Genomic DNA, 47,939 nt, shown 5'->3' on the forward strand with positions numbered 1-47,939 from the left:
TGCAATAATTTCGCAACATAGCTTTTCTTATATCATTAATCAATTTGATGTTTTTGTAAAATTGTTCTTCATTAAATTCCAGTATTTTTAAAGCTTTAACAATTTTTTTGTGCAGCTCGTGCTCCTGCAGCATTTCATTTACTTTTGAGTTAAAATCTTTTTTAAAATCGTCGATTCGTAAAAAAGGAATTACGGACTCAACCAGAGATTGGTCCCAGAATCTTGCTTTCCATAAACTATAGGCTAACCAGTAAACCGTTTCGGTATCTCCTTCATTTTGAAATAGTATTACAAAACTATTTGTAAAAGGTTCTTTTTGAGGATTACCAATGTGTTAATATATATTTTTTAGTATTGGTGAATTCCGCTACGCTCCATTTGCCACTATTCATCCCTTTGTTGAGAATAAAGATTTGGTTAGCTTTATAAGCTGCATTTTTTTGGTGTGTTTTAATGATGAAATTCGCCGTGGCGTATTGGTTTTAAAGATTCGACCTTAATTTTTTGAAAAGAAAAAAGAGAAAAAAAGAAAGCTATTTAATCAGCAGAAATGACGAACGAAAATGGAGGGAGGAACGACCGACTGAAAGTGAGGAATGGATGCTATGTTTGCTGGATTTTTTTCTTTTTCTTTTCAAAAAATTGCAATATCGTTTTGTTGAGGTTTTTCTGTGGGCGTTATTGTGATTGCTTCGTTTCTCTCGCAAGGCAATCAAACACCCCCAAGCACCGCAGAAAATGATGATTGTAGCGATAGCGGAAATCATTATTTATCGAGGAGCGCAGTGGCGGGGTTGCGGCAATCGAACAGCCACCTGAAGCCGAGAATTGCAGCTGGTGAGGAACGAGACGCAAAATGAAGGAAGAAGAGCGTGAAACGGTGGGGGAAAAATAGAAGACAGCCGCAGGCGTTCCTTGATTTAGGGCAACGTGACGTTTTTCACGGAACGGCGCCAACCCCGATGGCTGTGCGAAGAGCGCCACCGCTGAAAAAATAAAGGGCGACAGACATGATACTGCTGGAATGCAGTGGAACGTAGCCTGCGGAGTGTAACGGAATGAAGCGGTATTGTGGATGTAATAGCCCTGCCGAACGCAGGGTAGAGAACGTGTGAAGATGAGGAACGAACAGCGGAAAAAATAAGGTTGCCTATTTTTTGGCTGCCTTATTTTTTTGTGCTGTGAAGTGTCTGCGGAATGGAGGGAAACCTAACTAATGAATTGAAATAATAATTGCTTATTTCAAAAAAATGTTCTTATAAAACTGTAAGGTTGACCGACTGGAGCTGCCGAACGGAACAAAGAGAACGACCGCAGAGAGACCGCTTGATTGCACGCGATGAAGAACCTATAGTAGAATTAAAAACCTGGCATGTTTTCCAGTAATGTTGTCAATGATGCCTTCATCATTTAACAGCGATTAAATTTGCCTAATAGAGAAATGCAAAGTACTCTATTAGCTCATAATTCAACTATCTGGATTCATTATTACGGTTTAAAACATTCTTTTTTTACGATTGTGTATTACAGACAAAAGTGTATTGACTTCGGTGGTTAGTATGGTGTATATGTTTTTTATTTCTCCGGTTTCTTTATTTACCCAATTGGAATATAATCCTGCAAAGACAAGAAGTACTTCGTTGGGCAAACTTAATTCATATTTTTTATGCTTTACCTTTAGTATTCAGCCATTACTATTTGTAATACCCATTAACACCCAAACATCTTATATCAACTGAATTTTAAAGGGAGGTTTTTCGTTGACCGTTTCTATTTTGGTGTTAAAGGTGAATTTTTAAATTTCTTCATTTTTGGACCGTGATGGTATTAATCCTCAATTGTAATGGGTTATGATCTGCGGCAAATGCTATATTTTTACGGACCAATTCATCTGACAGTTTGATGATATGCATTAAGTATGTTTTAGTATTTTAATTGTTTAACTATTAAAAGTAAAGGGATTCAACTTTAATTAAAAAGTTAAACCCCTTTACTTTTAAATTTACACCCATTACTGAATAGTATCCTTTGAAACTATTGTTATTATTATCTCAATCCACCACCCAAATCGTATTCTGCATTCATTTATAATGTCATTTAATAATCAACTTTATAAACTACTTTATGTCATAATCCTCTTTTTGAATGATTTTAAAATTAATTTTTATTTAGAAAACTCTAAACCTTTCAATTTTTGCCAACCCCCACGAGTGAAATCAGGAATCTCAACTGGTGCAGAACTGTTATCCAAGGAAATTTCCGTTAGTGGTCCAAGACAAGACCATTCAGCCAAGTCATAAACGTCCATATCCAATGGAAGTCCATTTTGTAAACAATAAATCAAGCGGTAATCCATGATGAAATCCATTCCACCGTGACCGCCTACTTTTTTTGCTTGCTCTTCAATTTCTTTTACAATAGGATGCTTGTATTTTTCCATTAATGCTTTTTTCACGTCTTCAGGAACAAACTTGTGTGCACTCAAGTTTTCATGATTTGGTGCAATATCTGAACCTATCGCTTTTGAATCCAAAGCATATCCTTCAACAGGGTATTTATTAGCAAACCCTTTTGTTCCGCTAAGTTGGTACATACGGCTGTAAGGGCGTGGTGAAGTTACATCATGTTGAATTTGGATTGTTTTTCCTTTTTCGGTACGAATCATAGTCATTGTGTGATCCCCATTTCTAAAGTCCGTTACTTCTATTCCTGATTTTTCTTTAATATACGCAGGATTACCAACGGCTTTAGTATCCATAGAAACCAAATAGTTCATTTTATCTCCGCGGTGAATGTTCAATGCTTGACAAGCCGGTCCCATTCCATGCGTTGCATAAATATCGCCACGGTGTTTTCTATTATAATCCATACGCCAGTTGTTCCAATACTCACCCCAGAAAGGTTGTAAACCGTGGATATAGGATCCCTCGGCATGCAGGATTTCTCCAAACAATCCTTGTTGCGCCATATTTAATGTCGTCAATTCGAAGAAATCGTACACACAATTTTCAAGCTGCATACAATGCTTGCGTGTTTTTTCGGAAGTATTAATCAGATCCCAAATTTCTTCCATGGTCATTGCTCCAGGAACTTCAATAGCTACGTTTTTACCATCTTTCATGGCCTGAACGCCAATTTTCGCATGGTTTTTCCAATCTGTTGCTACATATACAAGATCTACATTAGGAAGAGCAGTTACTTTTCTCCAAGCATTTTCATCTCCAAAAAATTCTTTCGCTTTTGGAAGCCCCGCTTTAGTAAGAATTTCATTTGCTTTAGAAGTGTTTTCTTGTGTCATATCACATAAAGCCACAATTTCAACGCCAGGAATATGTGTCATACGTTCTACTGCACCTGGACCACGCATGCCTAAACCTATGAACGCAATACGCACATTAGGAATGGGAGCTGTTGCAAGACGCAAGACATCGGTTTGTCCTTTATCTCGTTTTGGAGCCGGAGTTTTAATCATTTGAGCCGATACATTGGCCCATCCTAGAAAAAGAAAGGAAATAAGTAGCAATTTAAAAATACTAGTTTTCATAATTTAATTTATTTATTAAAAAAAAGGAAGATAATCAAACTGTAGATTACCCATTCTGCACTATTTTACTATTTGTTGTGTTAGCTTAAACCGTGAGTAATCTATGGTAATTTACTAAAATCAATAACAGGTTTCTTCTGATGTAACGGTCTTGTAAAAACACTTTGAGCTTTGGTAAAATTATTAAAAAAGCCTCCGTTTTTCAAATAGAATGATTCGTTATTTAGCAAACCACCTGAATAATCCATACGGTACCCTTTAGTACCCGTGTTGTCTGTTGTGAATTTTGCGGAGTTAATCTCTGTCCAATTTCCGGTAGCATCACAATACCATTGATTATTGAACAAGACTTCGCGAGATTTATTTCCTTGTTCCGGAGAAAAATTTTCTAAAAACGAATGAAATCGTTTTAGATAAGTATTGGTTTCGGGACGGTTAAAACTGGCGATTAATTGCCATTTATTTAATTCGGGTGCAAAAAAGTAAGCGGTATAGGTCGTTGAATTATCATTTTGAGGAATTCCACGAAGTAAAAACTTATAGGTGTTCCCTGCGATCCAATTGTATTTCAAATAACTTTGTCCGCCGGAACCCTCATTTCCAAATTCACCCGTCGTTACGTTTTCTCCTTTTTTAAGAAGTTTAATTTTTTTGGAATCTGGAATGGTTGCTGGATCATCCGTTACAAATGGACTCCAAACGGAGAACAATACTCTACGCTCTTTATCCGAGTTAACCTGTATACCAAAATATCCTTCTGCAAACCCATTTGCCATATAATAAGACCCTATAATATCTTGTCCTTTTGGTACAGTAACTTCGTTGTAATACCATTCGGCATTTACTTTTTCAGGTACTTGATAATTTAGATGTACAGAAGGACCTCTTCTTCCCCAATGATAAAAACTAGCTTCGTCATTTTGAACAAATGCAATTTTATCTTTCGCAATCGAGCTGTTAATTGTTACTCTTGAAATAGAAGGGAAATGACTTTTATTCTTGCTGATCCCTTTTATTTTTAAAGCAACATAACCCGGTTCCGTAATTTCCCAACGTCCTATTGGGTAAGAATTTTTTTTGGTGTCGTTGAATTCAATACTTTTGGATTCGTCGTTAATGGTGAATTCTAAAGTTGCTTTTCCCAGAACTACCAATGAATCCTTATTTATTGAAAATTCGAACACTCCCGGCTCAGAAATTCGAAAGTAAGCAGTAAAATATTCTTCTGAATTGGTCCAATACTCGATTCCATTTTTTGTAATGGTTTCAACTTCCGCAAAGGGAGTTGAACTAAAAGCATTTCCACCAAGAGGCAGAGAAATTTCGGATATCATTTTAGAATCATCCCCAACAATAGTATCATTTTTTTCATTACCGCTACAAGAAGTAAGTGGAATCAATACTAAGATTACTAATAGGTTTGTAAAGAATTTTTTTTTCATCTATAATTTTTATACTTTTTATGTTCGGTATTTCCCTTTTCTGACCCCTTTTATTCTTAACCAAATGGACGTTTTTACAACCTCATTCTAACCTTTTATTATTGATTTTGGGTCAGCGTTCCAGGATAAGCATTTATTTCTGATTGAGGAATGTACTGTATCACACGCAAACTGGATGCAGGAATATCTTCCATGGCACGATGTGGTCCCGGATAATGACGTGTCATTGTTTGTCCGTTTCTATATACATCATACCCTCTATGTGCTTCGAAAGCTAATTCTAATTGACGTTCTTCATCAATAAATTGAATAGCATTGGCACTCGTTAATGAAGTATATCCAGCACCAGGAATTGATCTTTCTCTTACTATATTTAGGTTAATACGTGCATTTTGATAATCCCCTTTTTTTGCATACGCTTCTGCCATATTCAAATACATTTCAGATAGTCTTGAAATGATTGGCGAATGAAGATGCGAATCGTTATCCTGTAAAGAGCATTTAGTGATATAATACATTGGATATACACGGTTCAATAACATCATAAAATCTTTTTCACCAACATATGTTTTTCCTTTATAGTCAATCGAATAACTATTTTCAGCAGCATTAACTACAGTTAGATCGTATTTATCTGTCCCAATATTAATGTAAAATGTACCGTCAGCATTACGCTTAAGCGGTTGTTGCAAATAGTTATACCCTGTTTGTACTGAGCTGGTATTATACGAATCATGGACAAAACGGAAGGCTTCTGTTTTATTGTCTGATGCATCCAGTGCGTATTGTGGTTTAATAAATGCCCAACGAGCATCATTCTTTTGACCAGACTTGCGCAGTAAATCTAAATATTTAGCACTGGCATACATTTCGCCCCAACCTTGTCCTTGAATATTGGCGTACATGCCGCCAATTCCATAATAGTGATCGAATCCGGAGAACTCTGAAGCCACACGTTTAACAGCAAAAATGGTTTCCGTTTGTCCGGCAGCATCAGGAGCAAAGGTATTGTATTTCATAAAATCCGCTCTACTAAGTAAATTGTAATTTCCACTTGCAATTACTTTTGTAGCATATTCTATGGCAAGAGTAGCATATTCTTGATTTGGACTTTGGTACGTTCCGCTCATGTATAAGTATACTCTGGATAGCATTGCTTGCGCTGCCTCTCTGGTTGCATAAGTCGCACTACGTTTTACGGTCATTAGCGTTTCTGCTTTTTTCAAATCATTAATGGCTTGTTGGTAGCTGTCTTTAATTGTGGATCTGTCTGGGAGACGTAAATTATCAATATCGGCAGGCATTCCGTTTACAATGGGTACTCCCAAATTAGAGTCAGGGGATTGTGCATAAGGTCTACCGTAGGTACGAGACAAATAGAAGTAAATCATTCCTCTTAAGTAGTAGGCTTCTCCTAATTGTTGGTCAATTTGCGCATTTTCACCTTCTGAAATAATTTTGATTAAGTCACTTGATTGTGAAATAATTTTATAACTGTTGTTCCAAAAAACAGATAATCTTCCATTATCCGGTATGTGCTGGTACGAAATAAAGGAATAGAAAGCATCCGTAGAAGTTCCTCTTATCATGATATTATCTCCGGGATATTCCCCTACTCTGTGCATAACATCTGACCAACCTTTAAGTTGTGCGTAACACCCATTCAAAAGTACTTCGACAGCCGCTTCCTTATCTGCAAGGATTTTGTCCTCGGTGTAAGCATTAAAAGGTTCTCTCTCCAGTTCACAAGAGTATAAAAAACTAATTGTAATGAATAATATAAATATCTTTTTCATGATTTATTTTTTTTAAAGAGTAAGATTAAGACCTAATACAAATTTGCGTGTCTGAGGATATACTGAGGTGGCAACTCCTGTTATTTGACCATTACTAGGTGGTATCTCAGGATCAACTCCAGAGAAGTGAGAAATTGTAAATAAGTTTTCTGCAGCTACAAATAATCTAAGATTCGAAATATTAAAACGCTCCACATTTAGATTATATCCTAAAGAAAGGCTTCTCATTTTTAGATAGGTTCCAGTTTCTAAGAAACGAGACGAAGCTTTATTTGAGTTACTTTGATTGTTATAACTGGCTTGAGGATGCGTAGCAATATCACCTGGTTTTTCCCATCGGCTCCATCCGCTGTGAAGATTCATTTGGTTGCGATCTGTATAGGCTCCATCTGAATCAAATTCAGCTCTGGCATAATTATAAATTTCGCCTCCTACTGAATAGGTAAATATGGCAGCAAGATCAAAACTCTTATAATTTAAATTTGTTGAAAATCCACCAAAAAAGGAAGGCGTATACGCTCCCATAGCAATTGGTGTTTTTGAAGCGGCACTATAACTGAAGGTTTTAACGCGTTCTCCTGCTGCATTGGTTTCAAACCATTGTGGTCTTCCGCTCTCTGGATCTACACCAGCCCATTCTGTAAGGTACCACGTATCTACATCCTTTCCGGGAGTCAATAATTTATTAGCTGAACCGGAAATACCAGATCCATCTCTCACGATGATTTGTTGTCTTTCGCCATAAAGACTCGTTACTTTGTTTTTATTCACACCAATATTAGCATCTACAGCCCATCTCCAATCTTCATTATTAATAATTTCAACATTAAGTGCCGCTTCAAAACCTTTATTGCTTACTGCTCCTACGTTTTTCCAAATACTAGTCACTCCAATAACTCCTGGCAAAGGAACTTGGTACAATAAACCCGAAGTATCTTTATCATAATAATCCAAAGTCAGGTTGAATCGTCTTAAAAACGAAATATCTAAACCCACACCGGCCGTATATGTTTTTTCCCAACTTAAATCAGGATTCGCAATTTGAGAAATTATGGCTCCTGGATTTTCATTGTACCCTGTCGTTAATGAATACAGGGCATAGTGTGGATAAAGACTGTTTGGTCTGTTTCCTACTGATCCATAACTGGCTCTAAGTTTTAAATTTGTGATATAATCCGCTTTAAAAAAAGCTTCTTTATGAATATTCCATCCACCACTTACAGAGTAAAAATTCCCGTATTGTGAATTAACCCCAAAATTTGAAGCTCCGTCACGTCTAATCGAAACTTGTGCTAAGTACTTATTATCATAGGTATAATTTACATTCGATAATAATGATTGTACGGCCCATTGCGCTTTGCTTCCTCTCACTCTTTCAGGAATCGAGGCCACATCACTCACTACAAACCCCGGAGCAAATCCAGTTGCAATTCCTACTGTATTTTTAGAATTAAATTCATTCCATTCATAGCCGGCGATGGCATTAAAATCATGTTTTCCAAATGATTTTTTGAATTTGAACAATTGATTGGTATAGGCTCTATTATACGAACTCATATAATCCTCAATTCTTCCTTTTACTGCTAATCCGCTGGAAGAACGTGGATCTGAATAGGAGGTAGAATTTGAATTTGAAAAGATATAACTGTTTACAGAGGCAAAAGTCAGCCAATCCGTAAGTTTTATGTCAAAATCAAAATTACTTCGAATATCATAGGCTTCAGACTCGCTGTAATTCCATTGTAAATCATACAAATAGTTTGATCCGGTGGTGTTTACCCAAGTAGGATTTGGTTGATTTCCTACCAAAGTTCCATCTGCTAAATACGGGTTATCCCAAGGCATATTACCATACATTGCACCAACTGAATGTTGTTTATTTAAAACATCTCTGCGGGTTGCGTTTATCTGTGGGCGTATGGTTAACCAATTATTTACTTTATAACTAAATTTCAATAGTGCATTATACCGTTTGTAGTCATAGCCTCTTATTGCTGCTGTCTCATCATACACCCCCAGAGAAACATAGCTTTTGAAATCCTCATTACCACCACTTATAGAGAGGTTATGATCGGTTGCTAAACCTGTTCTTGTGGCATTATCCCACCAATCAAAGTTTTTATTTCTCAGTTCCGGAGTCCACCACCATGCCGTTGAAAAGTCCTGTTTGTTCGAAAAAGAATCGTACAAGTCATATAATTCATTTCCATTCATTAAGCTGAAATTACCCGTGTTTAATGTGGTAGCAGCCATCTTCGTCGAGAAATTAATAGTTGCTTTGCCTGATTTTCCACTTTTTGTTGTAACCACAATAACTCCGTTAGCCCCTTGAGAACCGTATACAGCAGTAGAGGCTGCATCTTTTAGAATCGTCATAGTTTCAATATCCATGGGATTAATGCTCCCGGCACTACTTCCTACAATAACTCCATCAACAACCCATAGAGGATCTGTACTTCCGTTTACAGTTGTTTTACCTCTAATAATTATTTTACCAGCTTCACCAGGCTGTCCAGATCCAGAATTTACATAAACTCCAGTAGCTTTCCCTGCTAATAAATTTTCAACAGAGGGAGTTGTAGCATCTGTAAGCTTCTTATTGGTAATTGTTTGTAAGGAACCCGTCAAACTTTCTTTTTTAATCGTACTATAGCCAACAATAACGACTTCATTTAATTTTTGTCCGGTTTCTTTTAAAACAATAGTTAATGGGTCATTGCCAATAGCAATTTCTTGTTCTTCCATTCCAATAAATGAAACAACTAAAGTATTATTATTTCCTACTACATCAATAGCAAAATTACCATCAGCATCAGTTTGAACACCAATAGTAGTACCTTTGATAAGCACATTAGCTCCAGGAAGAGGTGCTCCACTTTCATCGGTAACTTTTCCTTTTACAACTTTCTGAACTAATAATACATTAGTTTCGGATAAAGCGATTGTCTTTATGGTCGAAGCAGTAGAAAATTGAAAAGTTAAAGCTAGAAAAGAAAGAATTGTTAATTTAATTTCTTTGTGTGTCATACTTTTAATCCTTAAGCCCCTTGGTTTTTTTTGGGTTAATAATTTCATACTCTTGAAATGGTTTTAGTTAATAATTGTTTGTTGGTTTATTCAGTATTAAGTGTTGTTTGTATGTTTTTTTGATGGACAAAAATGAACTCTAAAAAATTTGATTTATAATTTCTTAACTGAGCTAATTTTTGTCTAAATCCACCCTCTTTTTTTATGCATATTTCTAAATACAGCCTTTGATATAATCTTCAAAAACATTAAATTTTGACCTAATAAAAGATTGATTATTTTTTAATACATGACGAAACTAGAGATTATATTTTTATTAAACAAGGAAAAACACAAATAATGTGCTCGAACACATATTATTTGTGTTGTCGAGCACACAAAAAATACTCGAAACGTTTTTTTAGTACTAAAATTCTAGTTTTTCAATTATAAAATCCTGTGGGGTTTCATATCATTTATTTCAAGTAAAAAAGGACATACTCATTAAATAATAAGAAATTCGGAATTTTTTAAACTAAAAATTAAAACTTCAACAATAGTTACGCACTATAAATTGACCATTTAATCTCAATTTACCATCACTTAATTTTAAATTTAACAGCTAAGAGATGAATGTAAGACTTATAATTAGGCTAAAAAAAGAATAAATAGATTCATTGAAATTTCTTTTAACTATATTTCGAGAATTTCTGTTCAAACACAGTTTCACAGAAATATTAAATACCGTATAAAATGATTCCAGAAATGAAAGAATATGATGTCCATTTAATTGAAAACAAAGATCTGACTGTCTCCGGAAAAGGCGATGACATAGCGTGGGCTGAAGCCCAGATTTTAACTGATTTTTGTTCCCCGTGGAATACTAAAAAAGTAACTGAAACTACATTTAAAGCACTTTGGAATCGAGACAAATTATTTTTTAATTTTACAGTTTTAGATACTGAAATCCACATAGAAAAGCAAGATGAAAGTTTTGAAAGTATTGGGATTTCTGATAGAGTTGAACTCTTTTTCAGAACTGATAATGGACTGAATCCTTATTATTGTTTAGAGATCGACACTTCTGGGCGAATAATGGATTTTATTGCGTATCCTAATAAGAATTTCGATTTCAGTTGGAACTGGCCCAAAAATGATTTAGTAGTTAAATCATCTGTACAAGCTAATACTTTTATGGTTGAGGGATCAATTAGTATCGAATCTTTGAAAAGTCTTAATTTAATAAAAAACAACATTATTGAAACCGGTGTTTTTAGGGCTAAATATAGTAAAGCCCAAAATGAATGTTATGAACCTAATTGGATTACTTGGGTAAACCCAAATACGGAAACTCCCAATTTCCACATTGCATCTTCTTTCGGAGTTTTTATTTTAAAAGAATAAATTTTTTTATTCAATATAATACTCCGCATTTTCCGCGTTCACAATATCAATCGGCAAAAAAATCATTTTTGGAATTTCATTCTGAAAGAGAAAATGTTCCACCAAAGAGGTTATTCCGAGATATGCCTGTCTTTTCTGGTTTTGATGAATCATAAAATCGATGACGCCTTGATTCAAATAAGTAACATTTTCATCAATCAAATCATAACCGACCACTCTAATTTTTTTACCTTTAAATTCACTAATTACCTTAGCAATTTGATACGATTTAGAAGTAGTAACAAAAATTCCTGTAACCTCTGGATTTTCATTCAGGAAAGTATTGCAACTAAGCTCAACATTTGGATTTTTTAATTTTAAAGTGGTAATCGTGTATGGAGAATTTTCTTTCTCATCAAAATAATTTCTAAAACCTTTTTCCTTTTCCTGCATGTGAATTGCATTTTTGTAGGTTTCATCAATATGAACAATGGCAATTTGACCGGTACCGGTAATCGAATCTATTAATTTTGCTGCCACTCGTCCACTTCTAAATAAATCCTGACCAACGAAACTTTTTACAAAACTGGACTCGACTTGGTTATTAAAAGTATTTACAATGATGTTTAACGAATTGTATTCTTCGATAACATCTACAGTTTCTTTATGGAATAAAGGCGTTAGCAAAACAGCATCCGGAGATAATTCCAATACCTCTTTATTCGTTTTTAAAAAGGATTTCTTTTTTTCCGGATTAAAGTAAAAGGTTTCAATAATCAAATTATAGGCTTTGAATTCTTTCACCGCATCATCAATACCACTCAGGCAAGGATGCCAATAAGTATCAATTTTGGGATCAGGAAGAACAATACAAATGCGATAAATTTTATTATTCTTTAAATTCCTAGCAATAAGGTTTGGCTCGTAGTCAATTACTTTTAAAACTTCGTTGACTTTGTCCAAAGCAGCTGGTGAGACTTTACCTCTTTTGTGCAAAACTCTGTCAACAGTTCCTTTCGAAACACCGGCTAATTTAGCAATATCCTTTATTGTATACTTTTTATCCATAATGAGCAAATATATAAAAACTTTGGTTTTATTTTTTTTTGTAAGACTGAATTAACGAATGAGTACCTAATTATACGTTTGACATTCTTTCATTGTTAGTAATAATCTTTTTATGATCGTATTTTTTCATACAATTTAAAAATGTGCTCGACAACACGAAATAAGTGTGTTCGAGCACATTTATTGTTTTTTACTTGTTTTATTAGAATTTAATCTATAGTTTCGTAAAGTAAAACTAAATAAACAGTTAGAATTATAAATAAAATTAGCATTAAACACTATTAATACAGCGTTTTTAACATCTCTAAAAAGTGAAAAAAATTATATCATTAGCTCCTGGACGAACGTGTCTCTTTGGAGATCATCAAGACTATTTAGGTTTGCCCGTCATTGCATGTGCAATCAATCTAAATATAAAATTAACTGCAGTTCAAAATGACACTTCAGTTTTCAGACTAAACATGGAGGATATTAATGAAGTTAGGGTCATTGATATTCACGGTATTTTTTCAGAATTAGCACCTCGAGATTATTTTGCCTCTTCCTTAAGAGTTTTGAGAAGACAAGGTTGTATTCCAACTGTAGGATACGATATTACCATAAAAGGAGATATTCCTATCAATTCCGGAACCTCAAGTTCATCGGCTTTATTAATGGCTTGGATTCATTTTTTGGTTACCGCTTTTGGAGTTGATGCCGAAGTTACTCCGGAATTTATTGCAAAAATGGGGTATGCTTCTGAAGTTTTAGAGCACGGAGAACCAGGCGGAATGATGGATCATTACAGCATCGGAGTGGGCAATATTGTACACATCAATACCAAAGATCCTTTTTCTTATACCATTATTGGAACAGAACTAAAAGGATTAATAACCGGTGTTTCCGGGGTACCTAAAGAAACCATTGGTTTGATAGGAGAATTAAAAGGAAATGCCTTGATTGCAATTGACATTATAAAACAAAATTTTAAAGATTTTGATTTAAATACATCCGAAATAGAAGATTTAGATAAATACTATAATTATTTACCAGACCGATTGATTACTTATTTTGAAGCTGCCATCAAGAATTACCATTATACAAAAGAGGCTTTAAAAGAATTTGAAAAACCAACTCCAGATTTAAAGAAGATTGGTGCTTTAATGAATCAACATCACGCTGTTTTAAGAGATTTATTAAAAATAACTGTGCCAAAAATTGATGCCATGATTAATGCTGCATTGAAAGCTGGGGCGTATGGGGCAAAAATAGTTGGTTCAGGTGGAGGCGGTAGTATTGTAGTACTGGCTGAACCGGGAAATGAAGCTCCAGTAGTGGCAGCAATACTGACTGCAGGGGCAATAGAAGCCTATACGGTAACCGTTGATCCTGGCGCGAGAATACTAGAAAACATTAAAATTTTAAAGAATTAATTATGCATGACAATCTAATTATTTTGGCTGGCGGCGCTTCTTCCAGAATGAAAAAACAAGTTACAGTTGATAATTTGAGTGACGAAGAAATTGCGCAAGCGAATGAAAGAAGTAAAGGATTAATTGGTGTTGGCCCAAATGGAAGACCATTATTGGATTATCTTTTATTGAATGCGAAAAAAGCAGGGTATAAAAATATCTATATTATTATTGGTGAGCGGGGTGATCTATTTAAAGAATTTTACGGAAGTGAAAACAAATACAATGATTTTCATGGTTTAACTATCTCTTTTGCTATTCAATATATTCCGGAAGGAAGAGCCAAACCATTAGGTACTGCAGATGCATTATTTCAAGCTGTAGAACAATATCCGGAACTGAATTCATTGGATTACTCGGTTTGCAACAGCGACAACTTGTATTCAGTCGATGCACTTTATGCGCTTAGAGAAACAGATAGTCCTAATGCTTTTATAAGTTATAATAGAGATGCGATGGAATTTCCATCGGAACGAATTTCTCGATTTGCCATTGCCAAACTCGACCATGATAATCAATTATTTGATATTCTTGAAAAACCAACTGCAGCTAATTTAGAGAGTTACAAAGATTCCGAGGGAAAGTTAAGAGTGAGCATGAATGCTTTTAAATTTAAAGGAGATCTTATCTATCCTTATCTAAAAAACTGTCCCGTTCATCCTGAAAGAGACGAAAAGGAATTACCTACCGTACTTTTAAACGCATTAAAAGAACACCCAAATACCACATTTGGCATCCCTTTTTCTGAACACGTACCGGATTTAACGGCAAAAGAAGACATAGCTGAAGTAAAGGCCTATCTAAAAAAACAGTATCCTGTATTAAATTGGAATGACTAATAATTCTGAAAGGATAACTCCTAATATTTAAAAAAAATGAAGAAGTATATAATAACAGGTGGCGCAGGATTTATAGGAAGTCACATTGCTGAATATTTATCCGCTAAAGGACATCATGTAATTGTTTTGGACAGTTTAAGAACGGGATTCGAAAAAAATATTAATGGGCTGAATGTTCAATTTGAAAAAGGAGATATCAGGGATAAAAATCTTGTGGAAGAACTAGTGCAAGGTGCTAATGGTATATTTCACTTAGCGGCTTTGGTAAGCGTCCCGGAATCCCTTTTAAATATAAACGAATGTATTGAAATCAATACATTGGGGACAATAAATATTTTGGAGGCCGCAAAGAAGAATGTAAATTGCAAAGTAGTACTTTCTTCATCTGCGGCTAATTATGGAGACAATCCCATATTGCCTAAAATAGAAACAATGACTCCGGAACCGATGACTCCGTATGCTGTTACAAAATTAGATGGTGAGTTTTATCTGAAAATGTATCAAGATCAATGGGGTCTTCCTACTGCTTCATTACGTTATTTCAATGTTTTTGGTCCTAGACAAAATTTAAAATCAGCCTATGCAGCAGCGGTACCAATTTTCATAAATAATGCACTTCAAAACAAACCGATAACCATTTTTGGAGATGGCTTACAAACTAGAGATTTTATTTATGTAAAAGATGTGGTAAGAGCAAATATTTTGGCATCTCAAAAAGGGAATGAAACCTATAATGTGGCTCTAGGCCATAACACGTCAATATTAGAATTAGCGGAAAAAATCATTGAAATAACCAACTCCAAATCAAAAATAAAATTTCTGGATGAAAGATCAGGAGATATTAAACATTCAAAAGCAAATCCTTCAAAATTCACTCAACTAGGATTTAAACCACAGTATTCTATAGATCATGCCTTGAAAGAGACTATTGAATTTTACCATAAAGCATCGTTAATTAACTAATAGAATTAAAAATTCACAGATATGAGTAATAGTATTAAATCAAAAAACAATTTAGTCCCAATACTAATTATAGCAGGCTTATTTTTCATATTTGGTTTTGTTACCTGGATTAATGGTGCACTAATTCCATTTATGAAAACTATCAATGAATTAACCGATGCTCAATCCTATTTGGTAGCATCGGCATCCTATATTTCATTTGTAGTAATGGCTTTACCAGCTTCATATATTTTGAATAAGATAGGTTACAAAAAAGGAATGTCTTTAGGATTAATAATAATGGCGATTGGCGCTTTAGTATTTATTCCAGCGGCTGAGGCAAGAACTTACTGGGTGTTTTTAACAGGTATTTTTATTCAAGGTGTCGGGATGACTTTATTACAAACAGCTGCGAACCCGTATATTACAATTTTGGGACCTATCGATAGTGGTGCCAAACGTATTGCCATTATGGGAATAGCCAATAAAACAGCCGGTGCAATAGGATCTTTGATTTTTGGCACATTATTATTATCAGGAATAGATGAAGTCAAACAAAAATTAGGAAGCGCGTCGATTGAAGAAAAAGCAGTGTTATTAGATACTATGGCAGACAGTGTTTTTATGCCTTACTTAATAATGGCTACAGTATTATTAATTTTAGGATTATTAATTAGAAAAGCACCTCTGCCTCACGTTGAAGCAGCTGAAGTGAATGAGATAAAAGAAGGATCTGAAACAAAAAAAAGTATCTTTCAGTTTCCTCATTTATGGTTGGGTGTTTTAACATTATTTGTCTATATAGGGGCAGAAGTTATAGCTGGAGATACTATAATAGCCTATGGTATTTCGTTAGGTTTCCCAGCTGCAGACGCCAAGTTCTTTACAACTTTAACCTTATTAGCAATGGTGTGTACCTATGCTCTAGGAGTTTTTTTAATACCCAAGTATTTAAAACAAGGAACTGCACTTATAATTAGTGCTGCATTAGGCCTCATTTTCAGTGTTTGTATATTATTAACCACCGGCTTTACGTCTATTTTATTTGTGGCATCATTAGGCATTGCCAATGCACTGGTTTGGCCAGCAATATGGCCTTTAACTTTAGATGGATTAGGAAAATTCACTAAGACAGCGTCAGCCTTATTAATTATGGCGATTTCAGGTGGAGCAATTATTCCACCATTATATGGTAGAATGGTTGATGCCAATAAACAAGAGCTTATTGCTAAAGGAATAAATGAATCAGATGCTTTGGCAACAGCAGCAACAAGTAGTTATTGGATTTTAATTCCCTGTTATTCCATTATTCTATTTTTTGCTATCTGGGGGCATAATTATAAAAGCTGGTCAAGAAATAATAAATAAAAAAACATTTTGATGAGGCAATATATTTTGAATAAATATTGAGAATATTAGGATAACAGTTTGTCAATATGTTTGAGAAAAAAGTATAAATGGGGGATTATTGGATGCGGAAATGTAACAGAACTTAGAAGCGGTCCTGCCTATCAAAAAGTGGAAGGTTTTGAGTTACAATGCAGTCATGCAGCGCAATATTTCAAAAGCCGAAGATTATGCAATTAAGTACAGTGTTCTTAAGTTTTATGGAGATGTGGATGATTTAATAAATGATCCTGAAGTCGACTCCTTATGTATAGCAACTCCGCCAGATTCTCATTGCTATTATGCTCTAAAAGTTGTTGCATCAGGCAAAATTTGTTGTATTTAGAAAACAATGAAATCAACGTATGAAGAATATTTACTTGTAAATAATGTCTTTGAAGAAATGAAAACACCATTATTTGTTACTTATTATAGACGATCACTCCCTAGAATTAAGTTGGAACAAGGTTCATTTAAAGAAAGCTTGATAATAAAACAACCTGAAAACATTAAATTTTTTCATGTTCAAAATATAAAAAATCATTTAGTCAAGAATTCTATACATCCTGAGTGTTAGATAATATTTTGGGAAATATCAATAAAATTAAAAATAAATTATAAAAATTAAGCCATGTTAAATAGTAATATTGATAAAGCCACAGGTTTCGAAAAGCGGTTTGAGAATATAGGAACCGTAGTTTATGAAAATTCAGTAGCTGCCTCTAAAGCTGTAGCTAAAGAAATATCAGATTTGATAAAAGTTAAACAAGCCCAAAAACAGCCTTGTATATTGGGGTTGGCCACAGGTTCTTCCCCGAAAGGATTGTATTCAGAACTAGTGCGCTTACACAAAGAAGAAGGATTAAGTTTTAAAAATGTAGTGTCATTCAATTTAGATGAATATTATCCTATGGAGCGAGATTCCATAAATAGCTATGTGCGATTTATGAAAGAATTGTTATTTAATCAAGTTGATATTTTACCGGAAAACATCCATGTTCCGGATGGAACATTGTCAAAAGAAGAAATAGCGAATTATTGTGCCACATATGAAGCCAAAATTGAAGCTCTTGGAGGAATAGATTTACAAATTTTAGGAATTGGAGGAAACGGTCATATAGGATTTAATGAATCAGGATCTTTACAAAATTCTAAAACACGATTAGTAGCTTTAGATCATATTACAAGAGTAGCTGCAAGCAGTGACTTTTCTGGCTTAGATCATACTCCTAGAACAGCTATTACATTGGGAGTTAAAAAGATTATGGAAGCAAATAGAGTGATTCTTATGGCTTGGGGAGAAGGAAAAGCGAATATTATAAAAGCATCGGTAGAAGGTACAGTTACAAATTTAGTACCGGCTTCATTTTTGCAAGAACATACAAATGCCACCTTTGTTTTAGATAGGAAAGCCTCCTCAAAATTAACCCGAATTAATACGCCTTGGTTAGTCGAAAAAATAGTATGGACAGATAAACTTATAAGGAAAGCGACATTGGGTTTAGCCCTTCATTTGAAAAAACCTATTTTAATGCTTACAGATGCTGATTATATAGAAAATGGCATGAGTGATTTATTAGCCGATTCAGGACCAGCTTACGACATTAATATAAAAATGTTCAACAAGCTTCAAAATACTATAACAGGATGGCCAGGAGGCAAACCCAATGCCGATGACAGCAAACGACCAGAACGTGCAGAGCCTGCCAAAAAGCGTGTTCTTATTTTTAGTCCACATCCAGATGATGATATTATTAGTATGGGTGGCACATTCAAGAGATTGCATGAACAAGGACATGAAGTACATATTGGTTATCAAACCTCCGGTAATATAGCAGTAGCTGATGATGAAGCGCTACGATTTGCAAGCTTTGTTTGTGATTATAATGATAAGTTCGGTATCAAAAGCCCTGAGGCAGAAAATATTTATAAAAAAGCAATAACATTCCTAAAGAACAAAAAAGCGAGTGAGGTTGATATCGCCGAAGTAAGATACATCAAAGGTTTAATTCGAAAAGGTGAGGCACGATCAACCAGTTTTTATGTTGGTATTCCAGAAGAGCAGATTCATTTCATGGAACTTCCGTTTTATGAAACAGGAACTATTGAGAAAAACCCAATAGGAGAATCAGATATTCAAATCACGATGGATCTCATCGAGAAAATTAAACCACATCAAATTTATGCAGCAGGTGATTTGGCAGACCCACACGGAACCCATAAAGTATGTTTAGATGCTATTTTTGAAGCTATAAAACGTTTAAAACCTAAAAAGTACATGAATGATTGTTGGGTTTGGTTATACAGAGGGGCTTGGCAAGAATGGGGAATTGACGAGATCGAAATGGCTGTACCGATGGGGCCAGACCAAGTGTTGGAAAAACGAAAAGGGATATTTAAGCATCAATCCCAAAAAGATGGTGTCGTGTTTCAAGGAGCAGACAGCAGAGAGTTTTGGCAAAGAGCCGAGGATAGAAATAAAGAAACTGCCAATTTGTATGATGAATTAGGATTGTCCCATTATGCAGCAATGGAAGCATTTGTTAGATGGGAATTTTAAGTAAATGATAAAATGACATCAATAAAATCGATTTCAGGAATTACAGGAACTATTGGAGGCATAGTTAATGATAATTTGACTCCAATAAATGCTATAAAATTTGCAGCAGCGTATGGTATCTAGTTAAAGCAGCAAAATATTAAAAAAAAAATTTCACTAATTATTGGAAGAGATGCCAGAATTTGTGAAGATACGATTAGTACAGAACCTATTATTCGAATTTATACCGAAAGTATTTCCGAAGATGAGGCAGACGAACTGGCAATAAAATTTATCAACGAAATTAAAAAATGTATTTAAAAAATGAATATTTCTTTTGAGGCACCATTTCATACTTTTACCAGATATACAAAGGTAGAAAAAACTGAATTTTATGATCAATTTATCAATTGGTTAAAAGGGGAATTCGATCTGTATTTAATGGAAGAAACGGATGGCTTGAGAGTATATTATCCAAATGGAATTTTTACCGTTAAGCTTGTTTCGAAAAGAGAAAATGATTTTTCTATAGAAATAAAAATTAAAAGCAAAAATTTAAAAGCGGCTAATCAAATCAGTAAAAAAATTGAAACTATTCATAGTCATCTAAAAACAGTACTAAATAAAACAATTTATGATAAATAATAAAATGAATCAAGCCTTTTTAGGTTTCGTTCTAGCATGGTGAATTTTGTAACTTTTCAAAATAAATAAGTGAATTTATTATTCAAATTTGATTCAAAGAAACAATAAATTTGTCTCTTAATTATAAACTATTTTAGATAAAAATATGGATTACAACAGATGCGGAAAAAGTGGTTTATTATTACCGCAAATATCTTTAGGATTATGGCATAATTTTGGGTCGGTAGATAGTTTCGAAAATGCAGAAGGCATTGCTAAGGCTGCTTTTGATAAAGGAATTACACATTTTGATTTAGCCAATAATTACGGTCCGGATCCGGGCTCTGCTGAGATTACTTTTGGTAAAATTTTAAAGAAGAATTTTCATGGAAATCTTCGTGACGAAATTGTAGTTTCGACCAAAGCCGGTTATACTATGTGGAAGGGTCCTTATGGCGATTGGGGTTCCCGTAAGTATTTATTGTCCAGTTTGAATCAGAGTTTGAAGCGGATGAATTTGGAGTATGTAGATGTTTTCTATTCTCATCGTTATGATCCTGAAACACCATTGGAAGAAACCATGATGGCTTTGGATTATGCTGTTCGAAGCGGAAAAGCTATGTATGCTGGGATATCTAATTATAATCCGGAACAGACCAGAGACGCTGTCGATATTCTAAAGCAATTGGGAACACCTTGTCTGATTCATCAAGTCAAATATTCAATGTTTGAGCGAAATCCGGAAATCGGATTATTAAACATTCTGGAAGAAAAAGGAGTTGGTTGTATTGCTTTTTCACCTTTAGCCCAAGGACTTTTAACTGATAAATATATAAAAGGGATTCCGAAAAACTCTCGTGCCTCTAATCCTAATGGTCATTTAAAAACTGAAGAAGTTTCGGAGGAAAAAATTTTGAAAATTATTCAATTGACTTTAATTGCGCAAAAAAGAAACCAATCTTTAGCACAAATGGCTTTGGCTTGGTTGTTAAAAGATAATCGTATTACCTCAGTATTAATTGGAGCTAGTTCAATTGCACAACTCAATTACAATATTGACAGTCTGCAGAATCTTACTTTCTCCAAAGATGAATTAGATGAGATTGATACGATTTTACAATAGTAAAAAAAGAGCAAATATTAAACAGACCATCAAAAAACATCAGCTATTTTGACTTAAAGTCGATTTTTGATCTGTTTATGACTGAGTGATATCGCTAGAATTTTTCGAGACAATACCGTGGACAAGCCCTGAAATTTGGTAGAGATGACTAATGACGTAGCACTTCAGCAACTCCTTTTGGAAATATCGTAATAAGAAATTACCAGTTCAAAAGACTGCATGCGATTGTAATAGGAAGTGAAATGATGGCCGGAGTTCGAAATATGTATGTTGATTACTGTAAAGCGAGTGGATATTTAAAAAGAGATAATTTAAATTAAAACAAATAGAGATCGAGCGCGCTATTTTAAATATATATTTTTGTCCAATATTTCTTTTAGGACATGGAAGACTGCATTTACATCACTGCCAATAACATGGAGTAGAAAGCGGATTATTTCCGTCTAAATTCGGATATTTCTTTAATATCAGTTGCACTGAAGTCACCAACACGGGAATTGTAATAGAAGGATACCCCGATAAAAAGTAGAAAACGTTAATTTGAACCGTTTTATAATACAATGAGCTAAAAACGGATTGAGCCTTACTACTACTAAAAATGTAACTTTTAATGAAGTTGTAATTGGTGAGAGAGGTACAATTCTTACTGCTGCAAAGTAATATATTAAAAAAAAATAATTTTTATGAAACCTATTATTGTTTTGACGTTGTTAATTTCCTTAAACAGACTGTCTCAAAAAACTACAATTTATACTATTGGTGATTCTACGATGGCTGATAAAATAAAACCGGAAGAAAACCCAGAAACCGGTTGGGGACAGGTATTGCGTCTGTTTTTTAATTCGAATGTAATTATAAAGAATCGAGCGGTAAATGGCGGAAGTACACGCAGTTTTATTGATGAGAAAAAATGGGAAGCAGTTTTTAAGGTTTTAAAACCGGGAGATTATGTTTTTATACAATTTGGGCATAATGATGAAAAATTAACCGATTTTACTCGGTATACAAATCCACATACAACGTATCGACATAACATCATTCGGCTTGTAAATGAAAGCAGGGAAAAAGGGGCAATTCCAATTTTGTTTTCATCAATTGCCAGAAGAAATTTTAATGAAAATGGAGTATTAGTCGGAACGCATGGTGATTATCCGTTTGAAACTCGTTTGGTAGCCCTAGAGTACAATGTGCCTTTTGTGGATTTAGAATATTATTCAGAATTACTTGAAACCTCTTATGGTCCCGAAAAATCGAAAGCGCTACATTTGCATTTTAAACCCGGTGAGAATTCCTATTATCCAGAGGGAAAGTCTGATGACACACATTTAAGTAGAAAAGGAGCTTTGGCTATAGCCCGTTTGGTTGTTGATCAAATTAAGCTAATGAATAATCCTTTCTTTAAAAAATTAAAAAAACAATTACTGTAAAATGAACAGTTAAATAAGGAAGATCTTCGTTTCTAATACTATTAAGTAAGTCGAAAGTTTAAAAGTCGTAAAGTCAAAAGAATTAACTTTAAGTAAAACAGCTTTAAATCAGATTTTTACATGATTTTATCCTGATTTTAAAATACGACATTATACCATGGTTATTACTTATGTCCCATAAAAACCTTTTTGTAAGGTTAAATATTTAACAATGATATCTCAGGTGTAAGCGATCTTCTCCGCTGTCTTCAACATAGAAAAAAACTTATTAGCTGTCAGCTATTTTTCGCAGGTTTTTGGCTTCTGGAGCTGGAGGGGATTTTGACAATCGCTACAGTCAACGAGGCGTGCAATAGGCGGTGAAGCAAGTCGCCAAAGCAGCAGGTGTTAAAAAATTTCTTAAATTTAAAAAAACATCCACTTCTATTATTTCACATGAGACTAATGAATTTAAGAATAATTTTGATTTTTCATCTTCTACTTTAAACTTGAACCCGTTATTTTCAGTCTTAATTCTAAGTAATTAAAGAGGGAGCATTTTAGTTTCTTTGATTAATTCTTCAGAATTTTCTAAATTAAAATACTGATACAAACTTATATCTAGATATTCATAATCTTCCTCAGATTGTAAAAAATCAATTAGTAATTCAAAACGTTTTATTGTTGAAAGAATCAATTTTGCTAACTCAATATCGCTTTCGCAAATGCTCTTAAATCAGAAGTTGAAAAGGATGTTGTTATTACTATTTTTACAATTTTATCAATATCAAAAAAACAAAAAATATACACAAATAAAGACACCTCATCAGCATCTTTCTTATCCCTCCCCCCTCTTAATTATAACCTGTTCTTAAACTCAAAAACCTTCTATATCTCGTAAATACCTAATAAACAAACTACAATAATTCCTATCATTCCATACCTCAACTATAGAACGCATCGAGAATTACTCTTTGATTATGAAATTAAAAATCATTTCGTCAATCACTTCTCACTATTCCCTGTCATCCTGAGCTTGTCGAAGGACACCACTCACTTTTCTCTAAAAAACACCTATTCAATTCCCGAATTGCACACTATACTTCTTGATTTAGAGAATTGTATTATATAATTTTGTCTCCACTTCCCCACTCCATTCCGACAAATCTTCACTAATACAACACAATGGATACGCAACAAAACCAACAACGGATTAAGGTGATTTACCAAATGCTTTTTGAAATGGCAACCGGCAACCTCTCATTCAGAATTATCAAAACAGACCAAAACGACGAAGTTGATAAACTCTCTGAAATGCTTAACACTCTTGCTGGACAGATGCATGATATTATACTCCGATCAGGTTCTGTTAACCCGCATTACAGTTATCAAAACTTAGTACAAACTACATTTATTTTAGACGATAACTTTATTATCCGCAATTTTAATACACACGCTCTACAAGCACTATACTACGAATCCGAAGAATTATTTCAAGTTGACTTTGGAAAGCTTATTGCGCCACAGTCCTTCAGTATTTGGAATAAAAAAAAGATAGAAGCCTCACTTGATGATAATTACCACAGCACCGTTCCGCTAATTTTTATAACGGGTAATAATAAATTACTTCCAACTTTTTGCACCATATCACGGCTACACTACAGTGACAAAATAATCGTAAACTCAATTACTACCATCTTGCAAGAACTGTCGTCAGACGCAACGTTTGTAATAAAAACAAATCCAAAAAAACAATCCGAAGCTGTGGTAATGCAAAGTATTTATGATTACATCTTAAATCACTTGGAAGAGCCCCTTCCTACCCTAAAAAAATTGGCTGCTATGTTTGCGTCTGAAGAGCACAAGCTAAAGATAGGTTTCCGTAAGTATTTCAATACTAGCGTCTACAATTTTTATCATTTGGAACGCCTTAAGAAATCCCATCTACTCATTCAGAAGACTGAAATCCCTTTGAAGGAAATTGCCTTTATATGTGGTTTTAGCGCCTACTTAAACTTTTATAAGGCTTTCAAAAAGCATTATGGCTATGCTCCTAGCGACCTCAACCGTCCATCTGAGTAAAGAGAACCCTGTTTTTATGGAAGTTTCCTTTTAGTATAACGAAAAGCCTGATTTGCATAACATTACAAATTTAAATGATAGAATTTTACATAACCAAATAAACGGATAGTGATATGAAATATACGGCGAACATAAAAAATGGTATTGTAATTTTTGTAAGCTACAGCTATGCTTTTCTTTTTACTTATGCGGCAATCAGTAAAATCATCGATTTTGAAAATTTCCGAATTCAACTAGGACAGTCCCCTTTGCTAAGTTCTTTTGCGGCTTTGATTGTCTGGACAATACCCGCTGCTGAATTATTAATTTCAGTTTTGCTTTTTTTCAAGAAATATAGATTAAAAGCGTTGTTAGCTGCATATAGTCTCATGGTAATGTTCACCACTTACATTTACATTATACTCAACTACTCCTCTTACATCCCCTGTTCATGTGGAGGAATACTTGAAAAACTGGGATGGACTGAACACCTTATATTCAATTTGTTTTTTATAATAATCGCAGGGGTATCCATAATATTACTTTCAAAAACAAAAGTGATGTATGCTACTATAGCTGCGACAACAATTTTAAGCATTTGTAGTATAGGACTACTGTATGTTATTTCAGATGATATATCTCGGCACCGTAATAGTTTTATACGGCAGTTTTTTCAGTCCGCTTCTTTAACCAATCAAACACCTCTTACTTATAATTCCTATTATATAGCAGGAGAGGATAATGGCACTATATATTTAGGCAATACAACTAATCCTTTAAAAATAGTTAGTATTGACAATACACTTAAAATCAACACGATAAAACGAATTACTTTAACAGATACGTCACTACTATTTCGTTCAGTAAGCGTAAGAATTAATGCATCATATTTTTATGTTATAGACGGAACGGTTCCTTGTGTTTTTCGAGGAAATATTGCAGATTGGAAAGCTTCGCTCCTATGGAAAAGCAACACTTACTTTTCACATCCGCAAATCGTTGATTCTACTACAATCGCATTCAGATCACAAACCAATACTGGAAAAAGCACAGTTGGCATCCTTAATTTTAAGACTAATGTGGTTAAATACGGGAACAACATACTGCAACAACAAATAGACGGCAATTTTGACAGCGATGGATCACTACATTATGACCAAAAAACAAAGCAATTCATATTCCTATACCGATATCGGAACCAATATACAGTTGCCGATCGCATGATGAAAGTCAAGTACCGCGGAAATACCATTGATACTATCTCAAAGGCACAAATTTCAATAGCCGAAGTGAAAAGCCGGGGCGAGAAAAAAATGTCAAAACCACCGCTGATTGTCAATAAAGGAAGTGCTGTAGATAATGGCCTTCTCTTTGTAAATGCCGGCCTTATTGGCCGGTATGAACCCGAATCAATGTGGAATGAGGCAAGTATTATTGATGTGTATAGTCTAAAGAAGCGATCATACATTTCTAGTTTTTACATTTATAATGTGGATGGCTCCAAGCTCAGAAGTTTTATAGTACGAGATAACAAATTGTATGGTATGATCGGGAGTAATATTGTCAGTTACAAGATTAGTGATAAAATTATTTCTCAAGCGAAATAGCAAACGTAAATAATGCGTGCCGGACGCCAGGGGAAGACCGAAAACCTGTAAAAAAGAGTAGGTCGCTAATTTTAATTTTATTTATTATGAAAACAAATTTTTTAAAATTAATTATGCCCGTAGCAGTTGTATTACTTGCCACCGGCTCTGCTTTGTCAACAAGTGCAATGAATAAAAAAGCGGTTACCGAACCGGTACAAGGCTATGTTCATGTGTTGACGGAAGATGACTGTGATGAATCCATCATGTGTTCTAACATCGAAGGTGATCTTTGTACTACAGGATCAGAACAGGTTTTTGGAAAAAATCTTGCAAACAAATGTACCGTACGTCTGTTTAAAAACCAGTAATCGGTCTTTTTAGAGAAAGGCAATGCAGTCCATGATGGACTGCATTGTTTTTTATTTTCATCTGGGTGTAAAATCAGGTTCCATCCAGTCAACAACAGAATTATTTTTTAAGTGATAATCGAACCATTCCCCTATTTTGGCATTCAAATCCTTCTTGTTGGCGGCATTCATTAGTACATGTCCTTCGTTGGGATAAACAAGCATGATATGTTTTTTCCCTAATCTTCTCAGTGAATTGTAAAACTCGATTCCCTGAAATACACTTACCTGCCTGTCTTCTCCCCCAGCCCATGACAGCAAAGGCGTTGCAATATCGTTGGCATGTAGTATGGGTGAATTTCCTATATATTTATCCGGAATTTCATGCAGCGAACCTCCCATGTTGTATGGAAAACTTTCCAGACGCCACATATTAGACATAACACTATCTGGATTATAGTACAAATAGCTGCTCACCAAATCACTTATGCCTGCTCCCGAAACGGCTGCCGCAAATAAATTGGTTTGTGTAATGATATAGTTCGTCTCATAACCTCCAAACGAATGACCTATCAACCCAAGACGGTCGCTGTCGATTGCTTTTTCTTTTAGAGCTGCTTTGACCGCTGAACTAACACATTCAACTGCCGACATCCCCACTTTTCCTTTTTCATAAACAATATCAGCTAACAAAACGAAATAACCACGCGCAGTATAATCTGTGATATTAAAGCCTCTGTTACTGGCTGTGGAAGGATTATGATACTGGTGGTATTTGTGCGATTGCTTCTGGTAAATATGCACAATCATGGGATATTTCTTTGTAGCGTCGTATCCGACAGGATAATACAGTATTCCCTGTAACTGCTGTCCATCGGGCGCATTATAGGATATCAATTTTTCGCTTCCCCATCGAAAATGTTTTTGCTGAAGATTACTTTCAAACAAGGAAACCGATTTTGTATGACCCACTTTCTTATAATATAAAGTGGGAGAGCAATCATAGCTTTCTATAGTATAGGAGTATCCCTTCGCTCCTGCAGCCTTTACCAATTGCCCCACCCGAAAAGCACCACCGTCTAAAAGCCGGATTCCTTTGGCTTGAGTGTATTCATAAAATGCCGTCGCACCGCTCACCAAATGACGTGAGCTGAGAACCCAACCGGTGTTACTATCAAATCTTCCTGCCGTATATCCATTTTGATACAATTTTATGGACTGCTCATCTGCAGTTTCCACCACACGAAACACGGTTCCGCTTTCCCTACCGTTAGTGAGCCGAATAGCCTTTCCGTCGGGATCAAGTTTCCAAATATCGTATTGGTCGTAAACAAACATACTAGAATCCTTGTCTTCCCATCCCGGATGTCCAAAGGGTTCACCTGTAGCAGTATCGTAACACAAAACGCCCAGATTGCCACTTAAGTTGATATGTTTCTTTGTAAACAGATTATAGGTCCACCAATCACCATCCCTGAAATAACCAATATATTTTCCGTCAGGGGATGCCAAAAGCTGACCATTGGCTCCCGATTGTGCCTTCAGCAACAATTCTTTTGTATTGGTCTCCAAATCTGTGATATAAAAATCCCTAACAGCATTCTCCCGAAATTGAGGCTCTTCTTCCAATGGGTTGTTAGTGACGGCGAACCGTCCATTGCCCGCCAATAGCAATTGCGATTGCTCTTTGTTAGTAAGCTGTAAAAACCTTCCCTTCTTCGGGAACCAGACCGCTACCCTATCCACATAATCATTACCACCTGTCATTTCCCTCGTAGGATATAGCATGGTATCAGCGGAATTCCATACCTGTGCTAGTGGAGTACTTTTCTGAATATCCTTCATTTGCAGGTTAAAGAAGATACATTTTCCCTCAGATGCAATCCGTAACGAACGCAACAATTTGCTATTGATCTGCATTGATCGTGGAAAGCCTGCTATCTTTTCCGGTTCAAGAGTAAAAAGTTCACGGCTATCGATACTATAAAACTGGATCTGAGGGTCTCTTCCCTCTGAAACAGAAATCCATGCGGTCGATAATGATTTTTTGTGCCAAACAAGAGCAGAAAAAACAGACGAAGCACTTTGACTAATTAGGGTACTGATCGGTTTATCTTCTAAATTCAGAAGAACTACTGAATTCATATTTTCTTCTTTCGTGGTATAAAACAAGCTATTTCCTGACGGAGAAAGTTCCCATTGCATAACCCTGTCAATAGTTTTAACCCATTCACCATTGGGTTTGAGTATTTCTAAATACTTATGTTTTCTTTCATCATAGCGTTCCAGAATCAAATACTTTTGATTGGCAGTAAACGTATAAGTGGACACTCCCACAAAAGATTGTATCCTACCATTTAGGAGATAAATCAACTTAAAGTTTTTTTCTATATCAAGGCACGCAAAAACCTGTTCTCCATTAAACTGACCCTTTTTTGCTTTAGAAAATCCGAAACGCTTTCGCGTGCTTGTATTGGCCACAAAAAGTGTATCGGAACCGTTTTCATAACGCATGTAAAAACTGACCCAATCCCCTTTATCCGAAAGTTTATCCACTGACAGTGTACCCCAAAGCGGATAATCTTCTGCACGCAGTATTTGCTTTTGTTTAGCCTGCCCCGTTACGAGGCAGCTAGCGAAACAAAAAAAATAAACTGCTAGGCGGCAGAAATCTAAAATAACACCCCGCCACATATTAGTAACCGGGATTTTGAGGCAAAAGATTGGGGTTAACCAATAATTCGGTTTCAGGTAATGGCAACAGACTGTCTGTAGCCTCCCATCCGCGTTTTACCACTGATAATACTGCATTGACTGTCCCATAGCGTTTAAGATCAAAGAAGCGGTGGCCATATTCAGTAAACAGTTCTACCCTTCGTTCGCGTAATACCGCATCGATAATCGCTACATCTGTTGCCGCAGTAGTATTACCAAGACCAGCGGCAGTCCGAATTACGTTTAAATCTTCTCTTGCTCCACTCAACTCTCCTTGTCTTGCTCGGGCTTCAGCACGTATCAAATACTGCTCACTAAGGCGTAACACAATAGAATACTCAACCGAAGTACCCGAATTACCCTTAGTTTTATACTTGTCAGCATGGTACCAAGTACTACTGGTTTTAGTTACGGCCTTCGTCCAGCTACTTTTGCGCAAATCCCCCGCTTCAAATGCTGACATCAGCGAAGGCGCCAGTGCCACCAAAGGTGGCGGCCCTGCAGTAAAAATAAATGTCGTCGCTTCGTCAGTATTCTGGCCAGCCACACTCGGCATAAATTGCCAGATGGTTGTCGTGGACTGTTTTTTAAAAGTTGCCGCGAGATTGACTACTGGTCGGTACAAATCAGTATGATTCAATACTGCCGAAGCCTCGTTTGCCGCTTCCGCCCAATTACCATTATACAAATATACTCTTGCTAAAAGTGCTTTGGCAGCAAAACGATTCGGGCGAACACGATCAGCGCTGATATAGGCTTCCGGAAGTAAAGTAGAGGCTTCTTCAAGGTCGGCAATAAGTTTTGGATATAAATCCATAACGGACATCTTTGCCGCCTTACTGTTTATCCTATAATCGGTACTGGTAATATAAGGTGTAGCTCCATAAAGCTGTACTAAATATAAATGTACCAATGACCTCACAAACAGCGCTTCACCGCGAAGCTGATTCCTATCAGTTTGTAAGAGAGCAGTAGATTTCTGTATACCCTCAAGTACTGCATTGGCACCATAAATTTGGCTATAGCTGTTATTCCATAATGTTGAAACATCCCCAAAAGAAGGCAATAATGCATTGCCATAAAAAAAGGAAATCCCCTTGGTATCATCACCAAAATAATCCAGCTCGTCTGCATAAGCACCAATCGCAACAGACACTCCCGAAGAAGTTCCGCTGAAGATACCCGTTTTGCGCATCTTGGCATATACTTCTACCATGGCAGCGTTAGCACTCATTTTATCCTCAAAAACCGCTGAGGCTGTCAATTGTGTAGGAGGTAAATCTACCGTTACATAATCATCACAGCTGCTAAAAGTTAAAAATGTTAGAGCACAAACAAAACTTCTGGAGAAGGCCTTTTGAGAGCCTGCCTCTATATAATTCCATAAATTCATAATAGTAGTTATTAAAGGTTAAAAAGTAAGTTGCACACCCGCACTCAGCATACGTAACGGTGGAAGAAATCCCGTGGTTTTAAACTCGGGATCGGTTCCGGTATAAGGCGTAAAAGTCAATAGGTTCTGACCTTCTACATACAAACGACATTGCAGTTGTCCGGTCCATTTTTGTGGCAGATCGTAGGAAAGTGAGACGTTTTTTAACCTGATGTAAGACGCATCAGTAACCACGCCGTCACTCGCTTGGAAATTATTGAAGGCTTTACCGGCATTAGAATTAGAATTGGTAGTGTACATCTGATAGGGTGTTACATCCCCAACCTGTTGCCAGCGATCTGTGACTGATACCGGTTGGTTTGATAATAATCCCGGACGGGCAAAAATATAATCGGTACTGTAATTTTGCTGTTTTACAAATTGAAAAAGGAAATCCAGCCTGAATCGCTGATAGCGCAACTGATTTTGCAAGCCTCCGTAAAACGATGGATTGAAGTCGACTATGGTTTTCTTATCTTTCTCAGCCGTCAACACTCCATCACCGTTTACATCTTCAAAAGTATAAGCTCCTGTCTCAGGATTGATACCCGTATAGTGATACAACAATTTTATATTGATTGGCTCTCCTATTACGAACTGATTTCTATAAGTAGAAGCGGCAAGGTTAGGGAACGATACCAATTTATTTTTCATAAATGAAATATTGAAATCGGTTGTCCAAGAGAAATCCTTCTTTTGTAAATTGACAGTGCGCAAACTCAATTCTGTACCGGAATTGACAACAGTTGCATCAAGATTGGCTTGTATAGAAGTAAACCCTGTGGTACCCGGCAGTGGGACGCCCACCAACTGATTCGATGAGCGATTATCATACCATGCCCAAGTGAGGAAAATACGATCTTTGAGAAAACCTGTTTCTAGTGCAATTTCCAGTTTTCTATTGGTCTCCCAGCCAAAATCAGGATTAAACAACCGTGTGGGTTGAATACCCGTGATACCTTGATACCCGTTTGAAGTAGTGCTGTACGTATCCAAAAACTGATAGTCGCCTATTTGATCACTACCCGTTGTTCCATAACTGGCTCTTAGTTTTCCAAAACTTAGGATACTGTTATTGGCAAGAAAGGCTTCTCGAGAAAACAGCCATGCAGTTCCTATAGCGCCAAAAGTAGCAAACTGTTTTCCGGGACCAAAACGGCTTGAACCATCTCGACGGCCAGTTAAGTTCACAATATAACGGTCTTTATAGGTGTAGTTTGCCCTTGCAAAGAAGGCCTGATATTTGTATTGTGACGCATCATCCGCCACTACATAGATGGCACTTGCTGCCGCAAGGGTATTCAATAGGCTGTTGCTTGTAAAACCATCTGCAAATAATATCAACTGGTTACCTTCCTGCTGTTGGAACGTTCCTCCTACCAATACAGAAACCTTGGAATCATTCCATTGCCTGTTGAAATCCAATTGTGGCTCGATACTGTAGGACTGTCGATTGTTGGTATTACGATACAGTGAAGAGTAACTGCTGCCAAAGCCCAAGGATGGGTTGTAAAGCGTAGAGGGATTAGTTCTTCGCTCGTTGTGACGCAAATCAGTAAAACCAAAAGCAGTGCGAAACTCCAATCCTTCCACAATACGGTAGGACAACTGTGAATTAGCAATCAAACTTTGTGATTTCGCCAGATAAGAGGCATACAATAATCGCAGTGGGTTATTCCAGCTCCCCTTTTCCCAGTTCAATTTTCCTTCTGCGTCATACAAGGCTGGCGCATTGGGTGCAAGAATGCGGGAATCACGTGTCAAATCTGTTGCTGGTAGGTCATTTCCCTGCATAGTATATCCTACTGAAAAATTAGCACGAAAACGTTCGTCTTCTGAGGCATGACTAAAGTTCCCTCGAACACTTGTCCTGTTAAAATTAAAATCTCCGGGAAACACCGTAGTTTCTTTATGGTAGTTTGCCCCAAGATAAAACTGATTACGCTGGCTTCCTCCTGTTACACTGGTTTGTACATCGGTCAACTCAGAAGTGCCACCGGTGAGTTCCCGCTGCCAATCGGTATAACGCGTTGGGCTCCAAGTTCCATTGACATCGTAAGCACTTGTAGGGAATGTTGTGATACCGTCATTGGCAAAAGCCTCCTTTCGCATTTCCAAATATTGTTGTGTATTCATCAAATCCATAAAACGGGTAACAGTTCCAGTTCCACGGGACACATTGGTGGTGTATTGTGTTTTTCCCTGCTTTCCTTTTTTAGTAGTAATCAGCACAACACCATTGGCACCACGCGAACCATAAATGGCTGTAGCATCTGCATCTTTTAGAATTTCGATACTTTCTATCTCGGTTGGGCTGATAATGCTGAGTGGACTTGCTGATCGTGGTAGTACACCTGTGGTATTGCTGTTCCCGATGACTTCCGAAGCAAACGGCACACCATCTACAATGTATAATGGTTCGTTTCCCCCAGCACGCAGACTGTTCTGTCCTCGTATCTGGATATCAAAACCGCCTCCCGCAACGCCTGTTGTCTGGGTTACGTTCACGCCTGCCATCCTACCCTGCATGGCAGCAAGCATATTATTTATAGGTTGTTTCTCGATAGCTGCAGCGGAAATTTTCGCAATGCTTCCAGTACGTTCGCTTTCTTTAACACTGTAATAACCCGCATTAATTTTCACTTCCTGCAGTTGGGTCGCATCTTCTTGTAATTGTATGTTGATTGTTTTTCGTCCGTTTATAGACTCTGTAATGGTTAAAAATCCCATAAAACTAAAGACTACTATATCGTCTGCTGATGCAGTTAGCATATAGTTCCCGTTAAAATCAGAGATAGTTCCAGCTGTAGCTTTTCCTTTTATAGAAATAGTCACTCCGGCTAAAGGGTTTGTCCCATCAGTGATAGTACCACTGACTTGCACTTGCTGTTGAGGTATGATTTTTTTTGTTACCGTCGCAAAAGCGGAAGGGTTGATTGTTGCGGCATGGGCAGGAAAATCGCATAAGCAAATTCCTAAAATCAAAGGAATCGCCAGCCATCCCTTGTAAAATGAAAATATATTCATAATTTTGGTTTAGTTAAATGAAACGTTAGTTTTGTTAGCATTGGTCCTCTATGCAGTTGTCCAGACGGTTGGAGGGCCTTTTTTGTCATTGCGAGAAGTTGCGAGGCACGATGCAAAGCACTCGAGCGAAGCGTTGCCTCTGTCATTGCGAGGCACGATGCAATCTCAATATTATTATTCTATCATAGGCACACTTTTTAATTAGATTTATATTCTAGGTTCTTGTCTCTATATTCTACGTTCTAAATTCTTTAACCCAATTCAAAATTTAAAATAATTAATAACCTCTATTCACCTGACGATGTGAATTTTAACATCAGTTCAGTTCACGCTATTATAACCATAAAACCACATGAACATCGTTGCTATAAAAAGTAAAATGATTCCAATTAGTATTTGTTTGTAGTATTTCATGGTAAAAATTTAGGTGGTATAAATCCAGTTGTATTGTTAGAGTAATTTGCTGTAAGAATTATATACAGGAAGATTGATTTTTTGCATTATTGCCATCACTCTTCATCACAATTCAAAATTTAAAATAAAAATGACTTCTTTATTATTGTCTTTTGCTTCTCACAATTCACAATTATAAAAAAAGAACCTGCACTGAAACACTAACTCAAAATAAAGAAACAGCACAGGCATTAAATAAATAGTATTTTTTTTTATTTCATAGTTATGGTTTTTTTAGCGGTTAAAACTGCTGCGAGACTATGAAAAAGGATGAAGCGGTGCTGAGAATGAAGTTGAGTATTGCCAAAATAGTTGCCAAAAAAATGGCATGGAACTCAGCTTATATCGCTCCAAGGTACTGGTATACCCGCACACGAATAAGTGAGCCCACGCCATGAGACGTGAGCATCTTACTTATCATCTCGCGTGCTAAAAGTACCAGTTTTTGGAACGAGATTCTAAGCGAATGCTTCAAATATTTTTATATGAAGAATCGCAAAATTATTTATTTAAATGCTCAATGCAAATATTATCTAATAATAATTTCAATATTAAACAAATATAACAAAAAAAAGTTATTTGTTATAAGTTCTTATAACATTTTTTAAAAAAAATATAACGCCTTTTGTTTAAAAGCTAAAAAATGGACAAACATAAGGAAGAGAAGTTAAAAAAATTCGGTTTGCATATCAAGAAACTTCGCACTGACTTAAATTTGAGTCAAGATAATGTTGCCTTAAATAGTGATAAACTTATTAAAGCCACAATAAGTGATATTGAAAATGGCAAAAGAAATTTATCTTTTACAACACTTTTAGATTTAGCAAAAGGACTTGGAAAACACCCAAGAGAATTATTAGATTTTGATTAAGATAACTAACATTTTAAAGAGTTAAAAAAGGATGCTATTATGCATTTTTTTTTAACTCTTTAAATTCTCCCAAATTGCATATTGAATTTCCAGAATTGCATAGCATTCTAAAATACAAAATCATTTATTGCATTCTTTTAATTTAAGAATACAGCAAATGAAGTGGTATGAAATTATAGGGTTAATTGTGATATGGGTTTTAGGTCTTTATGTGACAGGGAAGTTTTATAAGTATTTGAGGGATAAGCATTATAATGGTAGCTGGAGAACTAGAAGAAAGAAATGAAAAAAAATGGGGTGTCTTTCTTTATTTACATTTTATTTTTTCGCTGATAATGTGGAAAACCGTAAAGGATAATAGAAATGGTTTTGTATGTTTGGTACAGCCGGTAAAAAACCGTTTTATGGCGCAAAGTCAACCTAATTCGGGTAGATTGTAGCCATTTTGCGGCTGGTATAAACAAGTTAGGCATAATTATTAACAACTATAACTCAAAACATGAAATGTCCTTTATGTACAATTAGAGAAGCCGACAAAAAAAACACTCATTATTTTACTGATAAAATCATACGAAGTTGTTTAAATCTTGACGGTGGAAATGAAAGAGAAACTGGATTTTATTTCGATCTGTCTAACGATACAGCATTTGTCGAATTCAATTTTCAGCGTGAAACATCAATTCCTAAACTAGAAGAAACTTTAGGACGTTTAGCAACAGAAAAAGAAATAGAACAAGCAAAGAAAATTCCTTTTTCTGTTGACTACGTGTTTTGCACTAATTGCGAAGCAATTTTTACAGAAATTGAAGATGCATTTATAAATCGCATTCTACCAAAATTAAGAGATGCTGGAATTAGTGAATTAGAGGAACTTGATTTTGAGTACATAAAAATTATTAGATTGTTCTTTTATATTCAAATCTGGCGAACAGCAGTTTGTGAAAAAGCTTACAAACTATCTCCAGAAACATTTGAAAAATTGCGGTTAATCATAATAAATAATGCAACCATTACTGACCAAGAAATTAAGAATTTTCCTTTAGGTATAACATATTTGGAAACTCTTGGAGGCGAAAAAGAATACACATCTAACTTTGTTGGATTTACAAATGACAGGAAGCCAAATCTTGTAATACTAAATGATTTTGTAATTCAATTTTATGAATCAAATGAAGATGTAAAATTCTTTGATTTCTATAATTTAAACAATCATGAGTTTGAAAAATTTACAAATTTTAATGAAGATAAATTCAAAATAAGAATTTTGCATGACGCTGAAAGAAAAGCTTTTCTAAAAGAAATGGTTAGAGAAGAAAAAGTAAAACAGACATTATCATTTTATAGAAGTAGATTTAGCGAATTTTGGTTTAACCTTTTTGGTGTTGATCCGCCTTCGCCAATTACTGAACAATACATTTACTTTATTTGTAATCAAGAAGACGATCTTTTAAGTCATACAAGAGAAAATATTATTAAGTTAACTCAAGAGTTTCTGATTCGAAAATTACAATAATTACGGCTAACAGCTAAAGTTTCGTTGCGTACGTAGCACGAAAAATGGAAGCTGTGTTGAACTGAAACAGAAGTAGTTTAATAGTAGTTTAAATCATATATTTACTTTCTAATTAATAAAAATCAGTTAGTTTAGAGGTTTTTAGACGCACTGCCGTTAGCGGCAATATTCCACAACATGAAAGATATCTATAAAATTATTGTTCCAGAAAACAGGTTAAATGAAAGATTTAAGCTATTAACAGAATGCTCATTATTAGATCCTGCTAAAAATATAATGGAAAATATATGTGTTCTTATGAATGATAAAGACGGAAACTTTATCAAAGATTTTCAAAGTACTGGTTTTGATGCACGAGTTTGGGAAATCTACTTATTTATTTTTCTTTATGAAAATCAGTTTAATATTCTACAGGATGTTGACCGACCCGATTTTCATGTAATGAAAAAAGAGTATGATTTTTTTATTGAAGCGAGTTTATCTGCAGAAAAAGAAGTCGAAAAATATTCACGAGAATTTATTAAAGAATCTGTAGAAAAAAATGATTTGGCGGTTCAAAAAGAATTGATTGACTATTACTCAATAAGATTAGGGAGTGTGTTATTCTCTAAATTAAATAAAAAATACTGGGAGTTGGATTGGGTGAAAGGAAAACCTTTAGTTTTTGCTATTACACCTTCACATAATTACATGGCAAAATTTTTACCTGATGCAAAAATCATGGAATATTTATATGGCGTAAAAATGATAACTAAGGAAGAAAATGGAGAATTGATACATATTAGGAATGAAGTTGTAGAAGAACATACACACGGAGAAAAAACAATTCCCTCACATTTTTTTTCACATCCAGACACTGAAAATGTTAGTGCTGTAATTTTCTCAAACAATTGTGATTTACATAAGTTCAATAGAATAGGATATGAACATAATTTGACTGAGAAAAATCTATTAATGACTCGTTCTGGATATAAATATGACGACAGTAAACCTAACGCAAATGCCAAAGATTTTACTTATATATTGCAAAAAGGAAAGTCGATTGAAGATTGGAATGAAAGTTTGACAATTTATCATAATCCAAATGCAAAAATCCCATTAGACAGGAAAGCATTCCATAATGTTAGACAAATTTGGCTAAATGAAGATGGAAAATTTGACGGTATTATGATGAAAAACTTTGTATTCCACTCTATCACTATGGCAAGTGAGTTTAAATAGTTAATACTGTCGGTAACAGCTAGAGTTCGTTGCGTGCGTAGCACGAACAATGAATTATAATCACCGAATACCAACAAAAATAAATTCAATGAGGTAAACCCAGGTTGAACGGAACCGGTCACTGGCAGGTACTATGGAGTTTTCGTGAAGTTTTTGAGAGAGAATTTCAAGAGGATTTAGTGTCCTCTTTTTTTTTGGAGAGGTTTTAAGCTTGTTTAAGCTTGATTTTTGAGTGTTTTTCTTCACTTTTGTGCATAAGTCATCTTACCAATAAAATTAGCTTTCTATTGTATATTCAATTTAAGTCAAAATATCACTAAATGTGGGTATTGTAACAATAGTTAAAAAAGACTTTATTTACGAACTAGCATATATAGCTTGAAATATGGTAAAACTTAAAAAAAAGGGTTACTTGTTGATGTTATTTACAAGTTATGTGACATTTTACCATCCCAACAAAATTACAGAATTATGAAGATCCAATTACCATTAAAAAAAGGCACTCCTAACACTCAACCAGAAATTGAGTTTGAACAACTCGTAATTATCGGTGCAAATGGATCTGGAAAAACAAGATTTGGAGCGAATATAGAAGAAAGATATAAGAAGTTTTCACATAGAGTTTCTGCACAAAAAACATTATCAATTCCTAATTTTGTTAGTACTAAGTCTAAGGAAGTAGCTGAAAGTGAATTTCTATATGGAAGTTGGGATAAGAATGATTACTATAAAAATTCAGGTTGGAGAGATAGCCGCTGGGGAGGAAATATAAATACCTTTTTACTTAATGATTATGAAAAACTTATGGTATTATTACATACTGAAGAATATGAATCATCATTAAATTATAAAGAAAAAGGTGGGGAAAAACCAAATACAAAGTTGGATAGAATTCAGAAAATATGGGAAATTGTTCTTCCACATAGACGTTTATCTAAAAAAGCTGGAGTTATAGAAACTTATCCAACTGGTGAAGTCGAGCAAATCTATAATGCTTCTGAAATGAGTGATGGAGAGAGAGTAATTTTCTATTTAGCAGGAGAAGTAGTTTGTTCTCCTGAGAATTCAATTATCATTATTGATGAACCTGAAATGCACATTCACAAATCCCTCATAAAAATACTTTTTGATTTAATTGAAAATGAAAGACAAGACTGTTCATTCGTATATTTAACTCACGATATAGATTTTGCTTTTACAAGACAAAATGCAACAAAAATATGGGCTAAATCATACGAAAGTACTGGATTATGGGATTATGAAATACTTGACAATACAATGCCTATTCCTGAACAATTATATTTAGAAGTTTTAGGGAGTAGAAAACCTATTATATTTTTAGAAGGAGACAATAGCAGTATTGATTATGAAATTTATGAGCAAATTTATTTTAATTATACTTTAAAACCACTCGGTAGTTGTGACAAGGTTATTGAGTGCGTAAAGTCTTTTAATGAATTAGAAGGTTTTCATAACATTCAATCTTATGGAATTGTAGATCGTGATAGGAGACAAATTGGAGATGTAATTAATTTAAATAAAAAGCAAATTTGGGTTCTTGATGTCGCAGAAGCTGAAAATTTGTTACTTATAGAAAATATTGTTAAAGCTTTAGCTACGCATATGGGAAAAAATGCAGATGAAGTTTTTCTGCAAGTTAAAAGTAATTTAATTAGTTTCTTTTCGAGTCAATTAGAGTCGCAAATTTTATTGCATTACAAGGAATTATTAAGGCGAGAATATTATAAACTTTCCAATTTCCAATCTCAAAAAATTGATGATACTGAAATTGAAATAAATAGTTTATTTGAAGCTATTAATAAAAGAGAATTGTATAACAATATCAAGTCAGATTTTGAAACGGCAATAACAAACAATGATTATAATACTGTATTACGCTTGTTTAATTTAAAAAAAGCTTTAATACCAGAATCTAAAGTTTGCGAATTAATTGGAATTAGGAATAAAGAAGAATATCGAAAAATGGTAATTACATTGCTAAAGAGAAAAGATGAAAATGCAACTATTTTAAGAGAGGGAATTGACTTAATGGTAATTAAAAACGTCACATAACCGCCATTTAGCGAGATTGTGGGTTTAGTGGAATTGCCGTTTTTAATAACGTCTACGTCCAACAGAAAATATTCGTTTTCAAAAAAAATGAATGTTTTTGGCAGTCTTTTACTTTTCTTGTCATTCACTATACAAATGTTTCTATACAATTCTTGGGATGAAAAAACAAAACAATTTGACCAAGCAAATAGGGACTTTACAGAAATGACAAGAACCTCATTGGAATATCAAAATTTATATCTTGGATTAAAAAGCCAGGACAGCTTAACAATGCACCTTTATCAACCTACTTTCATTAAAGCGGCTGCCGAAAAATACAGAATGGGTAAAATTATCTCAACCAATATTGAATTGTTAGGAAGCGTGGAAGAAGTGAAAAAGTTTGTTGACAATACAAATGAGTTGTTAGCATATATTCAACATGTAACAGACTTAAACACATTATATGCTTTTGTGCAACTTGCAGACACAAAAATTCCCGAAAATCGAAAATTAAAAGCTAAATGGATGGATAAAATGAACACTAAGAAGAAAACAGCCTCATTCTTTTTCTTAGCCTTGCAGATTTTAGGTTCAATTATGTTGGTTCTAGGTTTTAGATATCAAAATTAATTTGGAAGTAAAAAGGTTTTAAAGATGACATAAAAGAACCATACGGGGACCCAAAATTAGAAATTTTTCTAGACAATGACGAAATTATTAAAGGACATAGAATGTATTTCGAAATGCAGAAACTAAACAGAATTAAATAAAACATTCCACATTAAAAACTCAAGCTCAATCATAGATAAATTATTTTTTTTTATATCAAAATAAATGAAAAAGTTGAATACTCTTTAACATTCGAAAGTAGATTTAGTTTAATTCTTTTCCTAATAATTTCTTACTTATAACCAATAAAAAAGCCCTCACCCGATGGCTTTTTTATTGGTTGTAAGATTATTTCTATATTAGGTTTGTGTTAAAATCTCATTTGTTCCATGGAGAATTCCCGCAATTAGCTTACTCTAATATCAACATTTACTACTGAAACCAACTCTATTGGTAATAGAGCAGGAAACTTAGATAATATACTTGAATATAAATCGACATCTGATTTTGGTGAAGTCACAGTTAATATTAAAGCAAATTTAACTTTTAAATCTTCTAATCTTGAACCTCTCCCTAAAGCATGAATATGAAAAGATGGATTTCTTATACCATTAGTTTGTTTCACTATTTTTCTGGTATCTAAAGTATCCCATTTTAAATCATTTCGTAGATCAGATTCTGTTTTAAATTGCTTTTTAGGAGAATTTGTTACAGGAAACTTACTCTTTGCCCAACCTAAGGAAGTAAGGACTTCCGCCCTTCCGGGATCTAAATCTATGTCAACAGTTTCGCTTTTTTTAAGAACACCATCAATTAAAGAATTATTTATATTCTTAAAAATGTATTTATTTTTATTAGGAAAGAATGCTACTTCAATTGTTGAAGATGTATAATCATCAGGACTCAAATGATCAACATCAGTTAAAACGGCCAGTGTCCATTTAAAAGAAGTTGATCCTTTACTAATAGAGTTATCCCAAGGAATCGCAAATTCCGCATATTTTCCTGTATCTAGTTGCCCTTGATATATAACTGTATATGATTTATCAATGCAATTTACTATATTATCAATATCCTCAGAAACAATTCCATGACCCATTTCGTTGGTATGTAAACTAGATTTTTCTGTTGTAGAATGAATAATTAATGCCTTTGCAATTAAAGCGTTAATATTACCTTTAGATTCACCAATTAGTCTACCGGCGACAGAAGCTACTATTGGGCTTGAGAAACTAGTGCCAGCACTTAATACTTTTTTTCCATCAACATTAGACACCAAATGGATTGGATTGTTATCACAACCTCCAAAAGCTACAATATCTGGCTTCATTTTACTACCCTCTCTACCTGGCCCAATACTACTATAAGGCGCTCTAATTTCTTTGCCATCTTTTTTTGTATATGCACCAACTGCTAAGCAATTAACAGAATCCGAAGGAGATTGAATTCTATCATAACCAACTACTTCGCCATCATTACCAACAGCGATACAAAATAAAATGCCATGTTCGTAACTTAATAAATCACAAGAATAAGTAAATCTGGAAATGTTATCATCTAAAATAGGTCCGCTTGGACCTAGACTTAAATTATATACAGAGATATCCTTGTTTAATGGTACAATTTTTTCTATTGCATCTATCGCATCATATAAATCGGGATCAGTTGTGTCTGACGATAGTACTCCAAAACTTTTAACAGAAACATAAGGTTCAGAAATTACATCTGTGGATTTATATTTATTTAATGCCCCGTATAAAACTACTCCAGATACCTGAGAACCATGATCTAGATATTCACTTATCGGACTTCCAGACACAAGAAATTCAGATTCTACATAATTAACTAAATATGGATTAGAAATATTAACTCCTCCATCAATAACTCCAATTACAATTGGAGACTTTTTTGTAAATACAGGAGCTTTAGGTCCGTTACTAGCAGAAAATGTTCTACCATAACTTGGCAATTCTCTAACTTTTAATGGATGAATTGTTCGCAATGGATTATAGCCTGAAATAGATTTCAAAATTTCCCTATTACCATCAAAGCTAATAAAAGTTACGCCACTATGATATTGTTTGTACCTTATACTCTCCTTATTTACTCCAAATGCTTTAATTTTTTCCAAAAAATGTAAAACACTTGTATTTTTATCAATATCAAACGGGTGCAAAATAGCTTCAAGCTTTCCCTCCCTCCAATCACTTGAGACTCCTAAAATTTGATCGTCCGATTCCAGCAAACCAAAAGAAGATATTTTTCTAATATCATCTTGAAAACCTTTAGTTAAAGAGCTTACTCTTGAATTTAAGTGATTTTCTAATCTTTCCAGACTGCCTTCCGTAGCTCTAACGAAATACATTTTTGAGTTATTTTTTTCTGAATTATGGGAATTATCTTTTTTAGATCTCCAAACTCTTGACCCAATCTCCTGTATTCCAAATTTTTCAGCACCGTTATTATCAAATAATGATGTTGGGTAATAAGATTTTGCGGTAAATTCAGGATGAACAACAAAGCTCAATATTATTTCATTTGGCATTCGTAATGAATCAGGTAATTTCTTTATAATTGATCTAGTAGTAGAAATATCTCTAAGTAAATTATCTTTAGCATCTTCATAAGTATAAGGTATTGATTTTTCGCCAAAACCACTTTTTTTTGTTACAGCATGAGAATAAACTTCTCCATTATATAATATTGGTCTTCTATTATTTGTATTTTTACTCATGGTTTTTTGTTTTTGATATATGATGATTCACCCCGCTAATACTTAACCCTGTTAACTCAGATAGTTCACGCATTGTTAGTGCGCTCCCTAATAAGTCTTTCGCAATTACACAAAATTTTGCTCTTAATTTTTTATCATTTTGAAAATCTTCAATTTCGTTGAATAATGAATTTAAAGGTTTTTCATCTCTTAATATAAAACGCCTTTTTACATTATTTGCATATTTACACAAATCAGCTGCACTCTTACCTTCAAACATTTCAGATATTGGTTTTAATATATCTGCTGAAGTTCCATTTAAAATTAAAAAGTCTTTCAATTCGTCCTCAAGAATTTTAAGTCTCAAATTTTTTTCAGGCATCGGAAAATTAAGAGTGTGGTCGAATCTTCTCCATATTGCTTTATCCAGTAGCTCTGGATGATTTGTTGTTGCAATAAAAATTGAAGAAATTGGCCAATCTTCAAGTTCCATTAACAATATATTTACAACCCTTTTTATTTCTCCTAAATCAGTATTATCGTCCCTTTTTTTAGCAATTGCATCAAATTCATCGAAAAGTAATACTGATGCACTTTGCTTAGCGTACTGAAGTACTCTTTTAAGGTTTGAACCAGTTTTACCCATCAAACTAGACATACTAGAAGATAAGTCTAAAACAATTAAATTTTTATTTAAAACTGACGCTATATGCTTTGCCAACATTGTTTTTCCAGTTCCCGGTTGCCCAATTAGCAAAAGACTTGTAGACGGCTTTATATCATTTTCAATAAGAATATCAATCTTATTTCTTTCATCAATAAAACCATTAACCCTGTCCATTAAATTAGCAGGAAGAATTGGCAAAACATTTAATTCTGCATCAGGCTTATAAATAATTGCCATTTCCAGTTTAGAATCACCATCAATTGGAATTGGAGAAGTTCCAGCACTTCTTATATTCGTACCTCCTGTTAAAGAATAAGAACTAAGAGTAGTTTTAATATTGTCAAACATTTCAGGACTGTCATTCTTAACAGATCGAGCTAAACTCAAAGCTGCTAATTCAACTCTTTTTGTTTCCCCAATTAATCCTGCATGTATCAAATCGATGATTATTTTTTTCTCTGTAGCTTTCAATTTTTTTGTTTTATATATTATACATTCATTTACTGAAAAACAAAAATACTTATTAAATAATACATTGAAACTATTTTTTTCTGTTTTTTTGCATTTAACTTAAAAACAGAAAAATTACATTAAAAACAATATTAATATTTTTTTGACATACCCAATTGTTTTTTTTAGAAGGGTTTGAAAATAATTTTAGATATTAGCACTATTTACTTTTAGTGGGATACCTGTTAAATTGTGAATTATGACATCACTACTGATATTTATTTTAAAATAAGATCCTCGCCGTAACGATGACCTTTAATAGCTTTATAATTAATACACATATCCGTAATTTATAAGATGTAGCAGATTATCCTTTAATGTACCGTCATGATTTGTTCTGAGGAAAGAAGGATTACCGTTAACTACATGTACTTCTTCACCAGCTACCCATTGAGTTCTTGCGTAATTCCACAAGAAAGTTTTAGCGCTGTTTGCAGGATTTTGCAATAGTACTACAGCATCTGCCTTGGTCATCTTTGCTGCTCGGCCAATTTCATAACCATTTCCTGCTTGATTTCTTGTTCTTATATGGACAGCATAGTGAGTTATTACTTCTTGACTGTTTTTCCAAATTCCTGAAATTCTATATTCTGACATTTTAATCTTTTTTAGTGTTATTTTTTTTTTAAATATGGGTTTATAAAAAACCTATTTTGTACTGCCGTATAAAATAATATCTGAAATAATATATCTTAATTTATCTTTCAGATCAAAATCAATTTCTAATTCCTCTGCTTTGTTGCACATTTCTAAAAGTTTAGAAAGATTAGTGATTTCATTATCAATTTTTGTTTTAAAAATATCAGACAATTTCTTTATATGACCAAAAGAACTTCTAGGACCATCAATCTTGGCCTGTATCTTAATTCGCAACTCATCAGGGGTTTTAATTGTTTTAACTTCTTTTAATTCTTTGATAAATTTATCACTAGTATTGAGAACACTTTCCATCGTTTTTAATGTTGCGAAGACATTTTCTGGCTTTGTGGTATGAGAAATTCTTATCCTATTACTTTCAAATGGGTTTTCTTTTGGAAATAAATAAAATCCGTCTTTATTGGTTTTACCGACATTAATGATATTTAGAAAGTTCAAAGAACCTTTCCCTAAATCATTTGTTGAAACTTTAATTGCTGTTGAAACTTCTCCAAACTCACCTGCATCTTTCTTAAATTTTTCTGCAACTATGATTTCTAATTTGGATTCATTAATATGTGCTGATTTGATTTTGTATTCTACTCCTTGATTCTTTTTCATAAAATCATGGAATACAAGCATCGAAACCACAAATGCAAAATCGACACCATATTCATAATATTTATCTATTGAAGTAATACCTCTCAAATAAGTAGTACCATCATTCTCTACGAGACGATAACTCCTATGCTTGTTATAATTATCTGAACTACTGGCCAAATCTTTAAAATACTGAATATTTTGCCTTGCCAGATCAGACAATCCATTTTTGAATAGACTATTAGCGTACTTCGTCATTACATACTCATCTAAATAAGTATTTTTTGAATCATATTTAGCAACAGTTTTCAAATTTTCCTTCACCTCATCAACTACCAGATATTCATCAAAATGGAAAATGATTTCTTTTTTCTTTTCTCCATCAATTGCAAGCATTTCCTCAAAAAGATTAATATGCTTAATTTCGGCTCTGATTAACTTTCGTTTATAATTTGTACTAAAATATTTAATCCGTTTATAAATAGTATCTATAAAGTCTATAAAAATTACTTCGTTTTTAATTTTTTCAATTTCAAATTCAGCATACATTTTTTCCTTATAAGGATGATCTTCCATCAATTCCCATAATTTCTCTACTTTCAACTTTCCCGTACTTTCCTCGGGGATTAGTAATATATTTTTTTGTACAAATTTTTCTTCCATAATTATTTTTTCTTTTTATTTAGTTTAAATGGCTCGATTACGTGAAGCTCTAACTACATCAAAACGAATCCGATTAATTATTTCTACAACAACCTATTATTCACATAAGCATTTTTAACAAACTCTATTTATGACAAAACTTCTATAATCAATCTTCCCACCCACAGAGTGTTAGTCCGTAACTCTGAGCTTGAGAAAGTGATGTTTTTACTATTTCATGTTTACAGGCTGTCAACCCTCGACAATTTTCAGTATAATGGTATTTCTTTGCTCCTCTTGGCCCGCAGATATATACTTTAGTCTCTACTGGGTGAAAAGAAGTAAGAAAAATAAAGAGTAGGATTACAATAGATTTCATTTAAATTATTTTGGCGTTAATAGTATTAATTCACTTGTAAGTGGTATTCATTTCCTACCTTGTCAACAGCTTTTAGTTTGCCATAATCAATCCATTCGGCAGTGATCTCAATTTCTCCATCAGTCGTATGGGTTAGTATACCAGCGCCATATTTTCCTTGAATATTGATGTTTCCAGATACTGAATCTCCTAGAGTATTATATCCACTTACATCATAATTATACTCGTAATGTCCTGGTTTACCAGTGCGGTATTCATATTGACGATGTATATCACTATGATACGTTTTTGCTTCTTCGGGCGTGATCGTTTTTCGATCATCCGGTTGAATAACCTCCTTATAAAACGTATTGATTTTTTGAGGAGGCTTTTCTTTTTTGCAACCAACAATTCCCAAAACCATTATGATGAATACTATTCTAAATTTGCTAAGCATTTTCGTTTATGGAATTAAAATACATGTTGATATGAAATGGTTCTATTTTATTGATAAAAATGGATTAGGCCTTGATATGACCAAGTCCATTTATTAAGGTTCTATATCCTCCAAAAGCACTTCCGAATTTTTGTGTAAATTCATAATTACTAAAGTGATATTTTTCATTAAGCCCCGTATTTGTACTCAAAGAGATTTCTCCGTATTGAACAATCGGTATTTGATAATTCCCTTTAAATCTTTTATCAGGGGAACCGTTTTTATTTACTTTTGCCCAAGTTTTATCTATTATTTTGGTGTCACTGGGAATAGTTCCTGTTTCTATAAATCTTGAATAACTATGAAAAAAGTTTATTTCATTTAAACCTATAATCGCAAATTGCAAAGCTGAAGAATGCATTATGATAAAATTTGGGTAAATATATAAATCTGCCCCATTAGCATTTTTGAGCCATAATACTTCGAATCTAGTTTTTATATAAGGCAATGACTTTATACCAAATTGCACCTCTCTCTTTTCGATTAATGTACTGGCTGCTGAACGTGTGATTTTTGTGTCTTGAGAATGAGAACTGGTAACATCCCAAATTTTTTGAGATTTTGTCAAATTCTTAAAAGCTAAAACCATATTTTCATATTCAGCTTGTATTTCATCTTCAAATTCTACATCAAGTTCAACATAGGATTTTTCAATTTTATTTTGAAGTTTTACAATCACTTCTTTTTGCAAGCGAATATCTTCCTTAATTTTTTCGGAGATATCTTTTTTAATTAGTCCATAGAGCAAAAAATAACTTGCAATTAGTCTGAGTTTTGAATTTCCTAATGCTTTCTTTATTTTTTGAGGTGTTCATTTATTTACTTATTATAATATCTTGATATAAAACCTTTTGAGTTTTCATCATTCTATTTAT

The 47,939-nt window shown here is 34.3% G+C and carries 36 protein-coding genes and 1 pseudogene; 20 read left to right on the top strand and 17 right to left on the bottom strand.

Annotated elements, in window-relative coordinates:
* The 7 genes from EKL97_RS16125 to EKL97_RS13765 all read right to left on the bottom strand — a co-directional run.
* Positions 1-331 (bottom strand): DUF6943 family protein (locus EKL97_RS16125; RefSeq protein ID WP_410503683.1); only part of this gene is annotated, 331 nt, incomplete at its 3' end.
* Positions 324-458, bottom strand: coding sequence for a DUF6943 family protein (locus tag EKL97_RS16130; protein WP_410503684.1), 135 nt, complete (start codon positions 456-458; stop codon positions 324-326). The genes EKL97_RS16130 and EKL97_RS16125, both read right to left, overlap by 8 nt.
* 1,037 nt (positions 459-1,495) lie before the next feature.
* The gene (locus tag EKL97_RS16135; protein ID WP_126569112.1) at positions 1,496-1,684 is read right to left on the bottom strand and encodes an SOS response-associated peptidase family protein; all 189 of its coding nucleotides are present in this window, start codon (positions 1,682-1,684) and stop codon (positions 1,496-1,498) included.
* A 480-nt stretch (positions 1,685-2,164) separates the two neighbouring features.
* Positions 2,165-3,544 carry a Gfo/Idh/MocA family protein gene (locus tag EKL97_RS13750; RefSeq protein ID WP_126455247.1) on the bottom strand — a complete coding sequence of 460 codons (1,380 nt, stop codon included), beginning with the start codon at positions 3,542-3,544 and terminating at the stop codon, positions 2,165-2,167.
* Positions 3,545-3,645: 101 nt separating this feature from the next.
* The gene (locus EKL97_RS13755) at positions 3,646-4,986 is read right to left on the bottom strand and encodes a DUF3472 domain-containing protein (RefSeq protein ID WP_233588597.1); all 1,341 of its coding nucleotides are present in this window, start codon (positions 4,984-4,986) and stop codon (positions 3,646-3,648) included.
* Positions 4,987-5,084: 98 nt separating this feature from the next.
* On the bottom strand, positions 5,085-6,782 hold the full coding sequence (locus EKL97_RS13760) for a RagB/SusD family nutrient uptake outer membrane protein (protein ID WP_126455249.1): 1,698 nt from the start codon (positions 6,780-6,782) through the stop codon (positions 5,085-5,087).
* Between the two features lie 12 nt (positions 6,783-6,794).
* On the bottom strand, positions 6,795-9,809 hold the full coding sequence (locus tag EKL97_RS13765) for a SusC/RagA family TonB-linked outer membrane protein (RefSeq protein ID WP_233588598.1): 3,015 nt from the start codon (positions 9,807-9,809) through the stop codon (positions 6,795-6,797).
* 732 nt (positions 9,810-10,541) lie between these two features.
* Here EKL97_RS13765 and EKL97_RS13770 point away from each other — a divergent pair.
* The gene (locus EKL97_RS13770) at positions 10,542-11,192 is read left to right on the top strand and encodes a sugar-binding protein (RefSeq protein WP_233588599.1); all 651 of its coding nucleotides are present in this window, start codon (positions 10,542-10,544) and stop codon (positions 11,190-11,192) included.
* A gap of 6 nt (positions 11,193-11,198) precedes the next feature.
* Here EKL97_RS13770 and EKL97_RS13775 read toward each other — a convergent pair whose 3' ends face one another.
* Complete coding sequence (locus EKL97_RS13775) at positions 11,199-12,239, bottom strand: LacI family DNA-binding transcriptional regulator (protein WP_126515706.1); 1,041 nt, start codon at positions 12,237-12,239, stop codon at positions 11,199-11,201.
* A gap of 311 nt (positions 12,240-12,550) precedes the next feature.
* On the opposite strand from EKL97_RS13775, the gene EKL97_RS13780 reads away from it, so the two are divergent.
* From EKL97_RS13780 to EKL97_RS13840, 14 genes and pseudogenes are all read left to right on the top strand, one after another.
* Positions 12,551-13,651 (top strand): galactokinase family protein, encoded by a 1,101-nt coding sequence (locus EKL97_RS13780; protein ID WP_126515707.1) that lies wholly within the window; start codon positions 12,551-12,553, stop codon positions 13,649-13,651.
* A gap of 2 nt (positions 13,652-13,653) precedes the next feature.
* A complete protein-coding gene (locus EKL97_RS13785; RefSeq protein WP_126515708.1) occupies positions 13,654-14,529 on the top strand; it encodes a sugar phosphate nucleotidyltransferase in 876 nt (291 codons plus the stop codon).
* Positions 14,530-14,565: 36 nt separating this feature from the next.
* The gene (locus EKL97_RS13790) at positions 14,566-15,492 is read left to right on the top strand and encodes an NAD-dependent epimerase/dehydratase family protein (RefSeq protein ID WP_126455259.1); all 927 of its coding nucleotides are present in this window, start codon (positions 14,566-14,568) and stop codon (positions 15,490-15,492) included.
* Between the two features lie 21 nt (positions 15,493-15,513).
* Positions 15,514-16,839 (top strand): sugar MFS transporter, encoded by a 1,326-nt coding sequence (locus EKL97_RS13795; RefSeq protein WP_126455261.1) that lies wholly within the window; start codon positions 15,514-15,516, stop codon positions 16,837-16,839.
* Between the two features lie 72 nt (positions 16,840-16,911).
* A complete protein-coding gene (locus EKL97_RS15915; protein ID WP_233588603.1) occupies positions 16,912-17,058 on the top strand; it encodes a hypothetical protein in 147 nt (48 codons plus the stop codon).
* On the top strand, positions 17,018-17,203 hold the full coding sequence (locus EKL97_RS15920; protein WP_233588601.1) for a Gfo/Idh/MocA family oxidoreductase: 186 nt from the start codon (positions 17,018-17,020) through the stop codon (positions 17,201-17,203). The genes EKL97_RS15915 and EKL97_RS15920 overlap by 41 nt, the downstream gene beginning before the upstream one ends.
* A 285-nt stretch (positions 17,204-17,488) precedes the next feature.
* Complete coding sequence (nagB, locus tag EKL97_RS13805) at positions 17,489-19,417, top strand: glucosamine-6-phosphate deaminase (protein ID WP_126455263.1); 1,929 nt, start codon at positions 17,489-17,491, stop codon at positions 19,415-19,417.
* A 12-nt stretch (positions 19,418-19,429) separates the two neighbouring features.
* Positions 19,430-19,600: pseudogene (locus tag EKL97_RS13810) on the top strand (phosphoglucosamine mutase); the annotation flags it as partial.
* A 120-nt stretch (positions 19,601-19,720) separates the two neighbouring features.
* On the top strand, positions 19,721-20,041 hold the full coding sequence (locus EKL97_RS13815; protein WP_126569095.1) for a hypothetical protein: 321 nt from the start codon (positions 19,721-19,723) through the stop codon (positions 20,039-20,041).
* A gap of 145 nt (positions 20,042-20,186) precedes the next feature.
* Positions 20,187-21,143, top strand: a complete 957-nt coding sequence (locus tag EKL97_RS13820; RefSeq protein WP_126515712.1) for an aldo/keto reductase — start codon at positions 20,187-20,189, stop codon at positions 21,141-21,143.
* A 683-nt stretch (positions 21,144-21,826) separates the two neighbouring features.
* Positions 21,827-22,570, top strand: a complete 744-nt coding sequence (locus tag EKL97_RS13825; RefSeq protein WP_126569096.1) for a rhamnogalacturonan acetylesterase — start codon at positions 21,827-21,829, stop codon at positions 22,568-22,570.
* 1,164 nt (positions 22,571-23,734) lie between these two features.
* Entirely contained in the window at positions 23,735-24,631 is an 897-nt protein-coding gene (locus tag EKL97_RS13830) for a helix-turn-helix domain-containing protein (RefSeq protein WP_126569097.1), read from the top strand.
* Positions 24,632-24,744: 113 nt separating this feature from the next.
* Positions 24,745-26,217: a MauE/DoxX family redox-associated membrane protein gene (locus EKL97_RS13835; RefSeq protein ID WP_126569098.1), complete on the top strand. Its 1,473-nt coding sequence runs from the start codon at positions 24,745-24,747 to the stop codon at positions 26,215-26,217.
* Between the two features lie 86 nt (positions 26,218-26,303).
* Positions 26,304-26,567: a DUF6520 family protein gene (locus EKL97_RS13840; protein WP_255416351.1), complete on the top strand. Its 264-nt coding sequence runs from the start codon at positions 26,304-26,306 to the stop codon at positions 26,565-26,567.
* 57 nt (positions 26,568-26,624) lie between these two features.
* On the opposite strand, the gene EKL97_RS13845 is transcribed toward EKL97_RS13840, so the two are convergent.
* The 3 genes from EKL97_RS13845 to EKL97_RS13855 form a co-directional block, all read right to left on the bottom strand.
* Positions 26,625-29,102, bottom strand: coding sequence for a prolyl oligopeptidase family serine peptidase (locus tag EKL97_RS13845; RefSeq protein WP_158614938.1), 2,478 nt, complete (start codon positions 29,100-29,102; stop codon positions 26,625-26,627).
* A 139-nt stretch (positions 29,103-29,241) separates the two neighbouring features.
* Positions 29,242-30,654 (bottom strand): RagB/SusD family nutrient uptake outer membrane protein, encoded by a 1,413-nt coding sequence (locus EKL97_RS13850; RefSeq protein ID WP_126569100.1) that lies wholly within the window; start codon positions 30,652-30,654, stop codon positions 29,242-29,244.
* Between the two features lie 18 nt (positions 30,655-30,672).
* A complete protein-coding gene (locus tag EKL97_RS13855) occupies positions 30,673-33,720 on the bottom strand; it encodes a SusC/RagA family TonB-linked outer membrane protein (protein WP_126569101.1) in 3,048 nt (1,015 codons plus the stop codon).
* 1,096 nt (positions 33,721-34,816) lie between these two features.
* Here EKL97_RS13855 and EKL97_RS13860 point away from each other — a divergent pair.
* From EKL97_RS13860 to EKL97_RS13880, 5 genes are all read left to right on the top strand, one after another.
* Positions 34,817-35,044 carry a helix-turn-helix domain-containing protein gene (locus EKL97_RS13860; RefSeq protein ID WP_126515719.1) on the top strand — a complete coding sequence of 76 codons (228 nt, stop codon included), beginning with the start codon at positions 34,817-34,819 and terminating at the stop codon, positions 35,042-35,044.
* Between the two features lie 499 nt (positions 35,045-35,543).
* A complete protein-coding gene (locus EKL97_RS13865) occupies positions 35,544-36,557 on the top strand; it encodes a hypothetical protein (protein WP_126569102.1) in 1,014 nt (337 codons plus the stop codon).
* A gap of 177 nt (positions 36,558-36,734) precedes the next feature.
* On the top strand, positions 36,735-37,778 hold the full coding sequence (locus EKL97_RS13870) for a hypothetical protein (RefSeq protein ID WP_126569103.1): 1,044 nt from the start codon (positions 36,735-36,737) through the stop codon (positions 37,776-37,778).
* A gap of 471 nt (positions 37,779-38,249) precedes the next feature.
* Positions 38,250-39,851, top strand: coding sequence for a DUF4435 domain-containing protein (locus tag EKL97_RS13875; RefSeq protein ID WP_126569104.1), 1,602 nt, complete (start codon positions 38,250-38,252; stop codon positions 39,849-39,851).
* An 87-nt stretch (positions 39,852-39,938) separates the two neighbouring features.
* Complete coding sequence (locus EKL97_RS13880; RefSeq protein WP_126569105.1) at positions 39,939-40,463, top strand: hypothetical protein; 525 nt, start codon at positions 39,939-39,941, stop codon at positions 40,461-40,463.
* Positions 40,464-40,848: 385 nt separating this feature from the next.
* On the opposite strand, the gene EKL97_RS13885 is transcribed toward EKL97_RS13880, so the two are convergent.
* The 6 genes from EKL97_RS13885 to EKL97_RS13915 all read right to left on the bottom strand — a co-directional run bounded on the left by EKL97_RS13885 (position 40,849) and on the right by EKL97_RS13915 (position 47,755).
* Positions 40,849-43,176 carry a S8 family peptidase gene (locus EKL97_RS13885; protein WP_126569106.1) on the bottom strand — a complete coding sequence of 776 codons (2,328 nt, stop codon included), beginning with the start codon at positions 43,174-43,176 and terminating at the stop codon, positions 40,849-40,851.
* Complete coding sequence (locus EKL97_RS13890) at positions 43,169-44,293, bottom strand: AAA family ATPase (RefSeq protein ID WP_126569107.1); 1,125 nt, start codon at positions 44,291-44,293, stop codon at positions 43,169-43,171. Before EKL97_RS13890 ends, EKL97_RS13885 begins: the two co-directional genes overlap by 8 nt.
* Before the next feature lie 309 nt (positions 44,294-44,602).
* Positions 44,603-44,929: a DUF3892 domain-containing protein gene (locus EKL97_RS13895; protein ID WP_126569108.1), complete on the bottom strand. Its 327-nt coding sequence runs from the start codon at positions 44,927-44,929 to the stop codon at positions 44,603-44,605.
* A gap of 51 nt (positions 44,930-44,980) precedes the next feature.
* A complete protein-coding gene (locus EKL97_RS13900) occupies positions 44,981-46,231 on the bottom strand; it encodes a hypothetical protein (RefSeq protein ID WP_126569109.1) in 1,251 nt (416 codons plus the stop codon).
* Between the two features lie 383 nt (positions 46,232-46,614).
* Complete coding sequence (locus EKL97_RS13910; RefSeq protein ID WP_233588600.1) at positions 46,615-47,025, bottom strand: hypothetical protein; 411 nt, start codon at positions 47,023-47,025, stop codon at positions 46,615-46,617.
* A 64-nt stretch (positions 47,026-47,089) separates the two neighbouring features.
* Complete coding sequence (locus EKL97_RS13915) at positions 47,090-47,755, bottom strand: hypothetical protein (protein ID WP_126569111.1); 666 nt, start codon at positions 47,753-47,755, stop codon at positions 47,090-47,092.
* Positions 47,756-47,939 lie beyond the last annotated feature (184 nt).

This window comes from Flavobacterium sp. LS1P28, from assembly GCF_003970335.1.
In the GTDB taxonomy this organism is placed as follows: domain Bacteria; phylum Bacteroidota; class Bacteroidia; order Flavobacteriales; family Flavobacteriaceae; genus Flavobacterium.

Bases quoted from the DNA above. Each gene is read 5' to 3' on its own strand.
- EKL97_RS13835 (WP_126569098.1), top strand. From the start codon at position 24,745: ATGAAATATACGGCGAACATAAAAAATGGTATTGTAATTTTTGTAAGC.
- EKL97_RS13855 (WP_126569101.1), bottom strand. From the start codon at position 33,720: ATGAATATATTTTCATTTTACAAGGGATGGCTGGCGATTCCTTTGATT.
- EKL97_RS13750 (WP_126455247.1), bottom strand. From the start codon at position 3,544: ATGAAAACTAGTATTTTTAAATTGCTACTTATTTCCTTTCTTTTTCTA.
- EKL97_RS13760 (WP_126455249.1), bottom strand. From the start codon at position 6,782: ATGAAAAAGATATTTATATTATTCATTACAATTAGTTTTTTATACTCT.
- nagB (WP_126455263.1), top strand. From the start codon at position 17,489: ATGTTAAATAGTAATATTGATAAAGCCACAGGTTTCGAAAAGCGGTTT.
- EKL97_RS13820 (WP_126515712.1), top strand. From the start codon at position 20,187: ATGGATTACAACAGATGCGGAAAAAGTGGTTTATTATTACCGCAAATA.
- EKL97_RS13840 (WP_255416351.1), top strand. From the start codon at position 26,304: ATGAAAACAAATTTTTTAAAATTAATTATGCCCGTAGCAGTTGTATTA.
- EKL97_RS13880 (WP_126569105.1), top strand. From the start codon at position 39,939: ATGAATGTTTTTGGCAGTCTTTTACTTTTCTTGTCATTCACTATACAA.
- EKL97_RS13870 (WP_126569103.1), top strand. From the start codon at position 36,735: ATGAAAGATATCTATAAAATTATTGTTCCAGAAAACAGGTTAAATGAA.
- EKL97_RS13790 (WP_126455259.1), top strand. From the start codon at position 14,566: ATGAAGAAGTATATAATAACAGGTGGCGCAGGATTTATAGGAAGTCAC.
- EKL97_RS13850 (WP_126569100.1), bottom strand. From the start codon at position 30,654: ATGAATTTATGGAATTATATAGAGGCAGGCTCTCAAAAGGCCTTCTCC.
- EKL97_RS13770 (WP_233588599.1), top strand. From the start codon at position 10,542: ATGATTCCAGAAATGAAAGAATATGATGTCCATTTAATTGAAAACAAA.
- EKL97_RS15920 (WP_233588601.1), top strand. From the start codon at position 17,018: ATGCAGCGCAATATTTCAAAAGCCGAAGATTATGCAATTAAGTACAGT.
- EKL97_RS13910 (WP_233588600.1), bottom strand. From the start codon at position 47,025: ATGCTTAGCAAATTTAGAATAGTATTCATCATAATGGTTTTGGGAATT.
- EKL97_RS13765 (WP_233588598.1), bottom strand. From the start codon at position 9,809: ATGACACACAAAGAAATTAAATTAACAATTCTTTCTTTTCTAGCTTTA.
- EKL97_RS13825 (WP_126569096.1), top strand. From the start codon at position 21,827: ATGAAACCTATTATTGTTTTGACGTTGTTAATTTCCTTAAACAGACTG.
- EKL97_RS13865 (WP_126569102.1), top strand. From the start codon at position 35,544: ATGAAATGTCCTTTATGTACAATTAGAGAAGCCGACAAAAAAAACACT.
- EKL97_RS13875 (WP_126569104.1), top strand. From the start codon at position 38,250: ATGAAGATCCAATTACCATTAAAAAAAGGCACTCCTAACACTCAACCA.
- EKL97_RS13860 (WP_126515719.1), top strand. From the start codon at position 34,817: ATGGACAAACATAAGGAAGAGAAGTTAAAAAAATTCGGTTTGCATATC.
- EKL97_RS13885 (WP_126569106.1), bottom strand. From the start codon at position 43,176: ATGAGTAAAAATACAAATAATAGAAGACCAATATTATATAATGGAGAA.
- EKL97_RS13785 (WP_126515708.1), top strand. From the start codon at position 13,654: ATGCATGACAATCTAATTATTTTGGCTGGCGGCGCTTCTTCCAGAATG.
- EKL97_RS13900 (WP_126569109.1), bottom strand. From the start codon at position 46,231: ATGGAAGAAAAATTTGTACAAAAAAATATATTACTAATCCCCGAGGAA.
- EKL97_RS13795 (WP_126455261.1), top strand. From the start codon at position 15,514: ATGAGTAATAGTATTAAATCAAAAAACAATTTAGTCCCAATACTAATT.
- EKL97_RS13775 (WP_126515706.1), bottom strand. From the start codon at position 12,239: ATGGATAAAAAGTATACAATAAAGGATATTGCTAAATTAGCCGGTGTT.
- EKL97_RS13830 (WP_126569097.1), top strand. From the start codon at position 23,735: ATGGATACGCAACAAAACCAACAACGGATTAAGGTGATTTACCAAATG.
- EKL97_RS13815 (WP_126569095.1), top strand. From the start codon at position 19,721: ATGAATATTTCTTTTGAGGCACCATTTCATACTTTTACCAGATATACA.
- EKL97_RS13895 (WP_126569108.1), bottom strand. From the start codon at position 44,929: ATGTCAGAATATAGAATTTCAGGAATTTGGAAAAACAGTCAAGAAGTA.
- EKL97_RS13755 (WP_233588597.1), bottom strand. From the start codon at position 4,986: ATGAAAAAAAAATTCTTTACAAACCTATTAGTAATCTTAGTATTGATT.